This window comes from Streptomyces narbonensis (assembly GCF_014649015.1).
In the GTDB taxonomy this organism is placed as follows: domain Bacteria; phylum Actinomycetota; class Actinomycetes; order Streptomycetales; family Streptomycetaceae; genus Streptomyces; species Streptomyces narbonensis.
This window is the reverse complement of record NZ_BMSF01000025.1, coordinates 1-57,671: the sequence shown is the minus strand read 5'-3', so window position 1 is coordinate 57,671 and position 57,671 is coordinate 1. Positions and strand designations below refer to the sequence as shown.

Sequence of the window (57,671 nt, the reverse complement as noted above, 5' to 3'; positions counted from 1 at the left end):
CCTGCGCCGAGCGGACGTCCCTCGCTGTCGCCCCGTCAGACGGGCACCCTGTCAGGCCTGTTCGCGGATCCTCTCCGCGAGGTGCGGGGGCATCGGCTCGTGCCGGGCGTACGCACGGTCGAAGCGGCCCGTGCCGTGCGAGACGGAACGCAGGTCGATCGCGTACCGGCTGATCTCCATCTCCGGCACCTCCGCCCTGACCAGGGTCCGCCCCGGCCCCGCCTGTTCGGTGCCGACGACCCGGCCGCGCCGCCCCGACAGATCGCTCATGACCGGGCCCACGTACTCGTCGGGGACGAGGACCTGGACCTCGGCGACCGGTTCCAGGAGATGGACGGGGACCTCGGCGGCCGCCTCGCGCAGCGCCAGCGCCCCGGCTGTCTGGAAGGCGGCGTCGGAGGAGTCGACCGAGTGCGCCTTGCCGTCCCGGAGGGTGATCCGGACGTCGACCAGCGGGTGACCGGCGGCGACGCCCCGGGCGGCCTGGGCCCGCACCCCTTTCTCGACGGAGGCGACGAACTGGCGGGGCACCGCTCCGCCGACCACCTTGTCGACGAACTCGACGCCGCTGCCCGTCGGCAGCGGCTCCACGTCGATCTCGCAGATCGCGAACTGGCCGTGGCCGCCGGACTGCTTGACGTGCCGGCCCCGGCCGGCCGCGGCGCCGCCGAAGGTCTCGCGCAGCGACACCTTGTACGGCACGGCGTCGACCTGGACCCCGTACCGCCCCCGGAGCCGTTCCAGGACGACGTCCTGGTGTGCCTCGCCCAGACACCACAGCACCACCTGGCGGGTGTCCTGGTTGTGTTCGAGGCGCATGGTCGGGTCCTCGGCGACCAGCCGGGCGAGGCCCTGCGAGAGCCGGTCCTCGTCGGCCTTGCTGTGCGCCTCGACGGCGAGCGGCAGCAGCGGCTCCGGCATGCTCCACGGCTCCATGAGGAGTGGATCGCTCTTCGCGGAGATCGTGTCGCCGGTCTCGGCGCGGCCGAGCCGGGCCACACAGGCCAGGTCCCCGGCGACACAGTGCGCCATGGGCCGCTGCTGCTTGCCGAAGGGCGAGGTGAGGCCGCCGATCCGCTCGTCGACGTCGTGGTCCTCGTGCCCCCGGTCGGCCAGGCCGTGGCCGGAGACGTGCACGGTCTCGTCGGGGCGCAGGGTCCCGGAGAAGACCCGTACCAGGGAGATCCGGCCGACATAGGGGTCGGCCGCGGTCTTGACGACCTCCGCGACCAGCGGGCCGTCGGGGTCGCAGGTGGCCGGCGGCCGGGGCAGGCCGTCGGGCGTGGTGACGGCGGGCGGCTCGTGCTCCAGGGGAGAGGGGAAGCCGCGCGTGATCAGTTCGAGGAGCTCCAGGGTGCCGAGGCCCTGCGTCCCGCCGTCGGCGGCGGGGGCGGCAGCCAGGACCGGATGGAAGCTGCCCCGGGCGACGGCCTTCTCCAGGTCGTCGACGAGCGTCTTCACGTCGATCTCCTCGCCGCCGAGGTAGCGGTCCATGAGGGTCTCGTCCTCGCTCTCGGCGATGATCCCCTCGATGAGCCGGGCGCGGGCCTCCGCGATCAGCTCCCGCTGCCCCTCGTCGGGCTCCTCCTCGCGCCGCACGCCCGTCGAGTAATCGAGGATCCGCTCCGAGAGCAGACCGACGAGCCCCGTGGCGGGTGCGTGCCCGTCGGCGCCCTCGGTGCCGTGCACCGGCAGGTAGAGGGGGAGGACGGCGTCGGGGTCGTCATGCCCGAAGAGGTCGGCGCAGACGGCCGTGAGCTCGGTGAAGTCGGTTCGGGCGGTGTCGAGGTGGGTGACGACGATGGCCCGGGGCATGCCGACGGCGGCGCACTCCTCCCAGACCATACGGGTGGAGGCGGCGACGGCATCGGCCTCCTGCGCGGCCGAGACGACGAAGAGGGCCGCGTCCGCAGCCCGCAGACCGGCCCTCAGCTCCCCGACGAAGTCGGCGTACCCGGGGGTGTCGAGGAGATTGATCTTGAATCCGTCCCAGCCGACCGGGACGAGGGAGAGCTGTACGGAGCGCTGCTGGCGGTGCTCGATCTCGTCGTAGTCGGAGACCGTCCCGCCGTCCTCGACGCGCCCTGCCCGGTTGACCGCCCCGGTGGCCTGGGCGAGTGCCTCGACGAGGGTCGTCTTGCCGGATCCGCTGTGGCCGACCAGCACCACGTTCCGTACGGACGCGGGCCGGTCGGCCGTCAAAGCCCTGCCGGCGGCTCCGGGGGCCGTGTTCGCCTTGTCACCCATGATGTGTTCCTCCCGACTGCTCGCACGGTGCGGCGGGATGCGGGCGCGGGGGAGTGGCATGTCGCGGTGCGGCTCCTGCGGTGCCCGCGGTGCTCCTTCGAGCTTTGCACCGGCTTCGGGACGCGTCCATACGTCGTACACGCACCGGCCCCCGGAGGGCGGCGACGCGACGGGAACGGGTGCCCGCCACTTCGGCGCCGCGCGCGTGGCTACGATGGGTGAGCCGGTGGTCATAGGGGCCGCGCGGCCCACCGAACCTCGGGAAGGCCATGCTGAACAAGTACGCGCGTGCCTTTTTCACGCGTGTCCTCACACCGTTCGCCGCGTTTCTGCTCCGCCGGGGCGTCACTCCGGACGCGGTCACGCTCATCGGCACCGCGGGAGTGATGGCCGGTGCGCTGGTCTTCTTCCCCCGGGGAGAATTCTTCTGGGGCACGATCGTCATCACCCTCTTCGTCTTCTCCGACCTCGTCGACGGCAACATGGCCCGGCAGGCGGGGATCTCCAGTCGCTGGGGGGCGTTCCTCGACTCGACGCTCGACCGGGTCGCGGACGGCGCGATCTTCGGCGGCTTCGCGCTCTGGTACGCGGGCAAGGGCGACGACAACGTGCTGTGCGCCGTCGCCATCTTCTGTCTCGCGAGCGGCCAGGTGGTGTCGTACACCAAGGCCCGTGGTGAATCGATTGGCCTGCCGGTCGCCGTCAACGGACTGATCGAGCGTGCCGAGCGCCTCGTCATCTCGCTGGTCGCCGCCGGTCTCGCCGGACTCCACGCCTTCGGCGTGCCCGGCGTCCAGGTGCTGCTCCCGATCGCCCTGTGGATCGTGGCGGTCGGCAGCGCGGTGACGCTGGGGCAGCGCGTGGTGACGGTGCGACGGGAGTCGGCCGAGGCGGACGCCGCGGCCAGGGGGAGTGAGGCGACCACGTGAGCGCGCTGAAGGACAGGCTGACCGACGGGGTGTACGGCCTCGGCTGGTCGACCGTGAAGAAACTGCCGGAGCCGGTGGCGACCGGCCTCGGCCGACGGATCGCCGACTTCACCTGGAAGCGGCGCGGCAAGAGCGTCCTGCGCCTGGAGTCGAACCTCGCGCGCGTGGTGCCGGACGCCACGCCGGAGCGGCTCGCCGAGCTGTCGAAGGCCGGCATGCGCTCGTACATGCGGTACTGGATGGAGTCCTTCCGGCTGCCGACCTGGAGCAAGGAGCGGGTCGAGCGCGACGTCGACATCAAGGACGCCCACTACCTGCTCGACGGTCTCGCCGCCGGGCGCGGCGTCATCCTCGCGCTGCCGCACCTGGCCAACTGGGACCTGGCGGGCGTGTGGGTGACCCGCGCGCTCGGCGTGCCGTTCACGACGGTCGCGGAGCGGCTCAAGCCGGAGACGCTGTACGACCGCTTCGTCGCCTACCGCGAGTCCCTCGGCATGGAGGTCCTCCCGCACACCGGAGGCTCCGCCTTCGGGACGCTCGCGCGGCGGCTGAGGGCCGGCGGCCTGGTCTGTCTCGTCGCCGACCGCGACCTGTCCGCGTCCGGCGTCGAGGTCACGTTCTTCGGTGACACGGCGCGGATGCCGGCGGGACCGGCGATCCTCGCGCAGCAGACGGGCGCGCTGCTGCTGCCGGTGACGCTCTGGTACGACGACACGGCCGTCATGCGCGGGCGGATCCACCCGCCCGTCGACGTACCCGAGTCGGGTACCCGCACCGAGCGGACCGCCGCCGCGACCCAGGCGCTGGCCGACGCCTTCGCCGCCGGCATCGCGGACCACCCGGAGGACTGGCACATGCTGCAGCGACTGTGGCTCGCCGACCTGGAGGAACGCCCCGAGGCTCCGCAGAGCCCGGACCGGCAAGGGGAGCGGACCGCGTGAGGATCGGGATCGTCTGCCCGTACTCCTGGGACGTGCCGGGCGGCGTCCAGTTCCACATCCGCGACCTCGCCGAGCACCTCATCCGGCTCGGGCACGAGGTCTCCGTCCTCGCACCCGCCGACGAGGACACACCGCTCCCGCCGTACGTGGTCTCGGCCGGCCGGGCCGTGCCCGTCCCGTACAACGGCTCGGTGGCCCGGCTCAACTTCGGCTTCCTCTCCGCCGCGCGGGTACGCCGCTGGCTGCACGACGGCACCTTCGACGTCGTCCACATCCACGAGCCGACCTCGCCCTCCCTGGGCCTGCTCACCTGCTGGGCGGCGCAGGGGCCGATCGTGGCCACCTTCCACACCTCGAACCCGCGCTCGCGCGCCATGATCGCCGCGTACCCGATCCTCCAGCCCGCCCTGGAGAAGATCAGCGCCCGCATCGCGGTGAGCGAGTACGCGCGCCGGACCCTCGTCGAGCACCTCGGCGGCGACGCCGTCCTCATCCCCAACGGCGTCGACGTGGACTTCTTCGCCCGCGCCGAACCGAAGAAGGAGTGGCAGGGCGAGACGCTCGGCTTCATCGGGCGGATCGACGAGCCGAGGAAGGGCCTGCCCGTCCTCATGCGCGCCCTGCCCCGCATCCTCACCGAGCGGCCCGGGGCCCGGCTCCTGGTCGCCGGCCGGGGCGACGAGGAGGAGGCGGTGGCGTCCCTGCCGGCCGAGATGCGCTCACGCGTCGAGTTCCTCGGCATGGTCAGCGACGAGGACAAGGCGCGGCTGCTGCGCAGCGTCGACGTGTACGTGGCGCCCAACACCGGCGGCGAGAGCTTCGGCATCATCCTCGTCGAGGCGATGTCGGCCGGCGCGCCGGTCCTCGCAGCCGACCTCGACGCCTTCGCCCAGGTCCTCGACCAGGGCGGCGCGGGCGAGCTCTTCGCCAACGAGGACGCGGACGCGCTCGCGGACGCGGCGATCCGGCTATTGGGCGACGAGGCGCGCCGCGCGGAACTGAGCGCCAGGGGCTCGTCGCACGTCCGCCGCTTCGACTGGTCGACCGTCGGCGCGGACATCCTCGCTGTCTACGAGACGGTCACGGACGGCGCGGCGGCGGTGGACACGGACGAACGAGTCGGAGGCCTGCGGGCCCGCCTGGGGCTGTAACCCTCGGGGCGAGCCCGGCCCCGGGCGGCGCCTTGCCGCACTCGGCCCGGGCCTTGCCCGGTCTACGGCGGTGCGCACCGCCGTGTGGGGCGGCGCCCCGCCCGGGCCGGGCGGTGCCCACCGCCGTGTTGCCCGGAAGCCCAGGCCCGGCAAGGGGCGCCGTCCCGGTGTGCCCGCGGGGGCAGGGGCGCGGCCGCCGCCCCGGTAGCCTGTTCGCCCGTGACCGAAACCCTGATCTGGACCGTCGTCGCGCTGATCCTCATCGGCGTCTATCTCAGCTGGACCGCCGGCCGCCTCGACCGTCTCCACTCCCGTATCGACGCCGCCCGCGCCGCCCTGGACGCCCAGCTCCTGCGCCGGGCCTCGGTCACCCAGGAGCTGGCCACCTCCGGTGTCCTCGACCCTGCCGCCTCGATCGTGCTGTACGAGGCCGCGCACGCCGCCAGGCAGGCCGAGGAGGACCACCGGGAGGTCGCCGAGAGCGAGCTCAGCCAGGCGCTGCGCGCCGTCTTCGGCGAGCCCGAGCAGGTGGAGCTCGTACGGCAGGCGCCCGGCGGCCCGGAGGCCGCCGAGGAGCTGGCCGCGGCCGTCCGACGGGTGCCGATGGCGCGCCGCTTCCACAACGACGCCGTACGGGCCGCCCGCGCCCTGCGCCGCCACCGCAAGGTCCGCTGGTTCCGCCTCGCAGGCCACGCACCCTTCCCGCTGGCCTTCGAAATGGACGACGAGCCGCCTGTGGCCCTTGCCGATCGACCTGCCTGACCCCACGTCACCTGGGAAAACGATCCACCGGGTCCACATTGGCCCTTGATGTGGACCCCATGTGGCCTGTTACCTCGTCTTGTCGTCAACCCCTGTTGTCACGAGTGAGGTACCTGTGTCCACCACGCCTTCCACCACCTTCCAGTCCCCCGAGACCGGCACGGCCCGCGTCAAGCGCGGCATGGCCGAGCAGCTCAAGGGCGGCGTGATCATGGACGTGGTCAACGCCGAGCAGGCGAAGATCGCCGAGGACGCCGGCGCCGTGGCCGTCATGGCCCTGGAGCGGGTCCCCGCGGACATCCGCAAGGACGGCGGCGTGGCCCGCATGTCCGACCCGAACATGATCGAAGAGATCATCGGCGCGGTCTCCATCCCGGTCATGGCCAAGTCCCGCATCGGTCACTTCGTCGAGGCCCAGGTCCTCCAGTCCCTCGGCGTCGACTACATCGACGAGTCCGAGGTCCTGACCCCGGCCGACGAGGTCAACCACTCCGACAAGTGGGCCTTCACGACCCCCTTCGTCTGTGGCGCCACCAACCTGGGCGAGGCCCTGCGCCGCATCGCCGAGGGCGCGGCCATGATCCGCTCCAAGGGCGAGGCCGGCACCGGCAACGTCGTCGAGGCCGTCCGCCACCTGCGCCAGATCAAGAACGAGATCGCCAAGCTGCGCGGCTTCGACAACAACGAGCTCTTCGCCGCCGCCAAGGAGCTGCGCGCCCCGTACGAGCTCGTCAAGGAGGTCGCCGAGCTCGGCAAGCTGCCGGTCGTGCTGTTCTCCGCCGGTGGTGTCGCCACCCCCGCCGACGCCGCGCTCATGCGCCAGCTCGGTGCCGAGGGCGTCTTCGTCGGATCCGGCATCTTCAAGTCCGGCGACCCGGCCAAGCGCGCCGCCGCCATCGTGAAGGCCACCACCTTCTTCGACGACCCGAAGGTCATCGCGGATGCCTCCCGCAACCTGGGCGAGGCCATGGTCGGCATCAACTGCGACACCCTCCCCGAGTCCGAGCGCTACGCCAACCGGGGCTGGTAAGCACCGATGAGCAACACGCCCGTGATCGGTGTCCTGGCCCTCCAGGGCGACGTACGGGAGCACCTGATCGCCCTGGCCTCGGCTGACGCCGTGGCCAGGCCGGTCCGGCGCCCCGAGGAGCTCGCCGAGGTCGACGGCCTGGTCATCCCCGGTGGTGAGTCCACCACCATCTCCAAGCTGGCCGCGCTCTTCGGCCTCATGGAGCCGCTCCGCGAGCGCATCGCCGCGGGCATGCCGGTCTACGGCACCTGCGCCGGCCTGATCATGCTCGCCGACAAGATCCTCGACCCGCGCTCGGGCCAGGAGACCTTCGGCGGCATCGACATGATCGTCCGCCGCAACGCCTTCGGGCGGCAGAACGAGTCCTTCGAGGCCGGCGTCGGCGTCACGGGCATCGAGGACGGCCCCGTCGAGGGCGTCTTCATCCGTGCCCCGTGGGTCGAGTCCGTCGGCGCCCAGGTCGAGGTCCTCGCCGAGCACGGCGGCCACATCGTGGCCGTACGGCAGGGGAACGCCCTGGCGACCTCGTTCCACCCCGAGCTCACGGGGGATCACCGCATCCACGCCCTGTTCGTCGACATGGTGCGCGCCGCGGGCTGATCCGATCCCGGTAGGATCTCTGGGGTTCGTGCAGTAATGGGTTACGCGAAGGAGACAGGCAGATGTCCGGCCACTCTAAATGGGCTACGACGAAGCACAAGAAGGCCGTGATCGACGCCAAGCGCGGCAAGCTCTTCGCGAAGCTGATCAAGAACATCGAGGTCGCGGCCCGGACCGGCGGCGATGACCCGGCCGGTAACCCGACGCTCTACGACGCCATCCAGAAGGCTAAGAAGAGCTCGGTCCCGAACAAGAACATCGACTCCGCGGTCAAGCGCGGCGGCGGCCTCGAGGCCGGTGGCGTCGACTACGCCACGATCATGTACGAGGGTTACGGCCCGAACGGCGTCGCGGTGCTCATCGAGTGCCTCACCGACAACCGCAACCGCGCCGCCTCCGACGTCCGCGTCGCCATGACCCGCAACGGCGGCTCCATGGCCGACCCGGGCTCGGTCTCGTACCTGTTCAACCGCAAGGGCGTCGTCGTCCTCCCCAAGGGCGAGCTGTCCGAGGACGACGTCCTGGAGTCGGTGCTCGAAGCCGGCGCCGAGGAGGTCAACGACCTCGGAGAGTCCTTCGAGATCATCAGCGAGGCCACCGACCTGGTCGCGGTCCGTACCGCTCTCCAGGCGGCCGGCATCGACTACGACTCGGCCGAGTCCAGCTTCGTCCCGACCATGCAGGTCGAGCTCGACGAGGAGGGCGCGCGCAAGATGTTCAAGCTGATCGACGCGCTGGAGGACAGCGACGACGTGCAGAACGTCTTCGCCAACTTCGACGTCAGCGACGAGGTCATGGAGAAGGTCGACGCCTGATCACGGCTCTTCCGCAGCGGGCCGACGGGGACACACCCCCGTCGGCCCGCTGCGTTGTCAGTGCCACCCGATAGCCTGCACAAACAGTTGAGCGACAGCGGTCCAGGGAGGGGCACAGTGCGCGTTCTCGGGGTGGACCCCGGGCTGACCCGGTGCGGCATCGGCGTCGTCGAGGGCGTCGCCGGCCGGCCCCTGACCATGCTCGGGGTGGGCGTGGTCCGGACGGCGGCGGACGCCGACATCGGCGTGCGTCTGGTCGGCATCGAGCGCGGCATCGAGGAGTGGCTCGACCGCTTCGAACCCGAACTGGTCGCCGTGGAGCGGGTGTTCAGCCAGCACAACGTGCGTACGGTGATGGGCACGGCCCAGGCGAGCGCGGTCGCCATGCTGTGCGCCTCGCGCCGCGGCATCCCCGTCGCCCTGCACACCCCCAGCGAGGTCAAGGCCGCCGTCACGGGGAGCGGCCGCGCCGACAAGGCCCAGGTCGGGGCCATGGTGACCCGGCTCCTGCGGCTCTCCGCGCCGCCCAAGCCGGCCGACGCCGCCGACGCCCTCGCCCTCGCCATCTGCCACATCTGGCGCGCCCCCGCCCAGAACCGCCTCCAGCAGGCCGTCGCCCAGAACCGCCTCCAGCAGGCGGTCGCCAAACACCAGGCAGCCCAGCAGCCGACAACCACCCCGCACCAGGCATCCGCCGTGAAAGGCCGAACCCGATGATCGCCTTCGTCAGCGGCCCGGTCGCCGCGCTCGCCCCCAGCACCGCCGTGATCGAGGTCGGCGGTGTGGGCATGGCCGTCCAGTGCACGCCGAACACGCTCTCCGCCCTGAGGATCGGTCAGGAGGCCCGGCTCGCCACCTCCTTGGTGGTCCGTGAGGACTCGCTCACCCTCTACGGCTTCGCCGACGACGACGAGCGACAGGTCTTCGAGCTCCTCCAGACCGCCAGCGGCGTCGGCCCCCGCCTCGCCCAGGCGATGCTCGGCGTGCACAGCCCCGACGCGCTGCGGATCGCCGTCTCCACCGGCGACGAGAAGGCCCTCACCGCCGTCCCCGGCATCGGCAAGAAGGGCGCGCAGAAACTCCTCCTCGAACTGAAGGACAAGCTCGGCGCCCCCCTGGGCAGCAGCGGCATGGTCGGCGCCCAGCGCGCCGCCGCCTCCGGGCCCGCGCCCTGGACCGAGCAGCTCTCCGCCGCGCTCATCGGGCTCGGCTACGCGAGCCGCGAGGCCGAGGAGGCCGTCAGCGCCGTCACGCCGCAGGCCGAGGCCGCCCTCGCCGAGACCGGCACCGCGCCCGTACCGCAGCTGCTCCGCGCAGCGCTCCAGACCCTCAACCGCGCCCGCTGACCCCCCGGCCCCCGGAGGGGCCGGGCGCCACCCCGACCGTACGAACGAGAAGGCATCCACCGTGAACTGGGACGACGAGACCACCGCCGAGGCAGCCGAGGCCGAGGCGCGGATCGTCGGCGCCGCCGCCGAGGGCGACGACCAGGCCGTCGAGGCCGCCCTGCGCCCCAAGGACCTCAGCGAGTTCGTCGGCCAGGAGAAGGTCCGCCAGCAGCTCGACCTGGTCCTCAAGGCGGCCCGCCAGCGCGGCGCCACCGCCGACCACGTGCTGCTCTCCGGCGCCCCCGGTCTCGGCAAGACCACCCTCTCGATGATCATCGCGGCCGAGATGAACGCGCCGATCCGCATCACCTCCGGCCCCGCCATCCAGCACGCAGGCGACCTCGCCGCGATCCTCTCCTCCCTCCAGGAGGGCGAGATCCTCTTCCTCGACGAGATCCACCGCATGTCCCGGCCCGCCGAGGAGATGCTGTACATGGCGATGGAGGACTTCCGCGTCGACGTCATCGTCGGCAAGGGCCCCGGCGCCACCGCCATCCCCCTGGAACTCCCGCCCTTCACCCTGGTCGGCGCCACCACCAGGGCCGGACTCCTCCCGCCCCCGCTGCGCGACCGCTTCGGCTTCACCGCCCACATGGAGTTCTACGACCCGAGCGAGCTCCAGCGCGTCATCCACCGCTCCGCCGGCCTCCTCGACGTCGAGATCGACCCCGCCGGCGCCGCCGAGATCGCCGGCCGCTCGCGCGGCACCCCCCGCATCGCCAACCGCCTCCTGCGCCGGGTCCGTGACTACGCGCAGGTCAAGGCCGACGGAATGATCACCCGGGAGATTGCCGAGGCCGCCCTCCGGGTGTACGAGGTGGACAGCCGCGGCCTCGACCGACTCGACCGCGCCGTCCTGGAGGCCCTGCTCAAGCTCTTCGGCGGCGGACCGGTAGGCCTGTCCACCCTCGCGGTCGCCGTGGGGGAGGAGCGCGAGACGGTCGAGGAGGTCGCCGAACCCTTCCTCGTACGCGAAGGACTGTTGGCCCGCACGCCCCGTGGCCGGGTCGCTACTCCCGCCGCATGGACGCACCTCGGACTGGTTCCGCCGCAGGCAGCGGGCTCGGGAGCACACGGAAGCGGACAACAGGGGCTCTTCGGGGCGTGACGGTGTGACACTCGTCCGGACACTCGCCCCTACCGGAACCAGGGTGCGATGCTGGACGTTGTTCCATCGATGCGGACTCGCCTAGACTCCGCCGATGCCGACCTTTCTGGCCGGCACGCCCACCCCCGAAGATCAGGCCGCGGGTTCTCCGCGACCGTGCGAAGGAAACCCTTCCCGTGAGCATCGTGACCCTCCTCCCCTTCATCGTCCTCATCGGGGCCATGTTCCTGATGACCCGCTCTGCGAAGAAGAAGCAGCAGGCGGCCGCGCAGATGCGCGACGAGATGCAGCCCGGCACCGGCGTGCGGACGATCGGCGGGATGTACGCCACCGTCAAGGAGATCGGCGACGAGACCGTCCTCCTCGAGGTCGCCCCCGGCGTCCACGCCGTCTACGCCAAGAACGCGATCGGCGCGGTCCTCCAGGACTCCGAGTACAACCGCATCGTCCACGGCGACGACCCGGAGTCGGACACCGACACCGTCGTCCCGGACGACGCCTCCTCGCTCACCGAGACCGCGGAGCCCGAGGACGCGGCCCCGAAGGCCGACCTGACGAAGAAGGCGGACGCGGCCGAGGCCGCCTCCGAGGGGCAGAAGGACGGCAAGGCCGACGGCGAGGCCGACGCGAAGTAGTCGCGGCCGGGGACCGTGCACGCCCACCGGCGTGCGCGGTCCCCGGAACGGTTGCACGTCTGCGGGGGCAGGTCCCCACCACACACTTCGTGGCCGTCTCACGCATACCCGGCGGGAGACGGTTGGACAGGGAGATACGACAGGTGGCAGCACCGAAGAAGGGCCGAGGGCCGGCGGGGGGACAGAGCCGTCCGGGCCGCGCCCTGGCAATCATCCTGATCGCCATGGTCGCGCTCACCGGCGGCATGTTCTGGTCGGGGCACACCACCCCGCGCCTCGGCATCGACCTCGCCGGCGGAACGTCGATCACGCTCAAGGCGAAGGCCGAGCCCGGCCAGGAGTCGGCGGTCAACGAGACCAACATGAACACCGCCGTCGGCATCATCGAGCGCCGTGTCAACGGCCTGGGTGTCTCCGAGGCCGAGGTCCAGACCCAGGGCCGCGAGAACATCATCGTGAACATCCCCCGGGGTACGAACGAGAAGCAGGCCCGCGAGCAGGTCGGAACCACCGCCCAGCTCTACTTCCGGCCCGTTCTCACCGTCGCCGACGGCGCGCCCCCGGCGGCGCCGAGCGCCACCCCCTCGGGCTCCGCCTCCGGAACCCCCTCGGCCAAGCCGTCCGCCTCGTCCTCCACCGGCGCGAGCGTGGGTGAGAAGTCGGCGACCCCGACGGCCACCGCCACCACGCAGGGCCGCGCGGTCAGCGAGGCCCTCAAGGCCCCGAGCCCGACGCCCACGGCGACCGCCTCGTCCTCCGCGAAGCCGAAGCCCACCGGCACCCCGCAGGCGACCCCTTCGCCCGACGCCGCCACCGCGGCGCTGCAGCAGAAGTTCGCCACCCTGAACTGCCTCGACCCCAAGCAGCGCGCCGCCGCCGGCCAGGGCGTCAAGCCGACCGAGCCCGCCGTGGCCTGCGGCGAGGACAACCCCGGCGTGTGGGCGAAGTACCTCCTCGGACCCGCCGAGGTCGAGGGCAAGGACGTCGACGACGCCGCGGGCCAGTTCGACCAGCAGCGCGGTATGTGGATCGTCACCATGGACTTCACGGACGCGGGTTCGAAGAAGTTCCAGTCGATCACCGGCAAGCTCTCGCAGCAGGCCGACCCGCAGAACCGGTTCGCGATCGTCCTGGACGGCCAGGTCGTCTCGGCGCCCTCGGTGCGCCAGACCCTCAGCGCCAGCGCGGAGATCTCCGGCAACTTCAACCAGCAGTCCGCCCAGGACCTCGGCAACATCCTGTCCTACGGCGCCCTGCCGCTCACCTTCGAGACCCAGAGCGTCGACACCGTCACCGCCGCGCTCGGCGGTGACCAGCTGGAAGCCGGTCTCATCGCCGGTGCCATCGGTCTCGGCCTGGTCATCATCTACCTGGTCGCCTACTACCGGGGCCTGTCGCTGGTCGCCATCCTCAGCCTCGGTGTCTCGGCGCTCCTCACCTACGTGATCATGGCCCTGCTCGGCCCGGCCATCGGCTTCGCGCTGAACCTGCCGGCCGTCTGCGGCGCCATCGTCGCCATCGGTATCACCGCGGACTCGTTCATCGTCTACTTCGAGCGCATCCGCGACGAACTCCGCGAGGGCCGCACGCTCCGCCCGGCCGTCGAGCGCGCCTGGCCGCGTGCCCGCCGCACCATCCTGGTCTCCGACTTCGTGTCGTTCCTGGCCGCGGCCGTGCTCTTCATCGTCACCGTCGGCAAGGTCCAGGGCTTCGCGTTCACGCTCGGCCTCACCACCCTGCTCGACATCGTCGTGGTGTTCCTCTTCACCAAGCCGATCATGACGATGCTCGCGAAGACCAAGTTCTTCGGCAACGGTCACCCGTGGTCGGGTCTCGACCCGAAGCGTCTCGGCGCCAAGCCGCCGCTGCGCCGCTCCCGCCGTGCCACCACCCCTGCCGCTGCCGACCCGAAGGAGGCGTGAGATGTCGAAGCTCGGAGATCTCGGCGCCCGGCTCCACCGCGGTGAGGTCGGTTACGACTTCATCGGCAACCGCAAGATCTGGTATGGCCTGTCCATCCTGATCACCATCACCGCCATCGTCGCCCTGGCCGTCCGCGGCCTCAACATGGGCATCGAGTTCCAGGGCGGCGCCGTCTTCACCACCCCGAAGAGCGAAGTCTCCGTCAGCCAGGCCCAGGAGTACGCGGAAGAGGCCTCGGGCCACGACGCGATCGTCCAGCAGCTCGGCAACGGCTCCCTCCGCATCCAGGTCGGCGGTCTCGACACCGCGCAGTCCGACCAGGTCCGCGAGGAGCTCGCCAAGGACATGGGCGTCCCTGAGGAGAAGATCGCGGCGGAGCTCGTCGGCCCCAGCTGGGGTGAGCAGATCGCCACCAAGGCCTGGACGGGCCTCGGGGTCTTCATGATCCTCGTGGTGATCTACCTGGCCATCGCCTTCGAGTGGAGAATGGCGATCGCGGCGCTCATCGCCCTGATCCACGACCTCACGATCACCGTGGGCATCTACTCCCTGGTGGGCTTCGAGGTGACCGTCGGTACGGTCATCGGTCTGCTGACGATCCTCGGCTATTCGCTGTACGACACGGTCGTCGTCTTCGACTCCCTCAAGGAACAGACGAAGGACATCACGAAGCAGACCCGCTTCACCTACAGCGAGCTGGCCAACCGTTCGATCAACGGCACCCTGGTCCGTTCGATCAACACCACCGTCGTCGCGCTGCTGCCGGTCGCCGGCCTGCTCTTCATCGGTGGCGGCGTCCTCGGCGCCGGCATGCTGAACGACATCTCGCTGTCGCTGTTCGTGGGTCTCGCCGCCGGTGCGTACTCCTCGATCTTCATCGCCACCCCGCTCGTCGCCGACCTCAAGGAGCGCGAGCCGGCGATCAAGGCTCTCAAGAAGCGCATCATGGTCAAGCGGGCCGCCGCCGCGGCCAAGGGCGAACCGCTGGACGCCGCCGACGAGCTGTCCGCCGAGGCCGCCGTCGTCGGCCCGCGCGCGGGCCGTCACGGGGCGCAGGAGCGCCGCGGATGACCGCGGGTACGCAGGACGTCACCGAGCTGCTGCTCAGCCGCATCCGTGACGTTCCCGACTACCCGAAGCCGGGCGTGCTGTTCAAGGACATCACGCCGCTGCTCGCGGACCCCGAGGCGTTCACGGCCCTCACCGACGCCCTCGCCGCGCTGTGCTCCGCGCACGGCGCGACGAAGATCGTCGGCCTGGAGGCCCGCGGCTTCATCCTGGCCGCCCCGGTGGCCGTCCGCGCGGGCCTGGGCTTCATCCCGGTCCGCAAGGCCGGCAAGCTCCCCGGAGCCACGCTCGGCCAGGCGTACGAGCTGGAGTACGGCACCGCCGAGATCGAGATCCACGCCGAGGACCTCGCCGCGGGCGACCGCGTCATGGTCATCGACGACGTCCTCGCCACCGGCGGTACGGCCGAGGCCTCGATCGAGCTCATCCGCCGCGCGGGCGCCGAGGTCGCGGGCGTCGCGGTCCTCATGGAGCTCGGCTTCCTCCCGGGCCGCGCCCGGCTGGAACCGGTCCTGAACGGTGCCCCGCTCAACGCACTGATCACGGTCTGACCCAAGGGTCCGACAGCACGGCCCACACCATGGCCCACAGGGGGCGCTCCGGGGAATCCCCGGAGCGCCCCCGCTGTTTTTCCCTTGTGTCCCCTTACGGGGCCGGAAAGGCGCCCTTCTCCGCCGTCCGTGCCGTCCGCGTCACGGGCGCGTGAGCACAGCGAGTCGTGGCTCGATACCATGGCCTTTCCGGGCCTGACCGGGGGACCCGGAACCGCACGAGGAGCGCTCTTGCCAGACGAGGCCCAGTCACTCTCCGCCGCGCAGCCCGACCCGAAGGCCGAAAAGGCCGCGCCGGGGACCGGCACGCCCCAGGACAAGCCCGCGGAGACCGGGCCCGTGCCCGAGACGCCCGCCCCGGCACCGGCGCCCACTCCGGCCCCCGCCGCCCGGCCCGCCCCGGCCGCGCCCGCCCGCTCGGGCGGCTCGTCCAACCGCGTCCGCGCGCGCCTCGCCCGCCTCGGCGTCCAGCGCTCGTCCCCGTACAACCCGGTCCTCGAACCGCTGCTGCGGATCGTCCGCTCCAACGACCCCAAGATCGAGACGGCGACACTCCGCCAGATCGAGCGCGCCTACCAGGTCGCCGAGCGCTGGCACCGCGGCCAGAAGCGCAAGAGCGGCGACCCGTACATCACGCACCCGCTCGCCGTCACGACGATCCTCGCCGAGCTCGGCATGGACCCGGCGACGCTGATGGCCGGCCTCCTGCACGACACCGTCGAGGACACCGAGTACGGCCTGGAGGACCTGCGCCGCGACTTCGGCGACCAGGTCACCCTGCTCGTCGACGGCGTCACCAAGCTCGACAAGGTCAGGTTCGGCGAGGCCGCGCAGGCCGAGACGGTCCGCAAGATGGTCGTCGCCATGGCCAAGGACCCGCGCGTCCTGGTCATCAAGCTCGCCGACCGCCTGCACAACATGCGCACCATGCGCTACCTCAAGCGGGAGAAGCAGGAGAAGAAGGCCCGCGAGACCCTCGAGATCTACGCGCCCCTGGCCCACCGCCTGGGCATGAACACCATCAAGTGGGAGCTGGAGGACCTCGCCTTCGCGATCCTCTACCCCAAGATGTACGACGAGATCGTCCGGCTCGTCGCCGAGCGCGCGCCCAAGCGGGACGAGTACCTCGCCATAGTGACCGACGAGGTCCAGACCGACCTGCGCGCCGCCCGTATCAAGGCCACCGTCACCGGCCGCCCGAAGCACTACTACAGCGTCTACCAGAAGATGATCGTCCGCGGCCGTGACTTCGCGGAGATCTACGACCTGGTCGGCATCCGTGTCCTCGTCGACACGGTCAGGGACTGCTACGCCGCTCTCGGCACCGTCCACGCGCGATGGAACCCGGTCCCCGGCCGGTTCAAGGACTACATCGCGATGCCGAAGTTCAACATGTACCAGTCGCTGCACACGACGGTCATCGGACCCAACGGCAAGCCGGTCGAGCTCCAGATCCGCACCTTCGACATGCACCGGCGCGCCGAGTACGGCATCGCCGCGCACTGGAAGTACAAGCAGGAGGCCGTCGCCGGCGCCTCCAAGGTCCGCGCCGACGTGCCGAAGAGGACCGGCAAGGACGACCACCTCAACGACATGGCGTGGCTGCGCCAGCTCCTCGACTGGCAGAAGGAGACCGAGGACCCCAGCGAGTTCCTGGAGTCCCTCCGCTTCGACCTCTCCCGCAACGAGGTCTTCGTCTTCACGCCCAAGGGCGACGTCATCGCGCTGCCCGCCGGCGCCACCCCCGTCGACTTCTCCTACGCGGTCCACACCGAGGTCGGTCACCGCACCATAGGAGCGCGGGTCAACGGCCGGCTCGTACCGCTCGAATCGACCCTCGACAACGGCGACCTGGTCGAGGTCTTCACCTCCAAGGCCGCCGGCGCAGGCCCCTCCCGCGACTGGCTCGGCTTCGTCAAGTCCCCCCGCGCCCGCAACAAGATCCGCGCCTGGTTCTCCAAGGAGCGCCGCGACGAGGCCATCGAGCAGGGCAAGGACGCCATCGCGCGGGCCATGCGCAAGCAGAACCTGCCGATCCAGCGGATCCTGACCGGCGACTCCCTCGTCACCCTCGCCCACGAGATGCGCTACACCGACATCTCCTCGCTGTACGCGGCGATCGGCGAGGGGCATGTCACCGCCCAGTCCATCGTCCAGAAGCTGGTCCAGGCGCTCGGCGGCGAGGAGGCCGCCACCGAGGACATCGAGGAGGTCGCTCCGCCGACCCGCGGCCGCTCCAAGCGCCGCTCCAACGCGGACCCCGGTGTCGTCGTCAAGGGCGTCGAGGACGTCTGGGTGAAGCTGGCCCGCTGCTGCACGCCCGTGCCCGGCGACCCGATCATCGGATTCGTCACCCGGGGCAGTGGCGTATCGGTTCACCGCAGCGACTGCGTGAACGTGGAATCGCTCTCCCGCGAGCCGGAGCGCATCCTCGACGTCGAGTGGGCACCGACCCAGTCCTCGGTCTTCCTGGTCGCCATCCAGGTCGAGGCCCTCGATCGCTCCCGGCTGCTCTCCGACGTCACCCGGGTCCTCTCGGACCAGCACGTCAACATCCTGTCGGCGGCCGTCCAGACGTCCCGCGACCGGGTGGCCACCTCGCGCTTCACCTTCGAGATGGGCGACCCCAAGCACCTGGGCCACGTCCTCAAGGCGGTCCGGGGCGTCGAGGGCGTCTACGACGTCTACCGCGTGACCAGCGCCCGTCGCCCGTAGCGGTACGCACCCACGAGGAAGGCCCCCGGCGCGATGCCGGGGGCCTTCCTCGTACGCTCACGGAGAACGTCAGCCGCCGAACTCCTCCAGGCCCTTCATGGCCTGGTCGAGCAGGGCCTGACGGCCCTCCAGCTCGCGGGCGAGCTTGTCGGCCTTGGAGTCGTTCCCGGCGGCGCGGGCCGCGTCGATCTGCTTCCGCAGCTTCTCGACCGCGTCCTGGAGCTGACCGGTCAGACCCGCGGCACGCGCACGCGCCTCCGGGTTCGTCCGGCGCCACTCGGTCTCCTCGGCCTCCTGGATCGCACGCTCCACCGTGTGCATCCGGCCCTCGACCTTCGGACGGGCGTCACGCGGGACGTGGCCGATGGCCTCCCAGCGCTCGTTGAGGGAGCGGAAGGCCGCACGAGCCGCCTTCAGGTCCGTCACCGGGAGCAGCTTCTCGGCCTCGGTCGCGAGCTCCTCCTTCAGCTTGAGGTTCTCGGTCTGCTCCGCGTCCCGCTCGGCGAAGACCTCGCCGCGCGCCGCGAAGAAGACGTCCTGGGCACCGCGGAAGCGGTTCCACAGGTCGTCCTCGTGCTCGCGCTGCGCCCGGCCGGCCGCCTTCCACTCCGTCATCAGGTCGCGGTAGCGGGCCGCCGTCGTGCCCCAGTCGGTCGAGTTCGACAGCGACTCCGCCTCGGCGACCAGACGCTCCTTCGCCTTGCGGGCGTCCTCGCGCTGGGCGTCGAGCGAGGCGAAGTGGGCCTTGCGGCGCTTCGAGAACGCCGAGCGGGCGTGCGAGAAGCGGTGCCACAGCTCGTCGTCGGACTTGCGGTCCAGCCGGGGGAGACCCTTCCAGGTGTCCACGAGCGCCCGGAGCCGCTCGCCCGCGGAGCGCCACTGCTCGCTCTGCGCCAGCTCCTCGGCCTCGGTGACGAGCGCCTCCTTGGCCGCCCGCGCCTCGTCGGTCTGCTTGGCCTTCTGGGCCTTGCGCTCCTCGCGGCGCGAGTCGACCGACGTGACGAGCTTGTCCAGCCGGGCGCCGAGCGCCGCCAGGTCGCCGACGGCGTGGTGCTCGTCGATCTGCTGGCGGATGTGCTCGATCGCCGTGGTGGCGTCCTTCGCCGAGAGGTCGGTGGTCCTCACGCGCTTCTCGAGGAGGCCGATCTCGACCACCAAGCCCTCGTACTTGCGCTCGAAGTAGGCCAGGGCCTCCTCAGGGGTGCCGGCCTGCCACGATCCGACGACCTTCTCACCCTCGGCCGTCCGCACGTACACGGTGCCCGTCTCGTCGACGCGGCCCCACGGGTCGCTGCTCACAGCGCCTCCTCACCATGATGCCGTCGCGGGGTGGTACCCCCCGGGCATCGTCCACAGTTTCCCGGCGGGCCTCGCCCGCCTTCCGCAGCGCGCGGCCGACAGGCCCACGCTGCACAACGCCCAATCTAGGCGAACGGCGGCCCGGCTGTCCGCACTCAGCGCGACCGAAATTCCACGGTCGCGCCCGGGTGCGGACGCCCGGCTCACTTCTTCGCGACAGTGGCCTTCTCGACGGTGACGGGCTTCTTCGGAGCACCGTCCGCGGCGCCGTCCACGCCACCGGCCGCGGCGACGTCCTTGACCGCCTTGAGACCGGCCGCGTCCATCTTCCCGAAGGGGGTGTAGCTCGGCGGCAGCTTGCTGTCCTTGTAGACGAGGAAGAACTGCGAACCGCCGGTGCCGGGCTGCCCGGTGTTGGCCATCGCGACCGTGCCGGCCGGGTACGTCACCTTGCCGTCCGCGCCGGCCTTGCCCAGGGCGTCCAGGTTCTCGTCCGGGATGTTGTAGCCCGGGCCGCCGGTGCCCTGACCGGTCGGGTCGCCGCACTGGAGCACGAAGATGCCGTCGGTCGTCAGACGGTGGCACTTGCTCCCGTCGAAGTACTTCTTCGCGGCGAGGTGGTGGAAGGAGTTCACCGTGCGCGGGGTCTTCGCCGCGTCCATCGCGATCGCGATGTCGCCCTCGTTGGTCTTGAGGGTCATGGTGTACGTGGCCTTGGCGTCCACGGCCATCTTCGGCTCGGGGGCCGCCGACTCGCTCTGCGTGGGCGTCGGGGCCGCGGTGGTGGGCGTGTCGCCCGCGACGGAGTCCGAGTCCTTCGAGTCGTCCGTCAGCGCCACCGAGGCGTACACGGCGCCGCCGGCCGCCAGGACCACGGCGAGGGAGGCCGCGATGACGATGTTGCGCTGCTTCGCCTTGCGCCGCCTCTCCTCCCGCCGCTCCTGCTGCCGCGCGTACTTCTCCCTGGCAAGCTGCCGCCGCCGCTGATCGCTCGTGACCACCGGGTCCGCTCCCGTCGCTCGTCTGTTCCCGGCCTGGCCGGATGTGCCCGTACCGTATACGGGTTGGCTGTGGAACCGGCAGCGCCGGTAGGCTCTGATCTGCCACATTTCGTGATTGCCGCGAATTCCGCGCCCCCGTGCCGGACGACATCTAAGGACGAACGTGCTGATTGCCGGGTTCCCCGCCGGGGCCTGGGGGACCAATTGCTACCTGGTCGCCCCCGCCGCAGGCGAGGAGTGCGTGATCATCGACCCGGGCCACCAGGCCGCCCAGGGAGTCGAGGAGACGCTCAAGAAGCATCGGCTCAAGCCCGTCGCCGTCGTCCTCACCCATGGACACATCGACCACGTCGCCTCCGTCGTCCCGGTGTGCGGCGCCCATGACGTCCCCGCGTGGATCCACCCGTCCGACCGCTACATGATGAGCGACCCGGAGAAGGCCCTCGGCCGCTCCATCGGGATGCCCCTCATGGGCGAGCTGACCGTGGGAGAGCCCGACGACGTGCGCGAGCTCACCGATGGCGCCGAGCTGAAGCTCGCCGGTCTCGACTTCTCCGTCGCCCACGCGCCCGGTCATACCAAGGGGTCGGTGACCTTCAGGATGCCGGAGACCACGGAGATCCCCTCCGTGTTCTTCTCCGGGGACCTGCTGTTCGCCGGCTCCATCGGACGCACCGACCTGCCCGGCGGTGACATGGACGAGATGCTCGAATCGCTGGCCCGCGTGTGCCTGCCCCTCGACAACTCGACCGTGGTGCTGTCGGGACACGGTCCCCAGACGACCATCGGCCAGGAGCGTGCCACGAACCCCTATCTGCGGGACGTGGCCGCCGGCCTCGGGAGCACGAAGGCTCCCCGACGAGGAATGTGACGAGACTTTTCGTGAGCACCTTTCAGGCCCCCAAGGGCACGTACGACCTGATCCCGCCCCGCTCCGCCACGTTCCTGGCGGTCCGGGACGCGATCTCCACGCCGCTGAGGAACTCCGGCTACGGCTACATCGAGACCCCCGGTTTCGAGAACGTCGAGCTGTTCTCCCGCGGTGTCGGTGAGTCCACCGACATCGTGACCAAGGAGATGTACACCCTCACCACGAAGGGCAACGACCACCTCGCCCTCCGTCCGGAGGGCACCGCGTCCGTCCTGCGCGCCGCGCTCCAGGCCAACCTGCACAAGCAGGGCAACCTGCCGGTGAAGCTCTGGTACTCCGGCTCGTACTACCGCTACGAGCGCGCCCAGGCGGGCCGCTACCGTCACTTCTCGCAGGTCGGCGCCGAGGCGATCGGTGCCGAGGACCCGGCGCTCGACGCCGAGCTGATCATCCTCGCCGACCAGGCGTACCGCTCGCTCGGCCTGCGGAACTTCCGCATCCTGCTGAACTCGCTCGGCGACAAGGAGTGCCGCCCCGTCTACCGGGAGGCCCTCCAGAGCTTCCTGCGCGGGCTCGACCTCGACGAGGAGACCCTGCGCCGCGCCGAGATCAACCCGCTGCGCGTCCTCGACGACAAGCGCGAGTCCGTGCAGAAGCAGCTCGTCGGCGCCCCGCTGCTCGGCGACTACCTCTGCGACGCGTGCAAGGCGTACCACGAGGAGGTGCGCGCCCTGGTCACCGCGGCGGGCGTGGAGTTCGAGGACGACGCCAAGCTGGTGCGCGGCCTGGACTACTACACCCGCACGACCTTCGAGTTCGTCCACGGCGGCCTCGGCTCGCAGTCGGCGGTCGGCGGCGGCGGTCGCTACGACGGCCTCTCCGAGATGATCGGCGGCCCCGCGCTGCCGTCCGTCGGCTGGGCGCTCGGCGTGGACCGCACGGTCCTCGCCCTGGAGGCGGAAGGCATCGAGCTCGACCTCCCCGCCGTCACCAGCGTCTTCGCCGTGGCCATCGGCGAGGAGGCCCGCCGGATCCTCTTCGGCAAGGTCACCGAGCTGCGCCGCGAGGGCATCTCCGCGGACTTCTCCTTCGGCGGCAAGGGCCTCAAGGGCGCCATGAAGGACGCCAACCGTTCGGGCGCCCGCCTCGCCGTCGTCGCCGGTGAGCGCGACCTCGCCGAGGGCGTCGTCCAGCTCAAGGACATGGAGTCCGGCGAGCAGCAGGCGGTCGCCGTGGACGCCCTGCTGGACGCGGTACGGGCCAAGCTGGCCTGACGGACCGTACGGACGGAGGGGCCCGGACCGCGGGGAGCGGTCCGGGCCCCTCCGCGTGATCCGGGAGGGGGCGCGTCCGGGAGGGGGCGGCCCACGTCCTTATGTCCACCGAACACAGCCCGGTGCGGCAGAATGTCCGTGCCCACAAGGCCGGCGAGCGAGGGAACAGGTGACATGGCGAAGGCAGCGGTGGACGAGGTCGCGTCCGGCCGGGACGGCGGCGGCACGATCGGGGCGAGCCGGGCCTTCTCCTGGCTGCTCGTGATCACCGGAGCGGCCGGCCTGCTCGCCTCCTGGATCATCACGATCGACAAGATCAAGCTCCTGGAGGACCCGAGCTTCACCCCGGGCTGCAGCCTCAACCCGATCGTCTCCTGCGGCAACATCATGAAGAGCGAGCAGGCCGCGGTCTTCGGCTTCCCCAACCCGATGCTCGGCCTCGTCACGTACGCCGTGGTCATCGCGATCGGCGTCGGCCTCCTCGCGGGCGCCCGCTACCGCCGCTGGTACTGGCTCGGCCTCAACGCCGGCACCCTCTTCGGCGTCGGCTTCTGCACCTGGCTCATGTACCAGTCGCTGTACGAGATCAACTCGCTCTGCCTGTGGTGCTGCCTGGCCTGGGTCGCCACCATCGTCATGTTCTGGTACGTGACCTCGCACAACGTCCGGCGCGGTGTCATCCCCGCCCCCAGCGGCCTCAGGACCTTCTTCGACGAGTTCACCTGGCTCCTGCCCGTCCTGCACATCGGGATCATCGGGATGCTGATCCTGACCCGCTGGTGGGACTTCTGGACCAGCTGACGGCGGCGGCACTGTCGGTGGCGTGACCTAGGCTTCATGACTGTGGAGCCCGACCTCTTTACCGCAGCCGCCGAAGACCGCCAGGAGAAGGACCCGTCCAGCAGCCCGCTGGCGGTCCGGATGCGCCCCCGCACCCTCGACGAGGTGGTGGGCCAGCAGCACCTGCTGAAGCCCGGCTCACCGCTGCGCCGACTCGTGGGAGACGGCGACGGCGGTCCCGCCGGCGCCTCCTCGGTGATCCTCTGGGGCCCGCCCGGCATCGGGAAGACCACCCTGGCGTACGTGGTGTCGAAGGCCACCAACAAGCGCTTCGTGGAGCTCTCGGCGATCACCGCGGGCGTCAAGGAGGTCCGGGCCGTCATCGAGGGCGCCCGGCGCGCCGCCGGCGGCTACGGCAAGGAGACCGTCCTCTTCCTCGACGAGATCCACCGCTTCTCCAAGGCCCAGCAGGACTCCCTCCTGCCCGCCGTGGAGAACCGCTGGGTGACGCTCATCGCCGCCACCACCGAGAACCCCTACTTCTCGATCATCTCCCCCCTGCTCTCCCGCTCGCTGCTCCTCACCCTGGAGCCGCTCACCGACGAGGACCTGCGCGGCCTCCTCGCCCGCGCCCTCACCGACGAGCGCGGGCTCGGCGGGGCCGTGACCCTGCCGGAGGACGCCGAGGCCCACCTCCTCCGGGTCGCCGGCGGCGACGCCCGCCGCGCCCTGACCGCGCTGGAGGCGGCGGCCGGCGCGGCCATCGCCAAGCGCGAGCCGGAGATCACCCTCCAGACGGTCGAGGAGACCGTCGACCGCGCGGCCGTGAAGTACGACCGGGACGGCGACCAGCACTACGACGTGGCCAGCGCGCTCATCAAGTCCATCCGCGGCTCGGACGTGGACGCGGCCCTGCACTACCTGGCCCGGATGATCGAAGCGGGGGAGGACCCGCGCTTCATCGCCCGGCGCCTGATGATCTCCGCGAGCGAGGACATCGGCCTCGCCGACCCCAACGCGCTGCCGATCGCCGTCGCCGCCGCGCAGGCCGTCGCCATGATCGGCTTCCCGGAGGCCGCGCTCACCCTGAGCCACGCCACGATCGCCCTGGCCCTGGCCCCGAAGTCGAACGCGGCGACGACGGCGATCGGCGCCGCACTCGCGGACGTCCGTAACGGCCTCGCGGGCTCGGTCCCGCCTCACCTCCGCGACGGTCACTACAAGGGCGCGGCCAAGCTCGGCCACGCCCAGGGGTACGTGTACCCGCACGACGTGCCGGGCGGCATCGCGGCCCAGCAGTACGCCCCGGACGAGGTCCGGGGCCGCCAGTACTACGAGCCCACCCGCTACGGGGCGGAAGCGCGCTACGCGGACGTGGTGGAGCGGGTGCGGACCCGTCTGAAGGGCGACGAGTAGCAGCCGTCGTACGGCGTGCCTACGCTCCCCTCATGATCCGTACCGTCGGAGCGCTGGTCCTGGCCGCCGCCGTGGCCGGGTGCGTGCCCGCCCGGGCGCCGGCGGAGGACCCGCCGGCCGGCCCCTCCGCCGTCCCCCTCGTCGCCCAGGGCTTCCCGCCGACGGCGGCGGAGGCCAGGACCCGGCTCGCCGCGCTGACGGTGGCCTGGGGGAGGAACTGGCAGACGTACGCGCGCTCCGCCTTCGGCGACGGCTGGTCCGATGAGACCGACGCCCCCGGCGGGCGCAACGGCTGTGACACCCGGGACGACGTGCTGCGCCGGGACCTCGCCGAGGTGCGGCTCGGCGACCGGAACCCGTGCGTCGTCCTCTCGGGCGTCCTCCACGACCCGTACTCCGGCAAGCGGCTGCCCTACTCGTACCGCAAGCCCTCCGAGATCCAGACCGACCACGTCGTCGCGCTCGGTGCGGCCTGGCGCGCGGGCGCCTGGGCCTGGACGCCCGCGCGGCGCCTGGTCTTCGCCAACGACCTGGACGTCCTGCTCGCCACGGACAAGCAGACCAACCAGGAGAAGAGCAGCAAGACCCCGGACAAGTGGAAGCCCCCGCGCACGGCGTACTGGTGCGAGTACGGCCGACGCTGGACCGGGATCAAGGCGAAGTACGGCCTGACGGTCTCCCCGCCCGAGAAGGAGGCCGTCCGGGAGCTCCTCGCCACCTGCGACTGAGGCCGCTCGGTCCCGGTGCGAGGGTGCCCCGCGCACCCGGTACACTGGTCCGGATTGCTGCGTCCCGTGTCCGACCCCGGTCGGCGCCACCAGAACGGGACAGTCAGCCGGAGACCCGGCCCTCGGGCGGGGTTTCCAGGAGCGTCGCGCACCTTCGAAGGTGTCGCGGGCCACCCATCACCACCCGGATTCCCGGGAGCGGCGATGGGTCGTTCGCGTGCTGCACGTATGTGCCCAGACCTGGGAGCGGCTGCCCGACAGGTCCGTCTCGTACGGACCGGACGGGTTTCCCGGCTGCGGATGCGACCTCCCCTAACCCTGGTGAAGCCGTTTTCGTTCTTATGAGAGAGGTTGGTTCATGCCGAACCAGTCCCGTCCCAAGGTCAAGAAGTCGCGTGCCCTCGGCATCGCGCTGACCCCGAAGGCCGTCAAGTACTTCGAGGCCCGCCCCTACCCGCCGGGCGAGCACGGCCGTGGCCGCAAGCAGAACTCGGACTACAAGGTCCGTCTGCTCGAGAAGCAGCGTCTGCGCGCCCAGTACGACATCAGCGAGCGCCAGATGGCGCGCGCCTACGACCGTGCCAAGAAGGCCGAGGGCAAGACGGGCGAGGCGCTGGTCGTCGAGCTCGAGCGTCGCCTCGACGCCCTGGTCCTGCGTTCGGGCATCGCCCGCACCATCTACCAGGCCCGCCAGATGGTCGTCCACGGCCACATCCAGGTCAACGGTGGCAAGGTCGACAAGCCGTCGTTCCGCGTCCGTCCCGACGACGTCGTGATGGTCCGCGAGCGCAGCCGCACCAAGCCGCTGTTCGAGATGGCCCGCGAGGGTGGCTTCGCCGCCGACGGTGAGACCCCGCGCTACCTGCAGGTCAACCTGAAGGCCCTGGCCTTCCGCCTCGACCGCGACCCGAACCGCAAGGAAATCCCGGTCATCTGCGACGAGCAGCTGGTCGTCGAGTACTACGCCCGCTGATACCGGCAACGGCGCAGTACCACCCACGCGGTGTTCAGCCCGCCGCTTCCCCACCCTTTCCGGTGGGGGAGCCGGCGGGCTTCCGCGTTCCCGGGACCGCCGCCGCCGACCTGGCCGTACGGAACGGACGCGGAGCCGCCCGCCCGGCCGTCCCCGCCGGGCCGCCGACGGCCGGACCCCGACGGTGCGCGAGCGCCCGCTCCACCGCCGCGTCCAAGGAGAGCCCCAGCCCCTCACGCAAGGCCGCGGCGTACGCCTCCGGCCCCAGCGCCGCCCCCGCGTGCTGCTCGCACAGCGTCCTCGGCCCGTTGAACGAGGCGGAGCCGAAGAGCTGGATGCCCACCGTGTCCCAGACCGGCACCGTCGCGCCCTGCAGCACCGCAGCCTCCACCGCGTCGCCCTCGCTCACCGTCACCAGCGCGAGCAGCTCGATCGCGAGAACCAGGCCGACCTGGTCACGGAAGGCGTGGTTGATCGTCACGCACTCGTCGAGCAGCTCCCGCGCCTCCCCGAACGCACCCCGGGTCCACGCCGAGAACGCGAGCACGTAGAGCGCGTACGCCCTGGTCCAGCGCTCCCCGCGCTCCTCGCAGACCTCCCGCACCTCCCGGCAGATCGCGACCGCACCCTCCAGGTCGCCGCCGAAGGCCCGCGCCATCGCCAGCTCGACCTGCCCCATCAGCACGTTGCTGTTCAGCTCGCCGAGTTCGCGGTACGACTCCAGGGCCCGCCCGATCAACTCCTCCGCCCGCGGCATGTCGTCCGAGAGCAGCGCCAGACAGCCCATCCGGTGCGTCGCGTACGCCTCCGCCAGCGCGTTCCTGGAGGCCCTGGCCCGCTCCCGGCACTCGTGGAGCGCCGCCACCGCGGCCGTGCCGTCGCCCTGGAGGATCGTCACGTACCCGAGCACCCACAGCGCCTTCAGCCGGGCCTCCTCGTGCCCGGACTCCAGCGCGAGCGCCCGCTCCAGCCAGTGCCGCCCCTCCGAGAGACGCCCGCAGCCCACCCAGGCGAACCAGAGCGTGCCCGCCAGGTGCTGCGCGAGATGCGCGTCGTCCGGGAGTTCGAGGCACAGGTCGAGGGCCGCCCGGAGGTTCGGCAGGGCCGCGTCCGTCCGGGCCGCCACCTCCGCCTGGCGCGGGCTGAACCACTCCAGCTCGCACCAGGTCGCGAGGCCCATGTACCAGTCGCGGTGCCGTCGTCGCAGCCGCTCCGTGTCGCCGAGCGCGGCCAGCCACTCCGCCCCGTAGTCCGCAACCGTGTCCAGGATCCGGTAGCCGGGGCCGGCGGGCGTGTCCTCGCGCGCCACCAGCGACTGCGCCAGCAGCCCGCCGAGCAGGTCGAGGATCCGGTCCGGCGGCAGCTCGGGGCCACCGCACACGTACTCCACCGCCTCCAGGTCGAAGGGGCCGGCGAAGACGGAGAGCCGCGCCCACAGCAGGCGCTCCTCCGGGGTGCACAGCTCGTGGCTCCAGCCGATCGCCGTCCGCAGCGTCTGGTGGCGGGGGAGCGCCCCGCGCGCACCGACCGTGAGCAACCGGAACCGGTCGTCGAGACGGCACAGCATCTGCTCGACGGAGAGGAGCGGCAGCCGGCCGGCCGCCAGTTCGAGGGCGAGCGGGATGCCGTCGAGCCGCCGGCAGAGCTCACGCACGGCCGCGGACGCGGGGGAGTCGTGCGCGCAGTCCGGTGGGGCGGCGTCGTGGACGGAGCGGTGCACCGAGTCGCGCAAGGGCCGGTCGCGTACGGGACAGGCGCGTACGGAAAGGTCCTGCACGGAGTGGTCGTGCACGGGCGCCACCGGCGCGCCCGCCTCCGCGGCCCGCTCCGCGAGCAGCGCCACCGCGTCCGCCTCGCCCATCGGCGCCAGCCTGAACACGGCCTCGCCCGCCACCCGCAGCGGGCGGCGGCCCACCGCGAGCACCGTCAGCCCGGGAGCGTGCGCGAGCAGCTCCCGCACCAGCGGCGCGCAGCTCTCCACCAGGTGCTCGAAACCGTCGAGCAGCAGCAGGAGCCGCCGCTCCGCGAGATGCTCCACCAGCACCTCGCGCGGGCCCCGCAGCGTGTGATCGGTCAGCCCGAGCGCCTCGACCAGGGCGTGTTCCACCAGATCCGGATCGCGCAGCGGTGCGAGCTCGGCGAGCCGCACCTCGTCGCCGTAGCGTTTCTGCGCCCCCGAGGCAACGCGCAGCGCGAGCCGCGTCTTGCCGACCCCGCCCACCCCGACGACCGTGACGAGGCGTGAGTCCTCGATGAGTCGCGCCAGTTCGGCCTGCTCGGCGGCCCGTCCGACGAACCGGTTCGGCTCCGCCGGGAGATTGCTCCGTCGCATGGGACACGGAGCGTACTCATTCGCACGCGCTCCGTACAATCGGATTCCGTAACTCCCTTCCCAGCGGCGGTAATGCGGTACGGCCGGGCAGCCCGGGCGCGATAGGGTCGGGTGACTACTTTTGACAAGGGCCCGAAGGGCCGACGACAGCAGAGAGCGGTGCAGAGTGACCGGTGGAGAGGTTGCCGGGATCCTGGTGGCCGTCTTCTGGGCGATCCTGGTCTCCTTCCTCGCCGTGGTGCTGGTGAGGCTGGCGCAGACGCTCAAGGCGACCACCAAGCTGGTGGCGGACGTGACCGAGCAGGCGGTTCCCCTGCTCGCGGACGCCTCCGCGACCGTGCGCTCCGCACAGACCCAGCTCGACCGGGTCGACGCCATCGCCTCGGACGTCCAGGAAGTCACCTCCAACGCGTCCGCGCTCTCCTCCACCGTCGCCTCCACCTTCGGCGGCCCGCTCGTCAAGGTGGCCGCGTTCGGCTACGGCGTGCGCAAGGCGCTCGGCCGCGGTCGGGAGGCCGAGGGCGTGCCCGCGGCCACCGCGCGACGTACTGTGATCGTCGGCCGTACGGTGCCGTCCGCACGGCGCCGGAAGCAGAAGGGCTGAGACGCCATGTTCCGCCGCACGTTCTGGTTCACGGCCGGCGCAGCCGCCGGCGTGTGGGCCACCACCAAGGTCAACCGCAAGCTGAAGCAGCTGACCCCCGAGAGCCTCGCCGCCCAGGCGGCGGACAAGGCCGTCGAGGCAGGTCACCGGCTCAAGGACTTCGCCCTCGACGTGAGGGCGGGCATGCTCCAGCGGGAGACCGAACTGGGCGAGGCACTCGGCCTGGACGGCCCCCCGGTCGACAACGACCCCGACCGCGAGCTTCCGGCACCCCGCCGGGCGGCGCTCGACCACACCGCGCGCCCGACCACGACGTATTCAATCCCCACGATCTCGTACAACCGGAATGAGGACCACTGATGGAGTCGGCTGAAATCCGCCGCCGCTGGCTGAGCTTCTTCGAGGAGCGCGGGCACACCGTCGTCCCTTCGGCGTCGCTCATCGCGGACGACCCGACTCTGCTGCTCGTCCCGGCCGGCATGGTGCCCTTCAAGCCCTACTTCCTGGGTGAGGTCAAGCCGCCCTTCTCGCGCGCCTCCAGTGTGCAGAAGTGCGTGCGGACGCCCGACATCGAGGAAGTCGGCAAGACCACCCGCCACGGCACGTTCTTCCAGATGTGCGGCAACTTCTCCTTCGGCGACTACTTCAAGGAAGGCGCCATCAAGCTCGCCTGGGAGCTGCTGACCACCTCGGTGGAGCACGGCGGCTACGGGCTGGACCCGGAGAAGCTCTGGATCACCGTGTACCTGGAGGACGACGAGGCCGAGCGCATCTGGCGCGACGTCGTCGGCGTCCCCGCCGAGCGCATCCAGCGCCTCGGCAAGAAGGACAACTACTGGTCGATGGGCGTCCCCGGACCCTGCGGCCCGTGCTCCGAGATCAACTACGACCGTGGCCCCGAGTTCGGCGTCGAGGGCGGCCCGGCCGTCAACGACGAGCGGTACGTGGAGATCTGGAACCTGGTCTTCATGCAGTACGAGCGCGGTGAGGGCTCGGGCAAGGACGACTTCCCGATCCTCGGCGAGCTGCCGTCGAAGAACATCGACACGGGCCTCGGTCTCGAGCGCCTGGCGATGATCCTCCAGGGCGTCCAGAACATGTACGAGACGGACACCCTCCAGGTCGTCATCGACAAGGCCACCGAGCTCACCGGCGTCGCCTACGGCAAGGCCCACGACAGCGACGTCTCGCTCCGCGTGGTCGCCGACCACATGCGTACGTCCGTCATGCTCATCGGCGACGGCGTCACCCCCGGCAACGAGGGCCGCGGCTACGTGCTGCGCCGCATCATGCGCCGCGCCGTCCGCAACATGCGCTTGCTCGGCGCCACCGGCCCGGTCGTCCAGGACCTCGTCGACACCGTGATCAACACGATGGGCGAGCAGTACCCGGAGCTGGTCACCGACCGCAAGCGCATCGAGACCGTCGCCCTCGCCGAAGAGGCCGCCTTCCTGAAGGCCCTCAAGGGCGGCACGAACATCCTCGACACCGCCGTGACCGAGACCAAGGCCGCCGGCGGCACGGTCCTCTCCGGCGACAAGGCGTTCCTGCTCCACGACACCTGGGGCTTCCCGATCGACCTCACCCTGGAGATGGCCTCCGAGCAGGGCCTCTCCGTGGACGAGGACGGCTTCCGCCGCCTGATGAAGGAGCAGCGGGAGCGCGCCAAGGCCGACGCCAAGGCCAAGAAGACCGGTCACGCCGACATGACCGCGTACCGGGAGATCGCCGACAGCAACGGCGCCACCGAGTTCACCGGCTACACCAACCTGGAGGGCGAGACCACGGTCGTCGGTCTCCTCGTCAACGGTGTCTCCTCGCCGGCCGCGTCCGAGGGCGACGAGGTCGAGGTCGTCCTCGACCGCACCCCCTTCTACGCCGAGGGCGGCGGCCAGATCGCCGACCAGGGCCGGATCAAGCTGCACAGCGGCGCGGTCATCGAGATCCGTGACGTCCAGCAGCCCGTTCCCGGTGTCTCCGTGCACAAGGGTTCCGTGCAGGTCGGCGAGGTGACCGTGGGCGCCACCGCCTACGCCACCATCGACGTGCGCCGCCGCCGGGCCATCGCCCGCGCCCACTCGGCCACCCACCTGACCCACCAGGCGCTGCGCGACGCCCTCGGCCCGACGGCCGCCCAGGCCGGTTCCGAGAACCAGCCCGGCCGCTTCCGCTTCGACTTCGGTTCGCCGAACGCCGTCCCCGGCACGGTCCTCACGGACGTCGAGCAGAAGATCAACGAGGTCCTCTCGCGCGAGCTGGAGGTCCACGCCGAGGTCATGCCGATCAACGAGGCCAAGCGCCAGGGCGCCATCGCCGAGTTCGGCGAGAAGTACGGCGAGCAGGTCCGCGTCGTCACCATCGGCGACTTCTCCAAGGAGCTGTGCGGCGGCACGCACGTCGGCAACACCGCCCAGCTGGGCCTGGTGAAGCTGCTCGGCGAGTCGTCCATCGGCTCCGGCGTGCGCCGCATCGAGGCCCTCGTGGGTGTCGACGCGTACAACTTCCTCGCTCGCGAGCACACGGTCGTCGCCCAGCTCCAGGAGCTGGTCAAGGGCCGTCCGGAGGAGCTGCCGGAGAAGATCTCCGCCATGCTCGGCAAGCTGAAGGACGCCGAGAAGGAGATCGAGAAGTTCCGCGCGGAGAAGGTCCTCCAGGCCGCCGCCGGTCTCGTCGACTCCGCCCAGGACGTCCGCGGCCTCGCCCTGGTCACCGGCCAGGTCCAGGACGGCACCGGCGCCGACGACCTGCGCAAGCTGGTCCTCGACATCCGCGGCCGCTTCCCGTCCGACCGCCCGGCCGTCGTGGCCCTGTTCACCACGGCCAACGGCAAGCCGCTCACGGTCATCGCCACCAACGAGGCCGCCCGTGAGCGCGGTCTCAAGGCCGGCGAGCTGGTCCGCACGGCCGCCAAGACCCTCGGTGGCGGTGGCGGCGGCAAGCCGGACGTCGCCCAGGGCGGCGGCACGAACCCGCAGGCCGTCGGCGAGGCCATCGCCGCCGTCGAGCGTCTCGTGGTGGAGACGGCGTGACGATGCGTCGCGGCCGCCGTATCGCGGTCGATGTCGGGGACGCCCGGATCGGGGTCGCCTCGTGCGACCCCGACGGGGTCCTCGCCACGCCGGTGGAGACCGTGCCGGGACGTGACGTCCCGGCCGCCCACCGGCGGCTCCGCCAGATCGTCGAGGAGTACGAGCCCATCGAGGTCGTCGTGGGTCTGCCCCGCTCGCTCAGCGGGCGGGAGGGCCCGGCCGCGACCAAGGTCAGGGCCTTCGCCCGCGAGATGGCCAAGGGCATCGCGCCCGTGCCGGTCCGTCTCGTCGACGAGCGGATGACGACGGTCACCGCGACCCAGGGCTTGCGGGCCTCGGGAGTGAAGGCGAAGAAGGGGCGGTCCGTCATCGACCAGGCCGCCGCTGTGATCATCCTGCAGGCTGCTCTTGAGTCCGAACGGGTATCAGGTAATCCGCCCGGCGAGGGCGTCGAAGTGGTCATCTGATCGCGATACGGTAACGTTCCGCGCGATGCGGCGGTGTTCGAACAACTGCCGCACTACGTAGAGGCGGATCGTCCGGAAGCCTCGCGGCTGTTTGGGGATCGATGACTGAGTATGGCCGGAGCCCCGGCTCCGAACCGTGGCACCCCACGGACCCGTTGTACGGGGACCAGGGGTGGGAAGGTCAGCAGCAGTACCCGCATCCGCAGCAGGCGAGCCAGTACGGCCAGGGCGGCGGCCACGGGTACGAGGAGTCGTACCCGCAGCAGTACCAGGAGCAGCAGCAGTACCAGCAGCCCCATTACCAGGACCCGCAGCAGCACCAGGGCTACGTGGATCCGCAGTACCAGCAGCAGGTGCAGCCGCAGCAGTACCAGCAGCACCCCCAGCAGCACCAGCACCCCCAGCAGCAGTACGGGACGGGGTACCCGGGCGGTTACGACACGCCCGGGAACCTCGGACAGCAGTACGACGGCAGCTGGGAGTCGGGCCAGGCCGCGATGGCGTACGGCGGCCCCCCGGCCGATCCGTACGGCGGCCAGAACCCCGACCTCTACGGCACTCCTCAGGCGTATCCGCCGCCCCAGCCTCCCGGCCACCGGCAGAACCCGCCGGAGCCGGTGATCGACTGGGCGCCGGAGGAAGAGGTGCGTCCGGAGCCGGAGGAGGAGCAGCACCCCTTCTTCACGGGCGCCGACGACTCGGACGACGGTCGCGACGAGCATGACGAGTACGACGAGTACGACGACGAGCCGGCACCGGGACGCGGCTCCCGCGGCGGCGACCGCGAGCGCCGGAGCAAGGCGAAGAAACGCAAGGGCAAGAACGGCGTGGCCTGCCTCGTCGTGGCGGCCGTGCTGGTCGGCGGCGTCGGCGGCGTCGGCTATTTCGGCTACCAGTTCTGGCAGGGCCAGTTCGCCGCGGCACCCGACTACGCGGGCGCCGGCAGCGGCGAGGTCCAGGTCGAGATCCCGAAGGACTCGGGCGGCTACCAGATCGGCAACATCCTCAAGAAGGCGGGCGTCGTCAAGAGCGTCGACGCCTTCGTCTCGGCGCAGGGAAAGAACCCCAAGGGGCTCTCCATCCAGGCGGGCGTCTACACGCTGAAGAAGGAGATGTCGGCCGAGAGCGCGGTCTCCCTCATGCTCAACCCGGTGAGCCAGGCCAACCTCGTCATCCCCGAGGGCAAGCGCAACACCTGGGTCTACGACCAGCTCGACAAGCGCCTCGACCTCAAGGCGGGCACCACCAAGGGCATCGCCCGCGCGAAGGCGGACTCCCTGGGGCTGCCCGACTGGGCCGTGAACCACGACGACGTGAAGGACCCGCTGGAGGGCTTCCTCTTCCCGGCCAGCTACCCCGTCTCCAAGACGGCGAAGCCCGAGGACGTGCTCCGCAAGATGGTGTCCCGCGCGAACGCGGAGTACTCGAAGCTCGACCTGGAGGCGAAGTCCAAGGAGCTCGGCCTGAAGGGGCCGTGGGAGCTGGTGACCGTCGCGAGCCTGGTCCAGGCGGAGGGCAAGACGCACGATGACTTCCGCAAGATGGCGGAGGTCATCTACAACCGTCTGAAGCCCGAGTACCGCGAGACGGTCCAGCTGCTCCAGTTCGACTCGACCCTCAACTACCTGAAGGGTCAGAGCGAGATCAAGATCTCCGAGCAAGAGGCGAACACCAACACGGACCCGTACAACACGTACAAGCACAAGGGGCTGCCGCCGGGGCCGATCGGCAACCCGGGCAACGCGGCGCTGGCATCGATGCTCGACCCGACCAAGGACGGCTGGCTCTACTTCGTGGCCACGGACGGCATGAACAAGACCGAGTTCGCCAAGACACACGCGGACTTCCTCAAGCTGAAGGACAAGTTCAATGCCAGCACGAACCAGTGAGACGGGCCGCCGCGCGGCCGTCCTCGGTTCGCCGATCGCCCACTCGCTCTCCCCGGTCCTGCACCGGGCGGCCTACGCCGAGCTGGGCCTCGACGACTGGTCGTACGACCGGTTCGAGGTCGACGAGGCCGGTCTGCCCGGCTTCGTCGGCGAGCTGGACGACAGCTGGGCGGGTCTGTCCCTGACCATGCCGCTCAAGCGGGCGATCATCCCGCTGCTGGACGAGGTCAGCGACACGGCGGCCTCCGTGGAAGCCGTGAACACGGTCGTCCTCCGCGAGGACGGACGGCGGGTCGGCGACAACACCGACATCCCCGGCATGATCGCCGCCCTGCGGGAGCGGGGCGTCGAGAAGGTGGAATCGGCCGCGATCCTCGGCGCCGGCGCCACGGCGTCCTCCGCGCTGGCCGCCCTCGCCCGGGTCTGCGCGGGCCCCGTCACCGCGTACGTCCGCAGCGAGGCGCGCGCGGAGGAGATGCGCGGCTGGGGCGAGCGGCTCGGAGTGGACGTCCGTACCGCCGACTGGGAGCGCGCGGCCGAGGCCTTCGCCGCCCCGCTGGTCATCGCGACCACCCCGGCCGGCACCACGAACGCCCTCGCCGGCGCCGTCCCCGACGCGGTCGGCACCCTCTTCGACGTCCTGTACGACCCCTGGCCGACCGCGCTCGCCGCGGCCTGGTCCGACCGCGGCGGCAAGGTCGTCGGCGGCCTCGACCTCCTCGTCCACCAGGCCGTCCTCCAGGTCGAGCAGATGACGGGCCGCACGCCCGCCCCGCTCGCGGCGATGCGGGCGGCGGGGGAGCAGGCGCTGGCCGCCAGGTAGGCTCGCCTGCGCGTGCCGGGCCGATCGGTGCGCGAGGGGGTACGGGGGATATGGGCGAGGAACTGCTGCTGGCGTCCAAGTGGGACGTCGGCTTCGACGTGGTGCGTTTTCTCTGGGTGGGGTTCTTCAGCAGCCTGCCCGCGTGGGCGCGGTACACCGTGCTCGCGCTGTTCGGCGCGACCCTGGTGTACGGCTTCGTCTCCTGGCTGCGGAACCGTTCCGGCTCCGCCACGGAGGCCGAGGAGACCGCTCCGGAGGCCGCCCCGGAGACCGCTTCCGAGTCCGCGGCGGACGCTCCGGACACCCAGGAGACCGTCCGAGGCGGTGAGACCCGCGTCCGATAGCTGGACCGGAGGCCGGGCGACCGGCCCGGACGTGGGAGGATCGGACACGGCGGGCCAGGGCCGCGCACCCGGCCGCGCCGTCGCAGTGCCCAGGCGCGAGCATGAGGAGCATCGTTGAGCAGGTTGCGTTGGCTGACCGCTGGGGAATCCCACGGACCCGCGCTGGTCGCGACGCTGGAGGGTCTTCCCGCCGGCGTCCCCGTCACCACCGAGCTGGTGGCAGACCACCTCGCGCGGCGGCGACTCGGCTATGGGCGCGGCGCCCGGATGAAGTTCGAGCAGGACGAGATCACCTTCCTCGGCGGCGTCCGCCACGGACTCTCCCTCGGCTCCCCGATCGCCGTCATGGTCGGCAACACCGAGTGGCCCAAGTGGGAGACGGTCATGTCGGCCGACCCGGTCGACCCGTCCCTGCTCAAGGAGACGGGCCGCAACGCGCCCCTGACCCGGCCGCGGCCCGGCCACGCGGACCTCGCCGGCATGCAGAAGTACGGCTTCGACGAGGCCCGCCCGATCCTGGAGCGCGCCAGCGCCCGGGAGACCGCGGCCCGGGTCGCCCTCGGCGCCGTCGCCCGCTCCTTCATCAAGGAGGCCGCGGGCATCGAGATCGTGTCGCACGTCGTCGAGCTGGCCGCCGCCAAGGCGCCGTACGGCGTCTACCCGACCCCCGCCGACGTCGAGCGGCTCGACGCCGACCCGGTCCGCTGCCTCGACGCCGACGCGTCGAAGGCGATGGTCGCCGAGATCGACCAGGCCCACAAGGACGGCGACACCCTCGGCGGAGTCGTGGAGGTCCTCGCGTACGGCGTGCCCGTCGGTCTCGGCTCGCACGTCCACTGGGACCGGCGCCTCGACGCCCGGCTCGCCGCCGCCCTCATGGGCATCCAGGCCATCAAGGGCGTCGAGGTCGGCGACGGCTTCGACCTCGCCCGCGTGCCCGGCTCGAAGGCGCACGACGAGATCGTCCGCACCGAGGACGGCATCAAGCGCACCTCCGGCCGCGCCGGCGGCACCGAGGGCGGTCTGACCACCGGCGAGCTGCTGCGCGTCCGCGCCGCGATGAAGCCGATCGCGACCGTCCCGCGCGCCCTCGCCACGATCGACGTCGTCACCGGCGAGGCCACGGCCGCCCACCACCAGCGCTCCGACGTGTGCGCCGTCCCCGCCGCCGGCATCGTCGCCGAGGCCATGGTCGCGCTCGTCCTCGCGGACGCCGTCGTCGAGAAGTTCGGCGGCGACAGCGTCCCGGAGACCCGCCGCAACGTGCAGTCGTACCTCGACAACCTGCGCATCCGGTGACCGCCGGACCGCTGGTCGTCCTCGTCGGGCCCATGGGGTCCGGCAAGTCCACGGTGGGCGCGCTCCTGGCCGAACGGCTCGGCGCGCCCTACCGGGACACCGACGCCGACATCGTCGCCGCCGAGGGCCGGGAGATCTCCGACATCTTCGTCGAGGACGGCGAGGAGCACTTCCGCGCCCTGGAGCGGGCCGCGGTCGCCACGGCCGTCGCCGATCACGAGGGCGTCCTCGCCCTCGGCGGCGGCGCGATCCTCGACGAGGGCACCCGCGGCCTGCTCGCCGGGCTGCCCGTCGCGTACCTCTCGATGGACGTCGAGGAAGCGGTCCGCCGTGTCGGCCTCAACACCGCGCGGCCACTGCTCGCCGTCAACCCGCGCCGCCAGTGGCGCGAGCTGATGGACGCGCGCCGCCACCTCTACACCGAAGTCGCACGAGTGGTCGTCACCACCGACGACCGCACCCCCGAAGAGGTCGCGGACGCGGTCCTCTCGGCACTGGATCTGAAGAAGGACGCATGACGACGGACCAGGAAACGACCCGTATCCAGGTCGCGGGCAGCGCGGGCACCGAGCCGTACGAGGTGCTGGTCGGCCGGCAGCTGCTCGGCGAGCTCCCCGCCCTGATCGGCCCGCGGGCCAAGCGGATCGCCGTGATCCACCCCGAGGCGCTCGCCGACACCGGCGAGGCCCTCCGCGCGGACCTCGCCGACCAGGGCTACGAGGCCGTTGCCATCCAGGTGCCGAACGCGGAGGAGGCGAAGACCGCCGAGGTCGCCGCCTACTGCTGGAAGGCGCTGGGCCAGACCGGCTTCACCCGGACCGACGTCATCGTCGGCGTCGGCGGCGGCGCGACCACCGACCTCGCGGGCTTCGTCGCCGCGACCTGGCTGCGCGGCGTGCGCTGGATCGCCGTACCGACCACGGTCCTCGCCATGGTCGACGCGGCCGTCGGCGGCAAGACGGGCATCAACACCGCCGAGGGCAAGAACCTCGTCGGCGCCTTCCACCCGCCGGCGGGCGTCATCTGCGACCTCGCCGCGCTCGACTCGCTGCCGGTGCACGACTACGTCAGCGGTCTCGCCGAGATCATCAAGGCCGGCTTCATCGCCGACCCCGTGATCCTCGACCTCGTCGAGGAGGACCCGGAGGCGGCCCGTACGCCCGCGGGCCCGCACACCGCCGAGCTCATCGTCCGGTCGATCCAGGTCAAGGCGGACGTGGTCTCCGGCGACCTCAAGGAGTCCGGCCGCCGCGAGATCCTCAACTACGGCCACACGCTGGCCCACGCCATCGAGAAGAACGAGCGGTACAAGTGGCGGCACGGCGCCGCCGTCTCCGTCGGCATGGTGTTCGCCGCCGAGCTCGGCCGGCTCGCCGGCCGGCTCGACGACGCCACCGCAGACCGGCACCGCGCGGTCCTGGAGTCCGTCGGCCTGCCGCTCACCTACCGCGGCGACCAGTGGCCCAAGCTCCTGGAGACGATGAAGGTGGACAAGAAGTCCCGTGGCGACCTGCTGCGCTTCATCGTCCTCGACGGGCTCGGCAAGCCGGCCGTCCTGGAAGGCCCCGACCCGGCCGTGCTGTTCGCGGCCTACGGTGAGGTGGCGGTGTGACCGACCCCCGACCCGTACTGGTGCTGAACGGCCCGAACCTCGGGCGGCTCGGCTCCCGAGAGCCCGACATCTACGGCGCCACCTCGTACAAGGGGCTCGTGGAGTCCTGCCGGGCCCTGGGCGCGGAGCTGGGCTTCGACGTCGAGGTCCGGGAGACCAACGACGAGGGCGAGATGATCCGCTGGCTCCACGAGGCGGCGGACGGTTCGGTCCCGGTGGTGCTCAATCCGGGGGCGTTCACCCACTACTCGTACGGGATGCGGGACGCGGCCGCGCAGCGGACGGCCCCGCTGATCGAGGTGCACATCTCGAACCCGTACACCCGTGAGGAGTTCCGCCACACCTCGGTCGTCGCCGCGGTGGCGACCGGGACGGTGGCCGGCTTCGGGATCGGCTCCTACCGGCTGGCGCTGCGGGCGCTCGCCGAGGAACTGACCGACGGCTGACCGGACGGCGAGCGGGGCGGGGGCGGGCCGGGCACTCCGGGTCCGCCCCGGCCGTTCCCCCTGTGGGGGGCAGGGGCGGTAACGTTCCGGCGTCCCTGATACATCAGTCAGTCGTACGAGACGGAGTGGCACCGGATGCAGCACGCAGTGGGGGGCCCGCTGCCACCGCCCGAGCAGTCGCCGGGCCAGGCGCCCGGCACCGGACCCGTGACAGGAGCCGCGCCTGGGCCCGTCCTGGGGCCGGTCTCCGGACAGGCTCCCGGAGCTCCCATGACTCCCGGTCAGGCGCCCACGGCCCCCATGGCTTCCATAGCGCACATGGCTCCCCTGGCTCCCGGGCAGGCCCCGGGGGCCGTCCCGGGACCGCCGGCAGGCGGCGCGCAGGGAGGGCACCCGCCCCTCCCGTCCGCGCCTCCTCCGAGCGGCCCGTACCCCGCGCCGAACGCCGGTTCCCGGCTCGGCGTGCACCCGACCCTCCAGTCGGGCGCTCCCCGGCCGCAGCAGCATCCCTCGCCGCCCCCGCACGCCGCTCCGGCCGCCCCGGGCCCCGGCGGACCGGGCTGGGGCACCCCCGGAGCCGTACCGCAGCCCCCGGCCGCCCCGCAGCATCCGACGGTCCCGAACCACTCGGCCGGGGCGCCGCTCCGCGCGGACCTCACCGGCCACGTCCCGCTGCCGCCCGTGGGCGCGCCCGTCGCGCCGCCCGTGGAGCACGGCGGAGGGACAGGGGCGGCGACCCTCGCCGTTCTGCTCATCGGCCCCGCGGGCGCCGGCAAGACGACGGTCGCCCGGCACTGGGCCCAGCGCCGCCGCGTGCCCACCGCGCACATCAGCCTCGACGACGTACGCGAGTGGGTGTGCTCCGGCTTCGCCGACCCGCAGTCCGGCTGGAACGAGAACTCCGAGGCGCAGTACCGGCTCGCCCGCCGCACCTGCGGGTTCGCCGCCCGGAACTTCCTCGCCAACGGCATCTCCTGCATCGTCGACGACGCGGTCTTCCCCGACCGGCCCGTCGTCGGCCTCGGCGGCTGGAAGCGGCACGTCGGCCCCGGCCTGCTGCCCGTCGTGCTCCTGCCGGGCCTGGAGATCGTCCTGGAGCGCAACGCCGAGCGCAGCGGCAACCGGCGCCTCTCGGACGAGGAGGTCGCCGCCATCCACGGCCGGATGGCCGGCTGGTACGGCTCCGGCCTGCCGATCATCGACAACTCCACGTACGACGTCGAGACCACCGCGCGCGTCCTCGACGACGTCCTCGCCCGCGCGATAGCGAGCCCGCCGGCCTGGTGACCCGATGCGGGGCTGATGCGGATCCGCCTCCGGCCCGGGACCGCCCCGGCCGGACCCCGGCCCGGAACCGGTTCCGGCCTCGGGCCGGCGGCCTAGGCCTTGGCCCGGGACCGACCCCGCCCGGACCCCCGGCCCGGGACTGCTCCGGCCTCGGGCCGGACCTGCCGAGGCCTCGGCCCGGGACCGACCCCGCCCGGACCCCCGGCCCGGGACCGGTTCCGGCACTGGACCGCCCCGGTTCGGGAGCGCCTCCGGTATCGCCCCGCCCGGCCCGCCGCCGACCGTCCCCGGAACCGACCGTGACGGGCGTCCGCACGGTCGGCCGCTCAGAACAGGCCACCTCGCCGAGCTCCTCGTAGGCTCGGAGCATGTCAGAGGTGTATGCGGACCGCCGTGTACGGCTGCGCGATCGGTGCGCGGCCGCGGGCAGCCCGGCGGCCCTGGTCTCCCGCCCTGCCAACGTCCGCTATCTCGCGGGCGGTTCGCCCGCCGGGGCCGTCCTGCTCATCGGCCCCGAGCCGGACGCGGACGTCCTGCTCTGCCCCGTACCGCCCGGCGGCGAGCCGGCCGACGGGCGGCTCGACGAGCTGCTCCGGCAGCAGGTCCTGCCCGCCGGCGGGGGCGATCCTGCGGTCGCGGCCGTCGACCTCGCGCGCCGGGCGGGCGCCGACGCGCTCGCCGTCGAGGAGCACGACCTGACCGTGGCCCGGCACCGCGCCATGGGCTCCGTCGCGCCCGGTCTCCACCTCGCGGACCTCGCCTGCGCCGTGGAACAGCTCAGGATCGTCAAGGACGAGGACGAGATCGCCAGCCTGCGGATCGCCGCCGAGATCGCCGACCAGGCCCTCGGTGAGCTCCTGGAGTCGATCCTGGTGGGGCGGACCGAGCGCCACCTCGCCCTGGAGCTGGAGCGGCGGCTCGTCGACCACGGCGCCGACGGGGCAGCCTTCCCGACCTCGGTGGCGACCGGGCCGCACTCCGGGCGCCGTCGGCACCGGCCCACCGACCGTCGCGTCGAGGAGGGTGATTTCCTCTCCGTCTGCCTCGGCGCCGACTACCGCGGCTACCGCTGCGAGATCGGTCGTACCTTCGTCATCGGAACGGCGCCCGCCGACTGGCAGATCGAGCTGTACGAGCTCGTCTTCGCCGCTCAGCGGGCGGGACGCGAGTCCCTCGCACCGGGCGCCGAGTACCGCGACGTGGACCGGGCGGCCCGTCAGATCCTGGACTCCGGAGGCCACGCGGAGGCCGCCGTGCCGCTCACCGGGCACGGGGTGGGGCTCGAAATCGACGAGGACCCGCAGCTCTCACCCTCGGCCATGGGTAAACTGGACGCTTGTGTGCCGGTCACCGTCGAACCGGGGGTCCACCTCCCGGGCCGGGGCGGGGTCCGGATCGATGACACGCTCGTCGTGCGCCAGGAGGCGGACGGCGGACCCGAGCTACTCACCATCACGACCAAGGAGCTGCTCGCGCTGTAGCGGCGCGTACGCCTCCACGGTCCCACGTCAGTCCAGAGTCCAGGAGATTCCGCAACCGTGGCTTCCACGAACGACCTCAAGAACGGCATGGTGCTCAAGCTCGAAGGCGGCCAGCTCTGGTCCGTCGTCGAGTTCCAGCACGTCAAGCCCGGCAAGGGCCCGGCCTTCGTGCGCACCAAGCTCAAGAACGTGCTGTCCGGCAAGGTCGTCGACAAGACGTTCAACGCCGGCGTCAAGGTCGAGACGGCCACCATCGACCGCCGCGACATGCAGTTCTCCTACATGGACGGCGACTACTTCGTCTTCATGGACGAGGAGACCTACGACCAGCTGCACGTCGACCGCAAGTCGGTGGGCGATGCCGCCAACTTCCTGATCGAGGGCTTCACCGCCTCGGTCGCCCAGCACGAGGGCTCGGTGCTCTACGTCGAGCTCCCCGCCGCCGTCGTGCTGACGATCAAGCACACCGACCCGGGCGTCCAGGGCGACCGCTCCACCGGCGGCACCAAGCCCGCCGAGCTGGAGACCGGCCACGAGATCCAGGTCCCGCTCTTCATCACCACCGGTGAGAAGGTCAAGGTCGACACCCGCACCAGCGACTACCTCGGCCGGGTGAACAGCTAACCGTGGCTGCTCGGAGCAAGGCCCGCAAGCGGGCCTTCCAGATCCTCTTCGAGGCCGACCAGCGCGGCGCCTCCGTCCAGGAGGTCCTCGCGGACCAGGTCCGGCTCGCGCGGTCCGACGACCGTCAGCCGCCGGTCAGCGACTTCACCATGCAGCTGGTCGAGGGCTACGCGACGCAGGTCGCGCGCATCGACGAGCTCATCCACACCTACGCGGTGGACTGGGACCTCGACCGGATGCCGGTCGCCGACCGGAACATCGTGCGCCTCGGTGCGTACGAGCTGATCTGGGAGGACGGCACGCCGGACGCGGTCGCGATCGACGAGGCGGTGCAGCTCGCCAAGGAGTTCTCGACCGACGAGTCCCCGAACTTCGTGAACGGTCTGCTGGCGCGCTTCAAGGACCTGAAGCCGCGCCTGCGCCGCGACGCGGACGTCTGAGTCCGCAGGACGGCCAGGACGGCCAGGACGGCCAGGAACGGCCAGGACGGCCAGGACGTCACCAGGTACGCCGAAGGGGCCCGCAGCCGGCGCTGCGGGCCCCTTCGGCATGTCCGGGACCCCTCGGGCACCAGCCCGGGCCCGGAGGGCCTGAGCGGCCCGTACAGGGCGGGGAAAGCACCGGGCCCGTGGACGTCGAATGACGTCCACGGGCCCGGCGGTACGTTTCTGCTGTTGCCTCGGAAGGGCAGCGGGTCAGTTCTCCTCGTGGGCGACCGCGCGGCGCGCGTCCGCGTCGAGGACGCCCCAGCTGATCAGCTGCTCGGTGAGGACCGAGGGGGACTGGTCGTAGATGACGGCAAGCGTGCGCAGGTCGTCCTGGCGGATCGACAGCACCTTGCCGTTGTAGTCGCCGCGCTGCGACTGGATCGTCGCCGCGTAGCGCTGGAGGGGGCCGGCCTTCTCCTGGGGGACGTGCGCGAGCCGCTCCAGGTCGAGGACCAGCTTCGGCGGCGGCTCGGCGGCCCCGCCCGGGGTCGTGCCCGGCAGGAGCTCCTGCACCGGCACCCCGTAGAAGTCGGCCAGCTCGGCGAGACGCTGCACGGTCACCGCGCGGTCACCACGCTCGTACGAGCCGACCACCACGGCCTTCCAGCGGCCCTGGGACTTCTCCTCCACCCCGTGGAGGGAAAGACCCTGCTGGGTGCGGATGGCACGGAGTTTGGCCCCGAGCTGCTTTGCGTATTCGCTGGACATAACGCTCCCGGACGCTGTGACGACATGCGGCTGCGCCGCGCGGCTGGTAACTCACTGTGAGGTTACGCAGCGTTACTCTTTCCCGTCAAGCCGAAAGGTCCGTACCGCCCCCTCCCGGGGGACGTCGCCCGGGGTGGCGGCGGGGGCGTCGGAAGCGGGACGGCATGCCCCTGGTAGTGTTGACCGCGCAAATCCGACGTCCTTTAAGAGCCGTCCCGTGAGGCGGAGAAGGAGGTCCGTTTCCCATGGACGCTCAGCAGTACAGCGATGACGCCCGGCCCGTGCTCGAGGCCCCGGACATCGCGCGGGTCCTGACCCGCATCGCCCACGAGATCGTCGAACGCGCCAAGGGCGCCGACGACGTGGTCCTCCTCGGCATCCCCACCCGCGGTGTCTACCTCGCCCGCCGGCTCGCCGAGAAGCTCGAATCGATCACCGGCACCAAGATCCCGGTCGGTTCCCTCGACATCACGATGTACCGGGACGACCTGCGCCTGAAGCCGGCCCGCGCCATCGGCCGCACCGAGATCCCCGGTGACGGCATCGACGGCCGCCTCGTCGTCCTCGTCGACGACGTGCTCTTCTCCGGCCGCACCATCCGCGCCGCCCTCGACGCCCTCGGCGACATCGGCCGCCCGCGCGCCGTCCAGCTCGCCGTCCTCGTCGACCGCGGCCACCGCGAGCTTCCGATCCGCGCCGACTACGTCGGCAAGAACCTCCCCACGTCGCTGCGGGAGACGGTCAAGGTCCAGCTCTCCGAGGAAGACGGTCGCGACACCGTCCTGCTCGGTACCCGGACCACCTCCTAACCGGACCGGCTCCCCCGCGGGGCAGGGGTACACCCCTGCGCTCCCGCATGCCCGCACGCCTCCCCACCACGGAGAGAAACCCCGATGATGCGTCACCTCATCTCGGCCGCCGACCTCACCCGCGACGACGCCGTCCTGATCCTCGACACCGCCGAGGAGATGGCCCGGGTGGCCGACAGGCCCATCAAGAAGCTGCCCACCCTGCGCGGCCGGACCATCTGCAACCTGTTCTTCGAGGACTCCACCCGGACCCGGATCTCCTTCGAGGCCGCCGAGAAGCGCCTCTCCGCCGACGTGATCAACTTCGCGGCCAAGGGCTCCAGCGTCTCCAAGGGCGAGTCCCTCAAGGACACCGCGCAGACCCTGGAGGCCATGGGCGTCGACGCGGTCGTCATCCGGCACGGCGCCTCCGGTGCCCCCTACCGCCTCGCCACCTCCGGCTGGATCGACGCCCCCGTCGTCAACGCCGGCGACGGCACCCACCAGCACCCCACCCAGGCCCTCCTGGACGCCTTCACCATGCGCCGCCGGCTCGTTGGCCGCGACGAGGGCCTCGGCAAAGACCTGAACGGCCGGCGCATCACGCTCGTCGGCGACGTCCTGCACAGCCGGGTCGCCCGCTCCAACGTCGACCTGCTGCACACCCTCGGCGCCGAGGTCACCCTGGTGGCCCCGCCGACCCTCGTCCCCGTCGGCGTCGAGACCTGGCCCTGCGAGATCTCGTACGACCTCGACAGCGTGCTGCCGAAGTCCGACGCGGTGATGATGCTTCGTGTGCAGCGAGAGCGGATGAACGCCGCCTTCTTCCCCACCGAGCGCGAGTACTCCCGCCGGTACGGGCTCGACGGCGACCGGATGGCGCGGATGCCCGAGCACGCCATCGTCATGCACCCCGGGCCCATGGTCCGCGGCATGGAGATCACCGCCGAGGTCGCGGACTCCGACCGCTGCACCGTGATCGAGCAGGTCGCCAACGGCGTCTCCATCCGGATGGCCGTCCTCTACCTGCTGCTCGGCGGCAACGACTCCGCCGCCACCGCCCCCAGCACCACCCGCACCGAGGAGAGCAAGTAATCATGAGCAAGATCCTTATCCGTGGTGCGCAGGTGCTCGGTGGCGAGGTCCAGGACGTCCTGATCGACGGCGAGACCATCGCGGCCACCGCCCGGCAGGGCGAAATCGACTGGAGTGGAACCGGCCTGTCCGCCGAGGGCGCGACGGTGATCGAGGCCGAGGGCCAGATCCTGCTGCCCGGCCTGGTCGACCTCCACACCCACCTGCGCGAGCCCGGCCGCGAGGACTCCGAGACCGTCCTCACCGGCACCCGTGCCGCCGCCTCCGGCGGCTACACCGCCGTCTTCGCCATGGCCAACACCCACCCGGTCGCCGACACCGCCGGCGTCGTCGAGCAGGTCTGGCGCCTCGGCAAGCAGTCCGGCTACTGCGACGTCCAGCCCATCGGCGCCGTCACCGTCGGCCTGGAGGGCAAGAAGCTCGCCGAGCTCGGCGCCATGAACGACTCCGCCGCCGGCGTCACCGTCTTCTCCGACGACGGCAAGTGCGTCGACGACGCCGTGATCATGCGCCGCGCCCTGGAGTACGTGAAGGCCTTCGGCGGCGTCGTCGCCCAGCACGCCCAGGAGCCGCGCCTCACCGAGGGTGCCCAGATGAACGAGGGCATCGTCTCCGCGGAGCTCGGCCTCGGCGGCTGGCCGGCCGTGGCCGAGGAGTCGATCATCGCCCGCGACGTCCTCCTCGCCGAGCACGTCGGCTCCCGCGTCCACATCTGCCACCTCTCCACCGCCGGCTCCGTCGAGATCGTCCGCTGGGCCAAGTCCCGCGGCATCGACGTCACCGCCGAGGTCACCCCGCACCACCTCCTCCTCACGGACGAGCTGGTCCGCTCGTACAACCCCGTCTACAAGGTCAACCCGCCGCTGCGCACCGAGAAGGACGTCCTCGCGCTGCGCGAGGCGCTGGCCGACGGCACGATCGACATCGTCGCCACCGACCACGCCCCGCACCCGCACGAGGACAAGGACTGCGAGTGGGCCGCCGCCGCCATGGGCATGGTCGGCCTGGAGACCGCCCTCTCCGTCGTCCAGCAGACGATGGTCGAGACCGGCCTCCTCGACTGGGCCGGCGTCGCCGACCGGATGTCCTTCGCCCCGGCCCGCATCGGACGGGCCACCGGCCACGGACGACCCGTCTCGGCTGGTGAGCCCGCGAACCTGACGCTGCTCGATCCGGCATACCGTGGTGTCGTGGACCCCGCGGGCTTCGCCTCCCGCAGCCGCAACACCCCCTACGAGGGCCGTGAGCTGCCGGGACGCGTCACCCACACCATCCTGCGGGGCCGGGCAACGGTCGTGGACGGGAAGCTGGCGTGACACCACTCATCGCAATCGCCGCAGAGGCTGCGGATCAGAAGTCGGCGGAAGTGACCGACTGGGCCGGACGGATCGGCTGGGTCGCCGGACTGCTGCTCTTCGTCGTCCTCGTCTACTGGCTGATGCGCCAGGGCTGGAAGTGGCGCGGCAGCCTCCAGTCGGACCTGCCCGAGCTGGCCACCGCGCCGGAGGCTCCCGGTGCGGCGACACTGACTCTCAGCGGGCGCTACCACGGGTCCACGACCGCCGGGCAGTGGCTCGACCGGATCGTCGCCCACGGCCTCGGCACCCGCAGCCGCGTCGAGCTGACGCTCACGGACGCCGGAATCGCGGTCGTGCGCCCCGGTGCGAACGACTTCTTCATCCCGGCGGAGGCCCTGCGCGAGGCCCGCCTCGACAAGGGCATCGCGGGCAAGGTCCTCGCCGAGGGCGGCCTGCTGATCGTCACCTGGGCCCACGGCGAGAAGCTGCTCGACTCCGGCTTCCGCTCCGACCGGGCGGCCGAGCACACCGCCTGGGTCGAGGCCCTCAACTCCATGAACCACACCACCACGACGGAAGGCATCGCACGATGACGACCTCCATCCAGGGAGTCGCCTCTCAGAGGCAGAAGGCTGCTCCCGCCGTACTCGTCCTGGAGGACGGCCGCATCTTCCGCGGCCGCGCCTACGGGGCCGTGGGGGAGACCTTCGGCGAGGCCGTGTTCTCCACCGGCATGACCGGCTACCAGGAGACCCTCACCGACCCGTCGTACCACCGCCAGGTCGTCGTCATGACCGCCCCGCACGTCGGCAACACCGGCGTCAACGACGAGGACCCCGAGTCCGGCCGCATCTGGGTCTCCGGCTACGTCGTCCGCGACCCCGCCCGCGTCTCCTCCAACTGGCGCGCCCAGCGCTCGCTGGACGAGGAGCTGGAGCGCCAGGGCGTCGTCGGCATCTCCGGCATCGACACCCGCGCCCTCACCCGCCACCTGCGCGAGCGCGGCGCCATGCGCGTCGGCATCTTCTCCGGCGAGGCCTGGACCGGCGTCCGCGACGAGGCCCTCCTCGCCAAGGTGCAGGAGCAGCCCCAGATGAAGGGCGCGAACCTCTCCGCAGAGGTCGCCACCAAGGAGACGTACGTCGTCCCCGCGATCGGCACGAAGAAGTTCACCGTCGCCGCCGTCGACCTCGGCATCAAGGGCATGACGCCCCACCGGATGGCCGAGCGCGGCATCGAGGTCCACGTGCTGCCCGCCACCGCCACCGCCGAGGACATCTACGCGGTGAACCCGGACGGCGTCTTCTTTTCCAACGGCCCGGGCGACCCGGCCACCGCCGACGGCCCCGTCGCCGTCATGCGCGCCGTCCTGGAGCGCAAGACCCCGCTCTTCGGCATCTGCTTCGGCAACCAGATCCTCGGTCGCGCCCTCGGCTTCGGCACCTACAAGCTGAAGTACGGCCACCGCGGCATCAACCAGCCGGTCCAGGACCGCACCACCGGCAAGGTCGAGGTCACCGCGCACAACCACGGCTTCGCCGTCGACGCGCCTCTCGACAAGATCTCCGACACCCCCTTCGGGCGCGCCGAGGTCTCCCACGTGTGCCTGAACGACGACGTGGTGGAAGGCCTCCAGCTGCTCGACCAGCCGGCCTTCTCCGTCCAGTACCACCCCGAGGCGGCCGCGGGTCCGCACGACGCCGCGTACCTCTTCGACCGCTTCGTAGACCTCATGGAGGCCGAGCGTGCCTAAGCGCACCGACATCCAGTCCGTCCTGGTCATCGGCTCCGGCCCGATCGTCATCGGACAGGCCGCCGAGTTCGACTACTCCGGCACCCAGGCCTGCCGGATCCTCAAGGCCGAGGGCCTGCGGGTCATCCTGGTCAACTCCAACCCGGCCACGATCATGACCGACCCGGAGATCGCCGACGCCACGTACGTCGAGCCGATCACCCCCGAGTTCGTCGAGAAGATCATCGCCAAGGAGCGCCCCGACGCCCTCCTGCCCACCCTGGGCGGCCAGACCGCGCTCAACACCGCGATCTCCATGCACGAGCAGGGCGTCCTGGAGAAGTACGGCGTCGAGCTCATCGGTGCCAACGTCGAGGCCATCAACAAGGGCGAGGACCGCGACCTCTTCAAGGGCGTCGTCGAGGCCGTCAAGGCCAAGATCGGCTACGGCGAGTCCGCCCGCTCGGTCATCTGCCACTCGATGGACGACGTGATCAAGGGCGTCGAGACGCTCGGCGGCTACCCCGTCGTCGTCCGCCCGTCCTTCACCATGGGCGGCGCCGGTTCCGGCTTCGCCCACGACGAGGACGAGCTGCGCCGCATTGCCGGCCAGGGCCTCACGCTCTCCCCGACCACCGAGGTGCTCCTGGAGGAGTCCATCCTCGGCTGGAAGGAGTACGAGCTGGAGCTGATGCGCGACAAGAACGACAACGTCGTGGTCGTCTGCTCCATCGAGAACTTCGACCCGATGGGCGTCCACACCGGTGACTCGATCACCGTCGCCCCGGCGATGACGCTCACCGACCGCGAGTACCAGCGGCTCCGCGACATCGGCATCGCGATCATCCGCGAGGTCGGCGTCGACACCGGCGGCTGCAACATCCAGTTCGCGATCGACCCGGTCGACGGCCGGATCATCGTCATCGAGATGAACCCGCGCGTCTCCCGTTCCTCGGCGCTCGCCTCCAAGGCGACCGGCTTCCCGATCGCCAAGATCGCGGCCCGTCTCGCCGTCGGCTACACGCTGGACGAGATCCCGAACGACATCACGGAGAAGACCCCGGCGTCCTTCGAGCCCTCGCTCGACTACGTCGTCGTCAAGGCCCCGCGCTTCGCCTTCGAGAAGTTCCCGCAGGCCGACTCCACCCTCACCACGACCATGAAGTCGGTCGGCGAGGCCATGGCCATCGGCCGCAACTTCACCGAGGCGCTCCAGAAGGCCCTGCGCTCCCTGGAGAAGAAGGGCTCGCAGTTCACCTTCGTCGGCGAGCCCGGTGACAAGGCCGAGCTGCTGCGCGAGGCGGTCCGCCCGACCGACGGCCGCATCAACACGGTCATGCAGGCGATCCGCGCCGGCGCCACCCCGGAGGAGGTCTTCGACGCCACGAAGATCGACCCGTGGTTCGTCGACCAGCTCTTCCTGATCAAGGAGATCGCCGACGAGCTGGCCGCCGCCGAGAAGCTGGAGCCCGAGCTCCTCGCCGAGGCCAAGCGCCACGGCTTCTCCGACGCCCAGATCGCCGAGATCCGCGGCCTGCGCGAGGACGTCGTCCGCGAGGTCCGGCACGCCCTCGGCGTCCGCCCGGTCTACAAGACGGTCGACACCTGCGCCGCCGAGTTCGCCGCCAAGACCCCGTACTTCTACTCCTCGTACGACGAGGAGAGCGAGGTCGCGCCGCGCACCAAGCCCGCCGTGATCATCCTCGGCTCCGGCCCGAACCGCATCGGCCAGGGCATCGAGTTCGACTACTCCTGCGTCCACGCCTCCTTCGCGCTCAGCGACGCGGGCTACGAGACCGTGATGGTCAACTGCAACCCGGAGACCGTCTCGACGGACTACGACACCTCCGACCGCCTGTACTTCGAGCCGCTGACGCTGGAAGACGTGCTGGAGATCGTCCACGCCGAGACGCTGGCCGGCCCCGTCGCCGGTGTCGTCGTCCAGCTCGGCGGCCAGACCCCGCTGGGTCTGTCGCAGGCGCTCAAGGACAACGGCGTGCCGGTCGTCGGCACCTCCCCGGAGGCCATCCACGCCGCCGAGGACCGCGGAGCCTTCGGCCAGGTCCTCGCCGAGGCCGGCCTCCCCGCCCCGAAGCACGGCACCGCGACCACCTTCGCCGGCGCCAAGGCCATCGCCGACGAGATCGGCTACCCCGTCCTCGTGCGCCCGTCGTACGTGCTCGGCGGCCGCGGCATGGAGATCGTCTACGACGAGACCCGCCTGGAGTCGTACATCGCGGAGTCCACCGAGATCAGCCCCACCCGGCCGGTCCTGGTCGACCGCTTCCTCGACGACGCCATCGAGATCGACGTCGACGCCCTCTACGACGGCCACGAGCTCTACCTCGGCGGCGTCATGGAGCACATCGAGGAGGCCGGCATCCACTCCGGCGACTCGGCCTGCGCCCTGCCCCCGATCACCCTCGGCGGCTTCGACATCAAGCGCCTGCGCATCTCCACCGAGGCGATCGCCAAGGGCGTCGGCGTCCGCGGCCTGATCAACATCCAGTTCGCGATGGCGGGTGACATCCTCTACGTCCTGGAGGCCAACCCGCGCGCCTCCCGGACCGTCCCCTTCACCTCGAAGGCGACCGCCGTCCCGCTCGCGAAGGCCGCCGCCCGCATCTCGCTCGGCGCCACCATCGCCGAGCTGCGCGAGGAGGGCCTGCTGCCGAAGAACGGCGACGGCGGCACCCTGCCGATCGACGCGCCGATCTCCGTCAAGGAGGCCGTCATGCCGTGGTCGCGCTTCCGCGACATCCACGGCCGTGGCGTCGACACCGTCCTCGGCCCGGAGATGCGCTCCACCGGCGAGGTCATGGGCATCGACGCGGTCTTCGGCACGGCCTACGCCAAGTCGCAGGCCGGCGCCTACGGCCCGCTTCCCACCAAGGGCCGCGCCTTCATCTCCGTCGCCAACCGCGACAAGCGCTCGATGATCTTCCCGGCGCGCGAGCTCGTCGCCCACGGCTTCGAGCTGATGGCCACCTCGGGCACCGCGGAGGTCCTCAAGCGCAACGGCATCAACGCCACCGTCGTGCGCAAGCTCAGCGAGGGCGAGGGCCCGAACGGCGAGAAGACCATCGTCCAGCTGATCCACGACGGCCAGGTCGACCTGATCGTCAACACCCCGTACGGCACCGGCGGCCGCCTCGACGGCTACGAGATCCGTACGGCCGCGGTGGCGCGCAGCGTCCCGTGCCTCACCACGGTCCAGGCGCTCGCCGCGGCCGTCCAGGGCATCGAGGCGCTGGGCCACGGCGACGTCGGCGTCCGCTCGCTCCAGGAACACGCGGAGCACCTGACCGCGGCCCGCGACTAGCAGCCCGTACGAACGAGGGGGACACCGGAGACACCGCGGTGTCCCCCTCTTCATGAGCACACCTGGACCTCCCGCATGTACAAGTTCTTCTTCCAGCTCGTCTTCAAGCGCATGGACCCGGAGAAGGCCCACTACCTGGCCTTCCGCTGGATCCGCTTCGCCGCCCGCGTCCCCGTCCTGCGGACCTTCGTCGCCGCCGTCCTCGCGCCCCGGTACAAGGAGCTGCGCACCGAGGCCCTGGGCCTGCGGATGCACGGCCCCTTCGGCCTCGCCGCCGGCTTCGACAAGAACGCCGTCGCCATCGACGGCATGGCCATGCTCGGCTTCGACCACGTCGAGATCGGCACGGTCACCGGCGAGGCCCAGCCCGGCAACCCCAAGAAGCGCCTCTTCCGGCTGGTCCCGGACCGCGCCCTGATCAACCGCATGGGCTTCAACAACGAGGGCTCCGCCGCCGTCGCCGACCGCCTCCACGCGCGCGTGCCGGTCTTCAGGACCGTCGTCGGCGTGAACATCGGCAAGACCAAGGTCGTCCCGGAGGCCGAGGCCGCCGCCGACTACGTGAAGTCGACCGAGCGCCTCGCCGCGCACGCCGACTACCTGGTCGTGAACGTCTCCTCGCCGAACACCCCCGGCCTGCGCAACCTCCAGGCCACCGAGTCCCTCCGCCCGCTGCTCACGGCGGTACGGGAAGCGGCCGACCGCGCGGTCACCGGCCGCCGCGTCCCGCTCCTCGTCAAGATCGCCCCCGACCTCGCCGACGAGGACGTCGACGCGGTCGCGGACCTCGCCCTGGAGCTCGGCCTCGACGGCATCATCGCCACCAACACCACCATCGCCCGCGAGGGACTCGGCCTGAAGTCCGACCCCGCGCTGATCAAGGAGACCGGCGGCCTCTCCGGAGCACCCGTCAAGGAGCGCTCCCTGGCCGTCCTGCGCCGCCTGCACGCGCGCGTGGGCGACAAGCTCGTCCTCGTGGGCGTCGGCGGCATCGAGAACGCCGAGGACGCCTGGCAGCGCATCCTCGCCGGAGCCACCCTGATCCAGGGGTACAGCGCCTTCATCTACGAGGGCCCGTTCTACGCCCGCGCGATCCACAAGGGCCTCGCCGCGCGCCTCGCCGCCTCGCCGTACGCCACCCTCGCCGAAGCCGTCGGCGCCGACTCCCGTACCGCCCGAAAGGCCGCCAAGTGACGCTCTCCTTCGGTACCCGCCTGCGCTCCGCCATGGACGAGCGCGGCCCGCTCTGCGTCGGCATCGACCCGCACGCCGCCCTGCTCGACTCCTGGGGCCTGACCGACGACATCGCCGGCCTGGAGCGCTTCACCTTCACGGTCGTCGAGGCGCTCGCCGGCACCGTCGCCGTCTTCAAGCCGCAGGCCGCCTTCTTCGAGCGCTTCGGCTCGCGCGGCGTCGCCGTCCTGGAGCGCGCCGTCGCCGACCTGCGCACCGCGGGCGCCCTGGTCGTCATGGACGCCAAGCGCGGGGACATCGGCTCCACGATGGCCGCGTACGCGGAGGCCTTCCTGCGCAAGGACTCCCCGCTCTTCTCGGACGCCCTGACGGTCTCCCCGTACCTCGGCTACGGCTCCCTGAAGCCGGCCGTCGACCTGGCCCGGGAGTCCGGCGCCGGGCTCTTCGTCCTGGCGCTCACCTCGAACCCGGAGGGCTCCGAGGTCCAGCGGGCCGTCCGCGAGGACGGCCGCACCATCGGCGCGACCATGCTGGCGCACCTTGCCGAGGAGAACGCGGGGGAGGACCCGATGGGCTCCTTCGGCGCGGTCGTCGGCGCCACCCTCGGCGACCTGTCCTCCTTCGACCTCGACATCAACGGGCCGCTCCTCGCCCCCGGCATCGGCGCCCAGGGCGCGACACCTGCCGACCTCCCCGCCGTCTTCGGCGCGGCCGTCCGCAACGTCGTCCCGAACGTCAGCCGGGGTGTTCTCCGTCACGGTCCCGACGTGTCCGCCCTGCGGGCCTCGGCGGACCGGTACGCGGACGAGATCCGCGCGGCCGTCGACGCGTGAGCCCGCTCCCACCGGCTCGCGGTCAATCCGCAGGTCGGAGCGGATCGGCCCGCTGAAACGACCCGTTGGGAGGAACCGTCTCACCGGTCGTCCGGTCACTTGACGAAAACTTGGCTCAAAACCGGGTCGTTATGCCGGAAAAGTCCTGGTCGGTCGATGCTGACCAGGACTTTTCCGCTGTTCTCGCTGACTGGAGCGGCCTCGGCCGCTAGTCTCCGGGGCAGAGCAGGCGTTCAACGGCCACTCCGTTGCACGTTGCTCCACTGGTGTGGGGCGCTGGGTTCCTCACCGGTCCGTATCCGACAGATCGACATCCGAGGTGACGTAGGCGTGGCTCTTCCGCCCCTTACCCCTGAACAGCGCGCAGCCGCGCTCGAGAAGGCCGCCGCGGCTCGCCGGGAGCGGGCCGAGGTCAAGAATCGACTCAAGCACTCCGGCGCCTCGCTCCACGAGGTCATCAAGACCGGGCAGGAGAACGACGTCATCGGCAAGATGAAGGTCTCCGCACTGCTCGAGTCCCTGCCCGGCGTGGGCAAGGTCCGCGCCAAGCAGATCATGGAGCGCCTCGGCATCTCCGAGAGCCGCCGCGTCCGTGGTCTCGGCTCCAACCAGATCGCCTCCCTGGAGCGAGAGTTCGGCAGCACCGGCGCCTGATCCGGGACGCGCGTCCCGGGCACACCGGTAAAGCTGGAATAATCGCTGCATGGCAGCAGAGGTACGTCCGCGGCTGACCGTGCTCTCCGGCCCCTCAGGGGTCGGTAAGAGCACGGTCGTCGCTCATATGCGCAAGGTTCACCCCGAGGTCTGGCTCTCGGTGTCGGCCACGACACGGAAGCCGCGCCCCGGCGAGAAGCACGGCGTCCACTATTTCTTCGTCACGGACGACGAATTCGACAAGCTGATCGCCAATGGCGAGCTCCTCGAGTGGGCCGAGTTCGCGGGCAACCGCTACGGCACGCCGAGGCGCGCGGTCCTCGACCGCCTCGACTCGGGCGAGCCCGTGCTTCTGGAGATCGACCTCCAGGGCGCCCGTCAGGTCAAGGACTCGATGCCCGAGTCCCAGCTGGTCTTCCTCGCCCCGCCGAGCTGGGAGGAGCTGGTCCGCCGGCTCACCGGCCGGGGCACGGAGTCGCCCGAGGTCATCGAGCGCCGGCTGGCGGCGGCGAAGATCGAGCTGGCCGCCGAATCCGAGTTCGACACCACGCTCGTCAACACCTCCGTCGAGGACGTCGCACGCGAGCTGCTAACGTTGATGCTGCTGTCAACTGGGGAATGACCCCCGATCTTCACAGCATGTCTGATTTTTTCTCCATCTTCGGAAGGTAGAGCGTGTCCTCTTCCATGACTGCGCCCGAGGGCATCATCAACCCGCCGATCGACGAGCTGCTCGAGGCAACCGACTCGAAGTACAGCCTCGTGATCTACGCGGCCAAGCGCGCGCGTCAGATCAACGCGTACTACTCCCAGCTCGGCGAGGGCCTGCTGGAGTACGTGGGTCCGCTCGTCGACACCCACGTCCACGAGAAGCCGCTCTCGATCGCCCTGCGGGAGATCAACGCGGGTCTGCTGACGTCCGAGGCCATCGAGGGCCCGGCGCAGTAAGCACGTAACGCTTGTCACCGAAGGCCCGGCGGAACAACCGCCGGGCCTTTGGTGTCTCATGGAGTCGTAGGCATCCGAGTGCGGGGAGTGGCAGTGGTGACGAAGCCGAAGGTCGTTCTGGGCGTCAGCGGCGGCATCGCCGCCTACAAGGCCTGCGAGCTGCTGCGCCGACTCACCGAGTCGGGCCACGACGTGCGCGTCGTGCCCACCGACTCGGCCCTCCACTTCGTCGGCGAGGCGACTTGGTCCGCGCTCTCCGGGAACCCCGTGTCGACCGAGGTGTGGGAGTCGGTCCACGAGGTGCCGCACGTGCGGATCGGCCAGGCCGCCGACCTCGTCGTCGTCGCCCCCGCCACCGCCGACATGCTCGCCAAGGCCGCCCACGGCCTCGCCGACGACCTCCTCACCAACACGCTGCTCACCGCACGCTGTCCGGTCGTCTTCGCCCCGGCGATGCACACCGAGATGTGGGAGCACCCGGCCACCCAGGAGAACGTGGCCACGCTCCGCCGCCGCGGCGCGATCGTCATCGAGCCCGCCGTCGGCCGTCTCACCGGCGTCGACACCGGCAAGGGCCGGCTGCCCGACCCCGCCGAGATCTTCGAGGTCTGCCGGAGGATCCTCGCGCGCGGCACCGCCGCCCCGGACCTCACGGGACGGCACGTCGTCGTCAGCGCGGGCGGCACCCGTGAGCCGCTCGACCCCGTCCGCTACCTGGGCAACCGCTCCTCCGGCAAGCAGGGCTACGCCCTCGCCAAGGCCGCCGCCGCGCGCGGTGCCCGGGTCACGCTCGTCGAGGCCAATACCGGCATCCCCGACCCCGCCGGGGTCGACGTCGTCCACGTCGGCACCGCCCTCCAGCTCCGCGAGGCCGTCCTCAAGGCGGCCGGTGACGCCGACGCCGTGGTGATGGCCGCCGCCGTGGCCGATTTCCGCCCGGCCGCCTACGCCTCCGGGAAGATCAAGAAGAAGGACGACGGGGGAGCGCCCACCGTCGAGCTGGTCCGCAATCCCGACATCCTCGCCGAGCTCTCCGCCGACCGCGCCCTGCCGGGCCAGATCGTCGTCGGCTTCGCCGCCGAGACCGACGACGTCCTCGCCAACGGGCGTGAGAAGCTCCGCCGCAAGGGCTGTGACCTGCTGGTCGTCAATGAGGTCGGAGAGCGCAAGACCTTCGGCTCCGAGGAGAACGAGGCCGTCGTGCTCGCCGCGGACGGCGCCGAGACCCCCGTCCCGTACGGGCCGAAGGAGGCCCTCGCCGAGACGGTCTGGGACCTCGTCCTGCCGCTGCTGCGCCCCGCTGCGACCACCGCCACCTGACGGATCCCGCCCCGCCCGGACGAGACCGATGCCGGCGCGATGTCACCCTGCGGAAGCGTGCCGCGGGGGGCCGGAAGGCGGACTCGCGGGTACGGGAAACGCCGACTCACGAGTGATTTACGCCCCACCTGCAGGAGCCCCTCCGCCGGGCCGGAGGCCGGTTCCGGTCACCCAGGACCATTCGCCAGGCGAGACACCTGGTCCATTGCCCGAGCACGACCGATAGACTGTTCGTGGAACGTCGCGGGGCGCAGCCCCCTGCCGGTCCGTATCGAGTAGCCAGCAGCCGCTGCAACCCCAGGGAGCGTTGTGTCCCGTCGTCTGTTCACCTCGGAGTCCGTCACCGAGGGTCACCCCGACAAGATCGCTGACCAGATCAGCGACACCATCCTCGACGCACTGCTGCGAGAGGACCCCACCTCGCGCGTCGCCGTCGAGACGCTGATCACCACCGGTCTCGTGCACGTCGCCGGCGAGGTGACCACCAAGGCGTGGGCCGACATCCCCACCCTCGTCCGGAACAAGATCCTGGAGATCGGGTACGACTCCTCGAAGAAGGGCTTCGACGGCGCCTCCTGCGGCGTGTCGGTGTCCATCGGGTCGCAGTCCCCGGACATCGCGCAGGGTGTGGACACCGCGTACGAGAAGCGGGTCGAGGGCGACGAGGACGAGCTCGACAAGCAGGGCGCCGGCGACCAGGGCCTGATGTTCGGCTACGCCTCGGACGAGACCCCCGAGCTGATGCCGCTGCCGATCCACATCGCGCACCGCCTCTCGCGCCGCCTCACCGAGGTCCGCAAGAACGGGACCATCCCGTACCTGCGTCCCGACGGCAAGACCCAGGTCACC

The 57,671-nt window shown here is 71.3% G+C and carries 54 protein-coding genes; 49 read left to right on the top strand and 5 right to left on the bottom strand.

The window, feature by feature from the left end:
- Window positions 1–51 precede the first annotated feature (51 nt).
- Window positions 52–2,247, bottom strand: a complete 2,196-nt coding sequence (locus tag IE124_RS31705; protein WP_189513071.1) for an elongation factor G-like protein EF-G2 — start codon at window positions 2,245–2,247, stop codon at window positions 52–54.
- Between the two features lie 269 nt (window positions 2,248–2,516).
- Between IE124_RS31705 and pgsA the strand changes: the two genes are divergently transcribed.
- The 15 genes from pgsA to IE124_RS31630 all read left to right on the top strand — a co-directional run bounded on the left by pgsA (window position 2,517) and on the right by IE124_RS31630 (window position 17,863).
- Window positions 2,517–3,176 carry a phosphatidylinositol phosphate synthase gene (pgsA, locus tag IE124_RS31700; RefSeq protein WP_189513070.1) on the top strand — a complete coding sequence of 220 codons (660 nt, stop codon included), beginning with the start codon at window positions 2,517–2,519 and terminating at the stop codon, window positions 3,174–3,176.
- A 5-nt stretch (window positions 3,177–3,181) separates the two neighbouring features.
- Window positions 3,182–4,117 (top strand): phosphatidylinositol mannoside acyltransferase, encoded by a 936-nt coding sequence (locus IE124_RS31695; protein WP_370468851.1) that lies wholly within the window; start codon window positions 3,182–3,184, stop codon window positions 4,115–4,117.
- Window positions 4,114–5,268: a glycosyltransferase family 4 protein gene (locus IE124_RS31690; protein ID WP_189513068.1), complete on the top strand. Its 1,155-nt coding sequence runs from the start codon at window positions 4,114–4,116 to the stop codon at window positions 5,266–5,268. Before IE124_RS31695 ends, IE124_RS31690 begins: the two co-directional genes overlap by 4 nt.
- Window positions 5,269–5,487: 219 nt before the next feature.
- Window positions 5,488–6,030 carry a hypothetical protein gene (locus IE124_RS31685; protein ID WP_189513067.1) on the top strand — a complete coding sequence of 181 codons (543 nt, stop codon included), beginning with the start codon at window positions 5,488–5,490 and terminating at the stop codon, window positions 6,028–6,030.
- A 115-nt stretch (window positions 6,031–6,145) separates the two neighbouring features.
- Window positions 6,146–7,060: a pyridoxal 5'-phosphate synthase lyase subunit PdxS gene (pdxS, locus tag IE124_RS31680; RefSeq protein WP_055644543.1), complete on the top strand. Its 915-nt coding sequence runs from the start codon at window positions 6,146–6,148 to the stop codon at window positions 7,058–7,060.
- A gap of 6 nt (window positions 7,061–7,066) precedes the next feature.
- On the top strand, window positions 7,067–7,660 hold the full coding sequence (gene pdxT / locus IE124_RS31675) for a pyridoxal 5'-phosphate synthase glutaminase subunit PdxT (protein ID WP_189513066.1): 594 nt from the start codon (window positions 7,067–7,069) through the stop codon (window positions 7,658–7,660).
- Between the two features lie 62 nt (window positions 7,661–7,722).
- Window positions 7,723–8,475, top strand: a complete 753-nt coding sequence (locus tag IE124_RS31670; protein WP_189513065.1) for a YebC/PmpR family DNA-binding transcriptional regulator — start codon at window positions 7,723–7,725, stop codon at window positions 8,473–8,475.
- Window positions 8,476–8,592: 117 nt separating this feature from the next.
- A complete protein-coding gene (gene ruvC, locus IE124_RS31665; protein ID WP_189513063.1) occupies window positions 8,593–9,192 on the top strand; it encodes a crossover junction endodeoxyribonuclease RuvC in 600 nt (199 codons plus the stop codon).
- Window positions 9,189–9,821, top strand: coding sequence for a Holliday junction branch migration protein RuvA (ruvA, locus tag IE124_RS31660; RefSeq protein ID WP_189513061.1), 633 nt, complete (start codon window positions 9,189–9,191; stop codon window positions 9,819–9,821). Before ruvC ends, ruvA begins: the two co-directional genes overlap by 4 nt.
- 61 nt (window positions 9,822–9,882) lie before the next feature.
- On the top strand, window positions 9,883–10,971 hold the full coding sequence (ruvB, locus tag IE124_RS31655; protein ID WP_189513059.1) for a Holliday junction branch migration DNA helicase RuvB: 1,089 nt from the start codon (window positions 9,883–9,885) through the stop codon (window positions 10,969–10,971).
- A gap of 176 nt (window positions 10,972–11,147) precedes the next feature.
- Window positions 11,148–11,606, top strand: coding sequence for a preprotein translocase subunit YajC (gene yajC / locus IE124_RS31650; RefSeq protein WP_189513057.1), 459 nt, complete (start codon window positions 11,148–11,150; stop codon window positions 11,604–11,606).
- A gap of 143 nt (window positions 11,607–11,749) precedes the next feature.
- Window positions 11,750–13,528, top strand: coding sequence for a protein translocase subunit SecD (secD, locus tag IE124_RS31645; protein WP_189513055.1), 1,779 nt, complete (start codon window positions 11,750–11,752; stop codon window positions 13,526–13,528).
- Window position 13,529: 1 nt separating this feature from the next.
- On the top strand, window positions 13,530–14,600 hold the full coding sequence (gene secF, locus IE124_RS31640) for a protein translocase subunit SecF (protein WP_189513053.1): 1,071 nt from the start codon (window positions 13,530–13,532) through the stop codon (window positions 14,598–14,600).
- Entirely contained in the window at window positions 14,597–15,148 is a 552-nt protein-coding gene (locus IE124_RS31635) for an adenine phosphoribosyltransferase (RefSeq protein ID WP_189513051.1), read from the top strand. The genes secF and IE124_RS31635 overlap by 4 nt, the downstream gene beginning before the upstream one ends.
- A 231-nt stretch (window positions 15,149–15,379) precedes the next feature.
- Window positions 15,380–17,863 (top strand): RelA/SpoT family protein, encoded by a 2,484-nt coding sequence (locus IE124_RS31630; protein WP_189513049.1) that lies wholly within the window; start codon window positions 15,380–15,382, stop codon window positions 17,861–17,863.
- 69 nt (window positions 17,864–17,932) lie between these two features.
- On the opposite strand, the gene IE124_RS31625 is transcribed toward IE124_RS31630, so the two are convergent.
- On the bottom strand, window positions 17,933–19,162 hold the full coding sequence (locus IE124_RS31625) for a DUF349 domain-containing protein (protein ID WP_189513047.1): 1,230 nt from the start codon (window positions 19,160–19,162) through the stop codon (window positions 17,933–17,935).
- A 203-nt stretch (window positions 19,163–19,365) separates the two neighbouring features.
- Entirely contained in the window at window positions 19,366–20,163 is a 798-nt protein-coding gene (locus tag IE124_RS31620) for a peptidylprolyl isomerase (RefSeq protein ID WP_189513045.1), read from the bottom strand.
- A gap of 163 nt (window positions 20,164–20,326) precedes the next feature.
- On the opposite strand from IE124_RS31620, the gene IE124_RS31615 reads away from it, so the two are divergent.
- The 6 genes from IE124_RS31615 to rpsD all read left to right on the top strand — a co-directional run bounded on the left by IE124_RS31615 (window position 20,327) and on the right by rpsD (window position 26,205).
- A complete protein-coding gene (locus tag IE124_RS31615; protein WP_189513044.1) occupies window positions 20,327–21,034 on the top strand; it encodes an MBL fold metallo-hydrolase in 708 nt (235 codons plus the stop codon).
- An 11-nt stretch (window positions 21,035–21,045) separates the two neighbouring features.
- A complete protein-coding gene (hisS, locus tag IE124_RS31610) occupies window positions 21,046–22,308 on the top strand; it encodes a histidine--tRNA ligase (protein ID WP_189513043.1) in 1,263 nt (420 codons plus the stop codon).
- Between the two features lie 174 nt (window positions 22,309–22,482).
- The gene (locus IE124_RS31605) at window positions 22,483–23,109 is read left to right on the top strand and encodes a vitamin K epoxide reductase family protein (RefSeq protein WP_189513042.1); all 627 of its coding nucleotides are present in this window, start codon (window positions 22,483–22,485) and stop codon (window positions 23,107–23,109) included.
- Window positions 23,110–23,151: 42 nt separating this feature from the next.
- A complete protein-coding gene (locus tag IE124_RS31600) occupies window positions 23,152–24,504 on the top strand; it encodes a replication-associated recombination protein A (protein WP_189513107.1) in 1,353 nt (450 codons plus the stop codon).
- A 32-nt stretch (window positions 24,505–24,536) separates the two neighbouring features.
- Window positions 24,537–25,232 (top strand): HNH endonuclease family protein, encoded by a 696-nt coding sequence (locus tag IE124_RS31595; RefSeq protein ID WP_189513040.1) that lies wholly within the window; start codon window positions 24,537–24,539, stop codon window positions 25,230–25,232.
- A gap of 358 nt (window positions 25,233–25,590) precedes the next feature.
- Entirely contained in the window at window positions 25,591–26,205 is a 615-nt protein-coding gene (gene rpsD, locus IE124_RS31590) for a 30S ribosomal protein S4 (RefSeq protein WP_015032311.1), read from the top strand.
- 34 nt (window positions 26,206–26,239) lie between these two features.
- Here the strand turns inward: rpsD and IE124_RS31585 are convergent, their stop codons facing one another.
- Window positions 26,240–28,537 (bottom strand): ATP-binding protein, encoded by a 2,298-nt coding sequence (locus IE124_RS31585; RefSeq protein WP_189513039.1) that lies wholly within the window; start codon window positions 28,535–28,537, stop codon window positions 26,240–26,242.
- Between the two features lie 166 nt (window positions 28,538–28,703).
- Between IE124_RS31585 and IE124_RS31580 the strand changes: the two genes are divergently transcribed.
- The 15 genes from IE124_RS31580 (at window position 28,704) to nusB (ending at window position 42,882) form a co-directional block, all read left to right on the top strand.
- Window positions 28,704–29,141, top strand: coding sequence for a DUF948 domain-containing protein (locus IE124_RS31580; protein WP_189513037.1), 438 nt, complete (start codon window positions 28,704–28,706; stop codon window positions 29,139–29,141).
- Window positions 29,142–29,147: 6 nt separating this feature from the next.
- Window positions 29,148–29,501 carry a DUF6167 family protein gene (locus IE124_RS31575; protein ID WP_189513035.1) on the top strand — a complete coding sequence of 118 codons (354 nt, stop codon included), beginning with the start codon at window positions 29,148–29,150 and terminating at the stop codon, window positions 29,499–29,501.
- Window positions 29,501–32,170 (top strand): alanine--tRNA ligase, encoded by a 2,670-nt coding sequence (gene alaS / locus IE124_RS31570; protein WP_189513033.1) that lies wholly within the window; start codon window positions 29,501–29,503, stop codon window positions 32,168–32,170. Before IE124_RS31575 ends, alaS begins: the two co-directional genes overlap by 1 nt.
- A 2-nt stretch (window positions 32,171–32,172) precedes the next feature.
- A complete protein-coding gene (gene ruvX, locus IE124_RS31565; RefSeq protein ID WP_099054263.1) occupies window positions 32,173–32,637 on the top strand; it encodes a Holliday junction resolvase RuvX in 465 nt (154 codons plus the stop codon).
- A 101-nt stretch (window positions 32,638–32,738) separates the two neighbouring features.
- Window positions 32,739–34,526 carry an endolytic transglycosylase MltG gene (mltG, locus tag IE124_RS31560; RefSeq protein ID WP_189513031.1) on the top strand — a complete coding sequence of 596 codons (1,788 nt, stop codon included), beginning with the start codon at window positions 32,739–32,741 and terminating at the stop codon, window positions 34,524–34,526.
- Complete coding sequence (locus IE124_RS31555; protein ID WP_189513029.1) at window positions 34,507–35,349, top strand: shikimate dehydrogenase; 843 nt, start codon at window positions 34,507–34,509, stop codon at window positions 35,347–35,349. Before mltG ends, IE124_RS31555 begins: the two co-directional genes overlap by 20 nt.
- A gap of 50 nt (window positions 35,350–35,399) precedes the next feature.
- Window positions 35,400–35,693 (top strand): hypothetical protein, encoded by a 294-nt coding sequence (locus IE124_RS31550; protein WP_189513027.1) that lies wholly within the window; start codon window positions 35,400–35,402, stop codon window positions 35,691–35,693.
- 114 nt (window positions 35,694–35,807) lie between these two features.
- The gene (gene aroC, locus IE124_RS31545; protein ID WP_189513025.1) at window positions 35,808–36,992 is read left to right on the top strand and encodes a chorismate synthase; all 1,185 of its coding nucleotides are present in this window, start codon (window positions 35,808–35,810) and stop codon (window positions 36,990–36,992) included.
- The gene (locus IE124_RS31540) at window positions 36,989–37,510 is read left to right on the top strand and encodes a shikimate kinase (RefSeq protein ID WP_189513024.1); all 522 of its coding nucleotides are present in this window, start codon (window positions 36,989–36,991) and stop codon (window positions 37,508–37,510) included. Before aroC ends, IE124_RS31540 begins: the two co-directional genes overlap by 4 nt.
- Entirely contained in the window at window positions 37,507–38,604 is a 1,098-nt protein-coding gene (gene aroB, locus IE124_RS31535) for a 3-dehydroquinate synthase (protein WP_189513022.1), read from the top strand. Before IE124_RS31540 ends, aroB begins: the two co-directional genes overlap by 4 nt.
- A complete protein-coding gene (gene aroQ, locus IE124_RS31530) occupies window positions 38,601–39,050 on the top strand; it encodes a type II 3-dehydroquinate dehydratase (RefSeq protein ID WP_189513020.1) in 450 nt (149 codons plus the stop codon). Before aroB ends, aroQ begins: the two co-directional genes overlap by 4 nt.
- A gap of 318 nt (window positions 39,051–39,368) precedes the next feature.
- Entirely contained in the window at window positions 39,369–40,337 is a 969-nt protein-coding gene (locus tag IE124_RS31525) for an AAA family ATPase (protein ID WP_229833075.1), read from the top strand.
- A gap of 368 nt (window positions 40,338–40,705) precedes the next feature.
- Window positions 40,706–41,818, top strand: a complete 1,113-nt coding sequence (locus IE124_RS31520) for an aminopeptidase P family protein (RefSeq protein WP_189513018.1) — start codon at window positions 40,706–40,708, stop codon at window positions 41,816–41,818.
- A 57-nt stretch (window positions 41,819–41,875) separates the two neighbouring features.
- A complete protein-coding gene (gene efp / locus IE124_RS31515) occupies window positions 41,876–42,442 on the top strand; it encodes an elongation factor P (RefSeq protein WP_024758650.1) in 567 nt (188 codons plus the stop codon).
- Window positions 42,443–42,444: 2 nt separating this feature from the next.
- Window positions 42,445–42,882: a transcription antitermination factor NusB gene (nusB, locus tag IE124_RS31510; RefSeq protein WP_189513016.1), complete on the top strand. Its 438-nt coding sequence runs from the start codon at window positions 42,445–42,447 to the stop codon at window positions 42,880–42,882.
- Window positions 42,883–43,137: 255 nt separating this feature from the next.
- On the opposite strand, the gene bldD is transcribed toward nusB, so the two are convergent.
- Window positions 43,138–43,638 carry a transcriptional regulator BldD gene (gene bldD / locus IE124_RS31505; RefSeq protein WP_015032294.1) on the bottom strand — a complete coding sequence of 167 codons (501 nt, stop codon included), beginning with the start codon at window positions 43,636–43,638 and terminating at the stop codon, window positions 43,138–43,140.
- A 245-nt stretch (window positions 43,639–43,883) separates the two neighbouring features.
- Here bldD and pyrR point away from each other — a divergent pair, with 245 nt between their 5' ends.
- The 13 genes from pyrR to IE124_RS31440 all read left to right on the top strand — a co-directional run.
- Complete coding sequence (gene pyrR, locus IE124_RS31500) at window positions 43,884–44,447, top strand: bifunctional pyr operon transcriptional regulator/uracil phosphoribosyltransferase PyrR (protein ID WP_189513014.1); 564 nt, start codon at window positions 43,884–43,886, stop codon at window positions 44,445–44,447.
- 84 nt (window positions 44,448–44,531) lie between these two features.
- Entirely contained in the window at window positions 44,532–45,521 is a 990-nt protein-coding gene (locus tag IE124_RS31495) for an aspartate carbamoyltransferase catalytic subunit (RefSeq protein ID WP_189513012.1), read from the top strand.
- A gap of 2 nt (window positions 45,522–45,523) precedes the next feature.
- Window positions 45,524–46,837 (top strand): dihydroorotase, encoded by a 1,314-nt coding sequence (locus IE124_RS31490; RefSeq protein WP_189513010.1) that lies wholly within the window; start codon window positions 45,524–45,526, stop codon window positions 46,835–46,837.
- Entirely contained in the window at window positions 46,834–47,412 is a 579-nt protein-coding gene (locus tag IE124_RS31485; RefSeq protein WP_189513008.1) for a PH-like domain-containing protein, read from the top strand. The genes IE124_RS31490 and IE124_RS31485 overlap by 4 nt, the downstream gene beginning before the upstream one ends.
- Window positions 47,409–48,572: a glutamine-hydrolyzing carbamoyl-phosphate synthase small subunit gene (carA, locus tag IE124_RS31480; RefSeq protein WP_189513006.1), complete on the top strand. Its 1,164-nt coding sequence runs from the start codon at window positions 47,409–47,411 to the stop codon at window positions 48,570–48,572. Before IE124_RS31485 ends, carA begins: the two co-directional genes overlap by 4 nt.
- Complete coding sequence (gene carB / locus IE124_RS31475) at window positions 48,565–51,873, top strand: carbamoyl-phosphate synthase large subunit (protein WP_189513004.1); 3,309 nt, start codon at window positions 48,565–48,567, stop codon at window positions 51,871–51,873. Before carA ends, carB begins: the two co-directional genes overlap by 8 nt.
- A gap of 75 nt (window positions 51,874–51,948) precedes the next feature.
- Window positions 51,949–53,067 (top strand): quinone-dependent dihydroorotate dehydrogenase, encoded by a 1,119-nt coding sequence (locus IE124_RS31470; RefSeq protein WP_189513002.1) that lies wholly within the window; start codon window positions 51,949–51,951, stop codon window positions 53,065–53,067.
- Entirely contained in the window at window positions 53,064–53,900 is an 837-nt protein-coding gene (gene pyrF, locus IE124_RS31465; RefSeq protein WP_189513000.1) for an orotidine-5'-phosphate decarboxylase, read from the top strand. The genes IE124_RS31470 and pyrF overlap by 4 nt, the downstream gene beginning before the upstream one ends.
- Window positions 53,901–54,230: 330 nt before the next feature.
- Window positions 54,231–54,554 (top strand): integration host factor, encoded by a 324-nt coding sequence (locus IE124_RS31460; protein ID WP_030204477.1) that lies wholly within the window; start codon window positions 54,231–54,233, stop codon window positions 54,552–54,554.
- A 49-nt stretch (window positions 54,555–54,603) separates the two neighbouring features.
- Window positions 54,604–55,176 carry a guanylate kinase gene (gene gmk, locus IE124_RS31455; RefSeq protein ID WP_189512999.1) on the top strand — a complete coding sequence of 191 codons (573 nt, stop codon included), beginning with the start codon at window positions 54,604–54,606 and terminating at the stop codon, window positions 55,174–55,176.
- 53 nt (window positions 55,177–55,229) lie between these two features.
- On the top strand, window positions 55,230–55,502 hold the full coding sequence (gene rpoZ, locus IE124_RS31450; RefSeq protein ID WP_017242218.1) for a DNA-directed RNA polymerase subunit omega: 273 nt from the start codon (window positions 55,230–55,232) through the stop codon (window positions 55,500–55,502).
- 96 nt (window positions 55,503–55,598) lie between these two features.
- Window positions 55,599–56,822 (top strand): bifunctional phosphopantothenoylcysteine decarboxylase/phosphopantothenate--cysteine ligase CoaBC, encoded by a 1,224-nt coding sequence (gene coaBC / locus IE124_RS31445; protein ID WP_189512997.1) that lies wholly within the window; start codon window positions 55,599–55,601, stop codon window positions 56,820–56,822.
- 309 nt (window positions 56,823–57,131) lie between these two features.
- The coding region (locus IE124_RS31440) for an S-adenosylmethionine synthetase N-terminal domain-containing protein (RefSeq protein ID WP_306432452.1) at window positions 57,132–57,671 on the top strand (540 nt) is incomplete at its 3' end.

Bases quoted from the DNA above. Each gene is read 5' to 3' on its own strand.
- IE124_RS31705 (WP_189513071.1), bottom strand. From the start codon at position 2,247: ATGGGTGACAAGGCGAACACGGCCCCCGGAGCCGCCGGCAGGGCTTTG.
- pgsA (WP_189513070.1), top strand. From the start codon at position 2,517: ATGCTGAACAAGTACGCGCGTGCCTTTTTCACGCGTGTCCTCACACCG.
- pdxT (WP_189513066.1), top strand. From the start codon at position 7,067: ATGAGCAACACGCCCGTGATCGGTGTCCTGGCCCTCCAGGGCGACGTA.
- IE124_RS31670 (WP_189513065.1), top strand. From the start codon at position 7,723: ATGTCCGGCCACTCTAAATGGGCTACGACGAAGCACAAGAAGGCCGTG.
- ruvA (WP_189513061.1), top strand. From the start codon at position 9,189: ATGATCGCCTTCGTCAGCGGCCCGGTCGCCGCGCTCGCCCCCAGCACC.
- secF (WP_189513053.1), top strand. From the start codon at position 13,530: ATGTCGAAGCTCGGAGATCTCGGCGCCCGGCTCCACCGCGGTGAGGTC.
- IE124_RS31635 (WP_189513051.1), top strand. From the start codon at position 14,597: ATGACCGCGGGTACGCAGGACGTCACCGAGCTGCTGCTCAGCCGCATC.
- IE124_RS31605 (WP_189513042.1), top strand. From the start codon at position 22,483: ATGGCGAAGGCAGCGGTGGACGAGGTCGCGTCCGGCCGGGACGGCGGC.
- IE124_RS31595 (WP_189513040.1), top strand. From the start codon at position 24,537: ATGATCCGTACCGTCGGAGCGCTGGTCCTGGCCGCCGCCGTGGCCGGG.
- rpsD (WP_015032311.1), top strand. From the start codon at position 25,591: ATGCCGAACCAGTCCCGTCCCAAGGTCAAGAAGTCGCGTGCCCTCGGC.
- IE124_RS31585 (WP_189513039.1), bottom strand. From the start codon at position 28,537: ATGCGACGGAGCAATCTCCCGGCGGAGCCGAACCGGTTCGTCGGACGG.
- IE124_RS31575 (WP_189513035.1), top strand. From the start codon at position 29,148: ATGTTCCGCCGCACGTTCTGGTTCACGGCCGGCGCAGCCGCCGGCGTG.
- alaS (WP_189513033.1), top strand. From the start codon at position 29,501: ATGGAGTCGGCTGAAATCCGCCGCCGCTGGCTGAGCTTCTTCGAGGAG.
- ruvX (WP_099054263.1), top strand. From the start codon at position 32,173: ATGCGTCGCGGCCGCCGTATCGCGGTCGATGTCGGGGACGCCCGGATC.
- mltG (WP_189513031.1), top strand. From the start codon at position 32,739: ATGACTGAGTATGGCCGGAGCCCCGGCTCCGAACCGTGGCACCCCACG.
- IE124_RS31555 (WP_189513029.1), top strand. From the start codon at position 34,507: ATGCCAGCACGAACCAGTGAGACGGGCCGCCGCGCGGCCGTCCTCGGT.
- IE124_RS31550 (WP_189513027.1), top strand. From the start codon at position 35,400: ATGGGCGAGGAACTGCTGCTGGCGTCCAAGTGGGACGTCGGCTTCGAC.
- aroB (WP_189513022.1), top strand. From the start codon at position 37,507: ATGACGACGGACCAGGAAACGACCCGTATCCAGGTCGCGGGCAGCGCG.
- IE124_RS31525 (WP_229833075.1), top strand. From the start codon at position 39,369: ATGGCTCCCCTGGCTCCCGGGCAGGCCCCGGGGGCCGTCCCGGGACCG.
- IE124_RS31520 (WP_189513018.1), top strand. From the start codon at position 40,706: ATGTCAGAGGTGTATGCGGACCGCCGTGTACGGCTGCGCGATCGGTGC.
- bldD (WP_015032294.1), bottom strand. From the start codon at position 43,638: ATGTCCAGCGAATACGCAAAGCAGCTCGGGGCCAAACTCCGTGCCATC.
- pyrR (WP_189513014.1), top strand. From the start codon at position 43,884: ATGGACGCTCAGCAGTACAGCGATGACGCCCGGCCCGTGCTCGAGGCC.
- IE124_RS31495 (WP_189513012.1), top strand. From the start codon at position 44,532: ATGATGCGTCACCTCATCTCGGCCGCCGACCTCACCCGCGACGACGCC.
- IE124_RS31490 (WP_189513010.1), top strand. From the start codon at position 45,524: ATGAGCAAGATCCTTATCCGTGGTGCGCAGGTGCTCGGTGGCGAGGTC.
- carA (WP_189513006.1), top strand. From the start codon at position 47,409: ATGACGACCTCCATCCAGGGAGTCGCCTCTCAGAGGCAGAAGGCTGCT.
- IE124_RS31470 (WP_189513002.1), top strand. From the start codon at position 51,949: ATGTACAAGTTCTTCTTCCAGCTCGTCTTCAAGCGCATGGACCCGGAG.
- gmk (WP_189512999.1), top strand. From the start codon at position 54,604: ATGGCAGCAGAGGTACGTCCGCGGCTGACCGTGCTCTCCGGCCCCTCA.